This window comes from Klebsiella sp. I138, from assembly GCF_051131765.1.
Taxonomy (GTDB): Bacteria; Pseudomonadota; Gammaproteobacteria; order Enterobacterales; family Enterobacteriaceae; genus Klebsiella.
Window position 1 is genome coordinate 801,496 of record NZ_CP180447.1, and the last position, 57,005, is coordinate 858,500.

General features: G+C 54.9%; 54 protein-coding genes and 1 pseudogene (2 of these 55 only partly in view). 24 read left to right on the plus strand and 31 right to left on the minus strand.

Features of this window, described 5'->3' with window-relative positions:
• A protein-coding gene (locus ACMYSK_RS03660) for an extracellular solute-binding protein (protein WP_434640303.1) crosses the window boundary here: on the minus strand, window positions 1-788 show its 5' portion. Its footprint begins 460 nt before the window's first position; 788 of the gene's 1,248 nt are visible here — the first part of the coding sequence; its start codon is at window positions 786-788; its stop codon lies beyond the left edge, outside the window.
• Between the two features lie 211 nt (window positions 789-999).
• Between ACMYSK_RS03660 and ACMYSK_RS03665 the strand changes: the two genes are divergently transcribed.
• On the plus strand, window positions 1,000-2,172 hold the full coding sequence (locus tag ACMYSK_RS03665) for an ROK family transcriptional regulator (RefSeq protein ID WP_434640305.1): 1,173 nt from the start codon (window positions 1,000-1,002) through the stop codon (window positions 2,170-2,172).
• 11 nt (window positions 2,173-2,183) lie between these two features.
• On the opposite strand, the gene ACMYSK_RS03670 is transcribed toward ACMYSK_RS03665, so the two are convergent.
• From ACMYSK_RS03670 to ACMYSK_RS03690, 5 genes are read right to left on the minus strand one after another with little or no spacing between them, the layout of a single operon-like run.
• Window positions 2,184-3,134 carry a sugar-binding transcriptional regulator gene (locus ACMYSK_RS03670; protein WP_434640307.1) on the minus strand — a complete coding sequence of 317 codons (951 nt, stop codon included), beginning with the start codon at window positions 3,132-3,134 and terminating at the stop codon, window positions 2,184-2,186.
• 4 nt (window positions 3,135-3,138) lie between these two features.
• Window positions 3,139-3,582, minus strand: a complete 444-nt coding sequence (locus ACMYSK_RS03675; RefSeq protein WP_434640309.1) for a 6,7-dimethyl-8-ribityllumazine synthase — start codon at window positions 3,580-3,582, stop codon at window positions 3,139-3,141.
• Between the two features lie 42 nt (window positions 3,583-3,624).
• On the minus strand, window positions 3,625-4,557 hold the full coding sequence (locus tag ACMYSK_RS03680) for a sugar phosphate isomerase/epimerase family protein (RefSeq protein ID WP_434640310.1): 933 nt from the start codon (window positions 4,555-4,557) through the stop codon (window positions 3,625-3,627).
• Window positions 4,558-4,567: 10 nt separating this feature from the next.
• Window positions 4,568-6,103, minus strand: a complete 1,536-nt coding sequence (locus tag ACMYSK_RS03685) for a glycerol-3-phosphate dehydrogenase (protein WP_434640312.1) — start codon at window positions 6,101-6,103, stop codon at window positions 4,568-4,570.
• A 20-nt stretch (window positions 6,104-6,123) separates the two neighbouring features.
• The gene (locus ACMYSK_RS03690) at window positions 6,124-7,686 is read right to left on the minus strand and encodes an FGGY-family carbohydrate kinase (protein WP_434640314.1); all 1,563 of its coding nucleotides are present in this window, start codon (window positions 7,684-7,686) and stop codon (window positions 6,124-6,126) included.
• A gap of 432 nt (window positions 7,687-8,118) precedes the next feature.
• Here ACMYSK_RS03690 and ACMYSK_RS03695 point away from each other — a divergent pair, with 432 nt between their 5' ends.
• The 7 genes from ACMYSK_RS03695 (at window position 8,119) to ACMYSK_RS03725 (ending at window position 15,312) form a co-directional block, all read left to right on the plus strand.
• Window positions 8,119-8,772 (plus strand): DUF2291 family protein, encoded by a 654-nt coding sequence (locus tag ACMYSK_RS03695; protein WP_434640316.1) that lies wholly within the window; start codon window positions 8,119-8,121, stop codon window positions 8,770-8,772.
• Window positions 8,769-10,307: a sugar ABC transporter ATP-binding protein gene (locus ACMYSK_RS03700; RefSeq protein WP_434640318.1), complete on the plus strand. Its 1,539-nt coding sequence runs from the start codon at window positions 8,769-8,771 to the stop codon at window positions 10,305-10,307. The genes ACMYSK_RS03695 and ACMYSK_RS03700 overlap by 4 nt, the downstream gene beginning before the upstream one ends.
• A 23-nt stretch (window positions 10,308-10,330) precedes the next feature.
• Window positions 10,331-11,389 (plus strand): ABC transporter permease, encoded by a 1,059-nt coding sequence (locus ACMYSK_RS03705; protein WP_434640320.1) that lies wholly within the window; start codon window positions 10,331-10,333, stop codon window positions 11,387-11,389.
• A gap of 89 nt (window positions 11,390-11,478) precedes the next feature.
• The gene (locus tag ACMYSK_RS03710) at window positions 11,479-12,420 is read left to right on the plus strand and encodes a D-ribose ABC transporter substrate-binding protein (protein ID WP_434640322.1); all 942 of its coding nucleotides are present in this window, start codon (window positions 11,479-11,481) and stop codon (window positions 12,418-12,420) included.
• Window positions 12,421-12,545: 125 nt separating this feature from the next.
• The gene (locus ACMYSK_RS03715) at window positions 12,546-13,403 is read left to right on the plus strand and encodes a DeoR/GlpR family DNA-binding transcription regulator (protein WP_434640324.1); all 858 of its coding nucleotides are present in this window, start codon (window positions 12,546-12,548) and stop codon (window positions 13,401-13,403) included.
• Window positions 13,404-13,541: 138 nt separating this feature from the next.
• Window positions 13,542-14,528, plus strand: a complete 987-nt coding sequence (locus tag ACMYSK_RS03720) for a fatty acid desaturase (protein ID WP_434640326.1) — start codon at window positions 13,542-13,544, stop codon at window positions 14,526-14,528.
• On the plus strand, window positions 14,518-15,312 hold the full coding sequence (locus ACMYSK_RS03725) for a phosphate/phosphite/phosphonate ABC transporter substrate-binding protein (RefSeq protein WP_434643827.1): 795 nt from the start codon (window positions 14,518-14,520) through the stop codon (window positions 15,310-15,312). The genes ACMYSK_RS03720 and ACMYSK_RS03725 overlap by 11 nt, the downstream gene beginning before the upstream one ends.
• Before the next feature lie 36 nt (window positions 15,313-15,348).
• On the opposite strand, the gene ACMYSK_RS03730 is transcribed toward ACMYSK_RS03725, so the two are convergent.
• From ACMYSK_RS03730 to ACMYSK_RS03750, 5 genes are read right to left on the minus strand one after another with little or no spacing between them, the layout of a single operon-like run.
• On the minus strand, window positions 15,349-16,701 hold the full coding sequence (locus ACMYSK_RS03730; RefSeq protein WP_434640327.1) for an LLM class flavin-dependent oxidoreductase: 1,353 nt from the start codon (window positions 16,699-16,701) through the stop codon (window positions 15,349-15,351).
• A gap of 43 nt (window positions 16,702-16,744) precedes the next feature.
• Window positions 16,745-17,644, minus strand: coding sequence for an ABC transporter substrate-binding protein (locus ACMYSK_RS03735; protein ID WP_434640329.1), 900 nt, complete (start codon window positions 17,642-17,644; stop codon window positions 16,745-16,747).
• A 44-nt stretch (window positions 17,645-17,688) separates the two neighbouring features.
• Window positions 17,689-18,357: an ABC transporter permease gene (locus ACMYSK_RS03740; RefSeq protein ID WP_434640331.1), complete on the minus strand. Its 669-nt coding sequence runs from the start codon at window positions 18,355-18,357 to the stop codon at window positions 17,689-17,691.
• Entirely contained in the window at window positions 18,357-18,986 is a 630-nt protein-coding gene (locus tag ACMYSK_RS03745; protein ID WP_434640333.1) for an ABC transporter permease, read from the minus strand. The genes ACMYSK_RS03740 and ACMYSK_RS03745 overlap by 1 nt, the downstream gene beginning before the upstream one ends.
• Entirely contained in the window at window positions 18,979-20,067 is a 1,089-nt protein-coding gene (locus ACMYSK_RS03750; protein WP_434640335.1) for an ABC transporter ATP-binding protein, read from the minus strand. The genes ACMYSK_RS03745 and ACMYSK_RS03750 overlap by 8 nt, the downstream gene beginning before the upstream one ends.
• Before the next feature lie 854 nt (window positions 20,068-20,921).
• Between ACMYSK_RS03750 and tdcA the strand changes: the two genes are divergently transcribed.
• From tdcA to tdcG, 7 genes are all read left to right on the plus strand, one after another.
• Window positions 20,922-21,860, plus strand: coding sequence for a transcriptional regulator TdcA (gene tdcA, locus ACMYSK_RS03755; protein ID WP_434640337.1), 939 nt, complete (start codon window positions 20,922-20,924; stop codon window positions 21,858-21,860).
• A gap of 182 nt (window positions 21,861-22,042) precedes the next feature.
• Window positions 22,043-23,032, plus strand: coding sequence for a bifunctional threonine ammonia-lyase/L-serine ammonia-lyase TdcB (tdcB, locus tag ACMYSK_RS03760; protein WP_434640339.1), 990 nt, complete (start codon window positions 22,043-22,045; stop codon window positions 23,030-23,032).
• Between the two features lie 20 nt (window positions 23,033-23,052).
• Window positions 23,053-24,384: a threonine/serine transporter TdcC gene (tdcC, locus tag ACMYSK_RS03765; RefSeq protein WP_434640340.1), complete on the plus strand. Its 1,332-nt coding sequence runs from the start codon at window positions 23,053-23,055 to the stop codon at window positions 24,382-24,384.
• A gap of 28 nt (window positions 24,385-24,412) precedes the next feature.
• The gene (gene tdcD, locus ACMYSK_RS03770; protein ID WP_434640342.1) at window positions 24,413-25,621 is read left to right on the plus strand and encodes a propionate kinase; all 1,209 of its coding nucleotides are present in this window, start codon (window positions 24,413-24,415) and stop codon (window positions 25,619-25,621) included.
• A gap of 32 nt (window positions 25,622-25,653) precedes the next feature.
• Entirely contained in the window at window positions 25,654-27,948 is a 2,295-nt protein-coding gene (gene pflB / locus ACMYSK_RS03775; RefSeq protein ID WP_434640344.1) for a formate C-acetyltransferase, read from the plus strand.
• A 13-nt stretch (window positions 27,949-27,961) separates the two neighbouring features.
• Window positions 27,962-28,351, plus strand: a complete 390-nt coding sequence (locus ACMYSK_RS03780) for an enamine/imine deaminase (protein WP_434640345.1) — start codon at window positions 27,962-27,964, stop codon at window positions 28,349-28,351.
• Window positions 28,352-28,440: 89 nt separating this feature from the next.
• Complete coding sequence (gene tdcG / locus ACMYSK_RS03785) at window positions 28,441-29,805, plus strand: L-serine ammonia-lyase (RefSeq protein WP_434640347.1); 1,365 nt, start codon at window positions 28,441-28,443, stop codon at window positions 29,803-29,805.
• A 99-nt stretch (window positions 29,806-29,904) separates the two neighbouring features.
• Here tdcG and hpaX read toward each other — a convergent pair whose 3' ends face one another.
• The 5 genes from hpaX to ACMYSK_RS03810 all read right to left on the minus strand — a co-directional run bounded on the left by hpaX (window position 29,905) and on the right by ACMYSK_RS03810 (window position 35,728).
• Window positions 29,905-31,275, minus strand: coding sequence for a 4-hydroxyphenylacetate permease (gene hpaX / locus ACMYSK_RS03790; protein ID WP_434643830.1), 1,371 nt, complete (start codon window positions 31,273-31,275; stop codon window positions 29,905-29,907).
• A 504-nt stretch (window positions 31,276-31,779) separates the two neighbouring features.
• Complete coding sequence (locus tag ACMYSK_RS03795; RefSeq protein WP_434640348.1) at window positions 31,780-32,478, minus strand: RluA family pseudouridine synthase; 699 nt, start codon at window positions 32,476-32,478, stop codon at window positions 31,780-31,782.
• 129 nt (window positions 32,479-32,607) lie between these two features.
• Entirely contained in the window at window positions 32,608-33,618 is a 1,011-nt protein-coding gene (gene gap / locus ACMYSK_RS03800; RefSeq protein ID WP_434640350.1) for a type I glyceraldehyde-3-phosphate dehydrogenase, read from the minus strand.
• Between the two features lie 78 nt (window positions 33,619-33,696).
• Window positions 33,697-34,677 carry a GlxA family transcriptional regulator gene (locus ACMYSK_RS03805; RefSeq protein WP_434640352.1) on the minus strand — a complete coding sequence of 327 codons (981 nt, stop codon included), beginning with the start codon at window positions 34,675-34,677 and terminating at the stop codon, window positions 33,697-33,699.
• 142 nt (window positions 34,678-34,819) lie between these two features.
• Entirely contained in the window at window positions 34,820-35,728 is a 909-nt protein-coding gene (locus ACMYSK_RS03810; protein ID WP_434640354.1) for a LysR family transcriptional regulator, read from the minus strand.
• A gap of 138 nt (window positions 35,729-35,866) precedes the next feature.
• Between ACMYSK_RS03810 and ACMYSK_RS03815 the strand changes: the two genes are divergently transcribed.
• From ACMYSK_RS03815 to ACMYSK_RS03855, 9 genes and pseudogenes are all read left to right on the plus strand, one after another.
• Entirely contained in the window at window positions 35,867-36,442 is a 576-nt protein-coding gene (locus ACMYSK_RS03815; protein ID WP_434640355.1) for an NAD(P)H-dependent oxidoreductase, read from the plus strand.
• A 15-nt stretch (window positions 36,443-36,457) separates the two neighbouring features.
• On the plus strand, window positions 36,458-36,754 hold the full coding sequence (locus ACMYSK_RS03820; RefSeq protein ID WP_434640357.1) for a YciI family protein: 297 nt from the start codon (window positions 36,458-36,460) through the stop codon (window positions 36,752-36,754).
• Window positions 36,755-36,790: 36 nt separating this feature from the next.
• On the plus strand, window positions 36,791-37,162 hold the full coding sequence (locus ACMYSK_RS03825; protein ID WP_434640358.1) for a DUF2255 family protein: 372 nt from the start codon (window positions 36,791-36,793) through the stop codon (window positions 37,160-37,162).
• 23 nt (window positions 37,163-37,185) lie between these two features.
• Entirely contained in the window at window positions 37,186-38,208 is a 1,023-nt protein-coding gene (locus tag ACMYSK_RS03830; protein WP_434640360.1) for an aldo/keto reductase, read from the plus strand.
• A gap of 153 nt (window positions 38,209-38,361) precedes the next feature.
• Window positions 38,362-38,691, plus strand: a pseudogene (locus tag ACMYSK_RS03835) (carboxymuconolactone decarboxylase family protein); the annotation flags it as partial.
• Window positions 38,692-39,070: 379 nt separating this feature from the next.
• Window positions 39,071-40,312 (plus strand): sensor histidine kinase, encoded by a 1,242-nt coding sequence (locus tag ACMYSK_RS03840; RefSeq protein ID WP_434640361.1) that lies wholly within the window; start codon window positions 39,071-39,073, stop codon window positions 40,310-40,312.
• A 2-nt stretch (window positions 40,313-40,314) separates the two neighbouring features.
• Entirely contained in the window at window positions 40,315-41,367 is a 1,053-nt protein-coding gene (locus tag ACMYSK_RS03845; protein WP_434640363.1) for a response regulator, read from the plus strand.
• A gap of 133 nt (window positions 41,368-41,500) precedes the next feature.
• On the plus strand, window positions 41,501-42,691 hold the full coding sequence (metK, locus tag ACMYSK_RS03850) for a methionine adenosyltransferase (protein WP_434640365.1): 1,191 nt from the start codon (window positions 41,501-41,503) through the stop codon (window positions 42,689-42,691).
• 14 nt (window positions 42,692-42,705) lie between these two features.
• Window positions 42,706-43,281: a BMC domain-containing protein gene (locus ACMYSK_RS03855; RefSeq protein WP_434640367.1), complete on the plus strand. Its 576-nt coding sequence runs from the start codon at window positions 42,706-42,708 to the stop codon at window positions 43,279-43,281.
• A 238-nt stretch (window positions 43,282-43,519) separates the two neighbouring features.
• Here ACMYSK_RS03855 and ACMYSK_RS03860 read toward each other — a convergent pair whose 3' ends face one another.
• The 15 genes from ACMYSK_RS03860 to ACMYSK_RS03930 all read right to left on the minus strand — a co-directional run.
• Entirely contained in the window at window positions 43,520-44,347 is an 828-nt protein-coding gene (locus ACMYSK_RS03860) for an MIP/aquaporin family protein (RefSeq protein ID WP_434640369.1), read from the minus strand.
• Between the two features lie 96 nt (window positions 44,348-44,443).
• A complete protein-coding gene (locus tag ACMYSK_RS03865) occupies window positions 44,444-45,361 on the minus strand; it encodes a glycyl-radical enzyme activating protein (protein ID WP_434640371.1) in 918 nt (305 codons plus the stop codon).
• Between the two features lie 109 nt (window positions 45,362-45,470).
• Entirely contained in the window at window positions 45,471-48,014 is a 2,544-nt protein-coding gene (grpM, locus tag ACMYSK_RS03870) for a glycyl radical diol dehydratase GrpM (protein ID WP_434640373.1), read from the minus strand.
• Window positions 48,015-48,092: 78 nt separating this feature from the next.
• Window positions 48,093-48,668 (minus strand): DJ-1/PfpI family protein, encoded by a 576-nt coding sequence (locus tag ACMYSK_RS03875; RefSeq protein WP_434640375.1) that lies wholly within the window; start codon window positions 48,666-48,668, stop codon window positions 48,093-48,095.
• Window positions 48,669-48,678: 10 nt separating this feature from the next.
• Window positions 48,679-48,978 carry a hypothetical protein gene (locus ACMYSK_RS03880; RefSeq protein WP_434640377.1) on the minus strand — a complete coding sequence of 100 codons (300 nt, stop codon included), beginning with the start codon at window positions 48,976-48,978 and terminating at the stop codon, window positions 48,679-48,681.
• Between the two features lie 25 nt (window positions 48,979-49,003).
• On the minus strand, window positions 49,004-50,512 hold the full coding sequence (locus tag ACMYSK_RS03885; protein ID WP_434640379.1) for an aldehyde dehydrogenase family protein: 1,509 nt from the start codon (window positions 50,510-50,512) through the stop codon (window positions 49,004-49,006).
• Between the two features lie 42 nt (window positions 50,513-50,554).
• Window positions 50,555-51,340: a propanediol utilization microcompartment protein PduB gene (gene pduB / locus ACMYSK_RS03890; RefSeq protein ID WP_434640381.1), complete on the minus strand. Its 786-nt coding sequence runs from the start codon at window positions 51,338-51,340 to the stop codon at window positions 50,555-50,557.
• Between the two features lie 21 nt (window positions 51,341-51,361).
• Entirely contained in the window at window positions 51,362-51,643 is a 282-nt protein-coding gene (gene grpH / locus ACMYSK_RS03895; RefSeq protein ID WP_004863596.1) for a propanediol utilization system shell hexameric protein GrpH, read from the minus strand.
• A 203-nt stretch (window positions 51,644-51,846) separates the two neighbouring features.
• Window positions 51,847-53,058 (minus strand): propionate kinase, encoded by a 1,212-nt coding sequence (tdcD, locus tag ACMYSK_RS03900; RefSeq protein WP_434640384.1) that lies wholly within the window; start codon window positions 53,056-53,058, stop codon window positions 51,847-51,849.
• 27 nt (window positions 53,059-53,085) lie between these two features.
• A complete protein-coding gene (locus ACMYSK_RS03905) occupies window positions 53,086-53,595 on the minus strand; it encodes a GlcG/HbpS family heme-binding protein (protein WP_434640385.1) in 510 nt (169 codons plus the stop codon).
• An 18-nt stretch (window positions 53,596-53,613) separates the two neighbouring features.
• Window positions 53,614-53,886 (minus strand): EutN/CcmL family microcompartment protein, encoded by a 273-nt coding sequence (locus ACMYSK_RS03910; protein WP_434640387.1) that lies wholly within the window; start codon window positions 53,884-53,886, stop codon window positions 53,614-53,616.
• Complete coding sequence (locus ACMYSK_RS03915) at window positions 53,868-54,623, minus strand: flavoprotein (protein WP_434640389.1); 756 nt, start codon at window positions 54,621-54,623, stop codon at window positions 53,868-53,870. The genes ACMYSK_RS03910 and ACMYSK_RS03915 overlap by 19 nt, the downstream gene beginning before the upstream one ends.
• A gap of 11 nt (window positions 54,624-54,634) precedes the next feature.
• Window positions 54,635-55,453: an ethanolamine utilization protein EutJ gene (eutJ, locus tag ACMYSK_RS03920; RefSeq protein WP_434640390.1), complete on the minus strand. Its 819-nt coding sequence runs from the start codon at window positions 55,451-55,453 to the stop codon at window positions 54,635-54,637.
• On the minus strand, window positions 55,446-56,057 hold the full coding sequence (gene pduL / locus ACMYSK_RS03925) for a phosphate propanoyltransferase (protein WP_434643833.1): 612 nt from the start codon (window positions 56,055-56,057) through the stop codon (window positions 55,446-55,448). Before pduL ends, eutJ begins: the two co-directional genes overlap by 8 nt.
• Window positions 56,058-56,259: 202 nt before the next feature.
• Window positions 56,260-57,005 carry the 3' portion of a 1-propanol dehydrogenase PduQ gene (locus ACMYSK_RS03930; protein ID WP_434640392.1) on the minus strand. Its footprint extends 370 nt past the window's final position, so the window shows 746 of its 1,116 coding nt (coding positions 371-1,116); its start codon lies off the right edge, out of view — the gene reads right to left on this strand; its stop codon occupies window positions 56,260-56,262.

Below are 57,005 nucleotides of genomic sequence, written 5' to 3' on the forward strand. Positions count from 1 at the left end.
GCAAACGCCGCATCGCCGTTGGAGAAGGCTTTGCGAACATCCTCCTCCAGATACTCGCGGGAGGCGGGGTTGCTTAAGCCGTCATCCAACGAGCTTTTCATCAGCGTGACCGCTTTCAGCGACGCCGGGGTAGAAAAATCGAGCTTGCCGTTTTGATAAAATTGCCCGCCAAACCCGGAAACGAGGGTCGTGTAGTCGCACACCAGCGCTTCGGCCTGCGACCAGCTCCAGACCAGCGGGTATTTGACGATACCTTTATCCTTGATGATTTTGGCGTCATCCAGCACCTGTTGCCAGGTGGTCGGCACCTGTTTGATACCGGCTTTGTCCAGCATCGCTTTGTTGTAGTAAAGGTATTTGGTATCGAGGATCCACGGCATGCCCAGCGTTTTGCCCTTGTACACCACGGTATTCATGGCACCGGGGAAGACTTTCTCCCGCTCGGCGGCGGGAATGCGCGCTGAGACATCCTGCAGGAGATCGAAGTGGCTAAATTCGGCAGGCCAGATAGCATCGAAGAGCACCACGTCATAGCCGTTGCCACCGGCTCCGCGCGCGGCAACGATTTTGTCATGCAGCGCTTCGTAGGGGACGAACTCAAGGTTGATTTTGATATCCGGGTTTTGTTTTTCAAAGTCGGCGGTCATGGCACGAATGTCGTTTTCACTGTACGCCGCCTGGGTCATAAACAGGGCGTTAACCTGGGTGGTGGTGGCTGCCGCACTCCCGCTGATGACCAGCATAGCCAGCAGGCCGGCTTTAACCCGAAATGCACTCTGGTAGTTCATGTTGCTCTCCGCTGTACTGAAAAGAGGAATATGATTGATTAAATCAATTTGATTGATTTAATCGGGGCGACAATACGGCCTGAACTTCATTCGTGGCCCTTAGCATAAGCGTAGCAAAGCTTATGCCACCCGAAAGGTGGCCAGAGAATGTCGTTGCGGGAATTGTGACGCTGGCTAAAATTGCAGCATGATGCGACCAGGAAGGGACGGAATGAAAACCTCGGGAACGAACCTTGAACATGCGCGTGTACACAACCGGCGAGTGGTGATTGAGGCCGTGCGGTTGCACGGGACATTAACCCGGGCGGAGCTGGCGCGCATCACCGCACTGACGCCGCAAACGGTCTCCAATATTGTCGCCGAACTCCAGCAGATGGCGCTCCTCACCAGCCATGAACCACGACGCGCGGCAGGACGTGGCCAGCCTGCGGTGCCGGTGAGCCTGAACCCCGCCAGCGCGTGGTCAATTGGGGTTCATCTTGACCATCAGACGTTGATTATCGTGCTGGTTGATCTCACCGGCGAGATCCATTTCCGCCGACTCATCCTGGTGCAAAAGCCCCAGCCTGGTGCCACCTTTGCCCGTATTGCCGACGTTGTGCAGGAGATCAAAGCGCTGCCCGGGCTCGACTGGAGCCGGGTACTGGGCATGGGCGTTGTGATGCCAGGGCCGTTTGGCGTAGAGGGGATTTCATCGACCGGGCCGACTACTCTCAACGGCTGGGAAGGGGTGGATGTGGCGTCGGAACTGGCGCGGATAAGCGGCCTGCCGGTTACGCTGGAAAATGATGCCACGGTGGCGGCTATCGGCGAGCGCTTCCACGGCGTGGCGCGCCAGCTGAATTCGTTTGTTTATCTGTATATCGGGACCGGGCTTGGCGCCGGGATCTTCACCGACGGCCATATTTATACCGGTCATGCCCACAACGCCGGGGAGGTCGGGCATATCGTGGTGCAACCGGGAGGGCGCGCCTGCTACTGCGGCAACCGGGGCTGTCTTGAACGCTATGTTTCCCTGCAGGCGGCCTATGAATTTTGCGGACTTGATCCCTACCGGGCGCTGCCCGAAGATCTGCTGGCGGTGGACGACTCGCTATTCGATCGTTGGGTCGAGACGGCGCTACCTTCGCTGCGCCAGGCCATTAATTTACTGGAGTGCGTATTCGACGCGGAAACGGTCGTTGTCGGCGGTATGATGCCCGCGCCGCTGCTGGAGAAAGTACTGGCCCGCCTACCGCCGCTGTATCAGTCGGTGCGCGGGCGCTATCTCCCGGCGATGCGGGTGAAGATGGGCATGACGGGAACCGATACCGCCGCCCTCGGCGCTGCCGCACTGCCGATTTTTGATGAGTTTAACCCGCAGTTTCAGGCGTTGATGAAGTAGGCCGCGGTATTTCAGCTCAGCAAGGTCCGGGCCGTCAGTTCATCGGTAATGAGTCCCCGCAGCAGACCGCTGGCCAGAACTGCACGTAGGGCGACGACCTTTGTCGCTCCACCGGCCAGGGCAACAATGTTGTCCCGACGCCGAAGATCCAGCTTAACCGCCATGGTTCTGGCGGTTAAGCTGTTATCAATTCGTTGTCCACGTGCGTCGAAGAAATGCCCGAGTATTTCGCCTACCGCACCGGCGGCGGCGAGCGTGTTAATCTCTTCCCGCTCTAACATTCCGGCCTCAACCAACTGGGCCGCAGGTTCGACGGTACCAATACCGACAAGCTTGAGGCTGCTTGCGGCAGCCATCTCAAACACCTGACCGACGCCGCGCTGGGAGAGCAGGACTTCCCGATCTTCAACAGTATTAGCAAAAAACGGTACCGGCATGATGTAAGCCCTGGCCCCGGTTTTCTCAGCAATACGGTGCATCACGTCGTGGGGGTTAAGAGCGTAATTACGCGTCAGGCAGCCGAGTAAGGAGACGAAGCGTACACGTCGCGCATCAAGGCGCGGCAGTTGATGAATCGCGGCGGAGAGCGTTCTCCCATGGCCCAGTCCGATAGTCATCTCTGGGTTATTCCCGAGCACCGTACGCAGATAATCAGCGCCCGCCACGCCGAGCGCCCGGACAGGTAAGCCCTCTTCGGCGACGTCCGGGGCTACGCGGCAGACATCAAGCCCATACCGCTCACGCAGGCGAGACTCCAACTCTACGCAGCCGATGATATCGCCATCAATCGTAACCTTAACGGCACCTTCCGCAACCGCTCTGGCGATAAGACGATGGGTTTTTACCGACGGCAGCCCCAGTCGTTTAGCCACTTCGGCCTGGGTCAGGCCACCGACGTAATGCAGCCATGCTGCCCGCAGTCCCAGGGACTCATCGCTGTCGGAAACAGAGGGTAATTTCATTGGCTCAGGCTTTCGGCAGCGGTAACTGATGGATTTGAAGTACGGCCTTCGCGGCTTCCTGACCCTTTTTGACGAAATGCGCGGTGTAAAAGTCGATGAACTCGTCGGCAGGCTGGAAGTTGTGTGGCGTCAGGGAGACGGAGAACATCGGGACTTCCGTTGCCAGCTGTGCCTGCATCAGACCGCTGACAACGGCCTGAGCCACGAAGTCATGGCGATAAATACCGCCATCGACCACCAGCGCGGCGCAGACGATGGCATCGTATTTTCCGGTCTTCGCCAGACGCTGGGCGAGAAGCGGCATTTCAAATGCGCCGGGAACGTCCCAGCTGTCGAGTGAATAATCGACCTGTTGGCGCTCCAGTTCTTGCTGAAAACCGCTCTGGGCCTGACTGACGATGTCACTGTGCCAGTTGGCTTTGATAAAGGCGACTTTTAACGATGGCATGGCATACTCCTGTAAAATGACCGCATCAGGGGGTCAAATAATTTAGACCTTCAGGTCCCGTACGCCGCTATCGATATAAGGAGCCCAAAAGGCGACGCTTTCAGCGATATCGGCTACAACCTGGCTATCGGTCGGTTCACGCTCTTTGAAACTGAGCTCAAGGCAGATCTCATTATCCTCAGCGCCACCGCGCGCCAAAGCGCGAAGCAAGGGCTCGGGCTGAATCCGGCCGTTAACATTATACTGTAATGTAAAGGGACGATGCCCGCCTTTATCCAACATGCTCTGCTTAATATGAATAATGGGCGAGTGGAGCGGTACCGCTTCCGCCCAGGCATAAGGATCGTAATCGCGCGGGTCCTCAGAGGTGACATCGCCGTGGTCGATATCGGCCATCATCTTCATCGGGAGCGCCATATCGGCAGTGCTCAATCGGTCCTGCAGGGCCAGGCAGGCGGGGATCGTTTCTCCAAATTCACGCCCTACGCTCATCGGTTCCCAAAACAGGTACTTCAACCCTGCCGTTTTTGCATGGGCTGCGACCTCGGCCCAGCACTCGATAGCCATCGCGGTTAAATATTCCCGCCGCTGCGGATCGTTGAAATCTTCACAGGTAAATATGGCGAACTGAGAACCGATAGCCTGGCCGCCTAGTTCGGCGATGATATCGGCAAATGTTTTAAACCAGTCAACATAGTAGCGTCGGACATCCGGGTCCGGATGTCCAAAATGGTTCAGTCGTCCGTAGGGACCGGTCATGCCAGAAGTGACGCGGACACCGGTTTCCTGCAGGGTCTTGCGCATTCTCCGCGTCATCTGCCCGATCACAGGCGCGGGCCAGCCGGGATTAATAAATTCATGGGTAAGCTGCAGATCGCGGATGCGAATTTGCCGGGCGACGGTGTGAATCAAGGCCTGCGGATCGGCAAAGCGGTTAACCAACGGGTTAGTATTCAGGGATAACGTCAGTGCCATTATCGCCTCCTTAACCGGCCCGCGCCTGGAGCGGGACGTCGACGGGAGGAGTACCGTTCGCCGTGAACCAGTCGCAAAATATCTGCTGCTGTTCCTCCGTGAGATGCAGACGGTGTTTAGTGCGTCGCCACAAAATATCTTCCGCCTGCAGCGCCCATTCGTTTTCGACCAGGTAGCGAACTTCAGCGGCATATAATAAACCGCCAAAATGTGGCCCCAGCGCCTCAAGACTGCGGGCTTCGCCGAGGATCCGCGGCAACCTTGCACCATACAGTCGTGCATAGTGTCGGCACAGCGCCGGCGGTAGCCACGCATACTGTTCTTTCAGCGTCTGAAGGAAGGCATCAAAATCAGCATGGGCAATCTCTCCGCCGGGCAGGGTCGCATCACGGGTCCAGTCAGCGCCCATCTGAGGGAAATAGGGGGCAAGCTTTTGCATGGCATGTTCGGCCAGCTTGCGGAAGGTGGTAATTTTGCCGCCGAAGATATGCAGTATCGGCAGGCGCTGTTGCTCATCAAGGTCGAATACATAGTCGCGGGTAACGGCCGAGGGGTTTCCTTTACCATCATCAAACAGCGGACGAACGCCTGAGAAACGTGTTATCACATCTTCAGATCGCAGTTTGATTTTGAAATAGCGATTTACAGCATCAATCAGATACTGCTGCTCGCGGTCATCGGCGCAAACGGAATCGGCATCGCCTTCCCATGGAATATCGGTAGTGCCGATTAGCGCCTTGTCGCCCTCGTATGGGTTAATAAAGATGACGCGCTTATCGTGATTCTGTATCAGATATGCCTGCTGGCCCTGCCAGAATTTATCCACGACGATATGCGAACCCTTCACCAGACGCACGCGACGCTGGCTGCGGCTATGGGTGACCTCGGAAATAATATCCAGTACCCAGGGGCCAGCGGCATTCACCAGACCTCTGGCGCGCACGACGTTTTGCTCACCGGTTAGCGAGTTTTGCAGCGTGACCTCCCAGGCCTCAGCGGTCCGTTTTGCGCCAATACAGCGTGTGCGGGTAAGAATGGTCGCACCGCGTTCGGCTGCGTCAAGAGCGTTGAGAGTGACCAGGCGGGCGTCGTCAACCCAACAGTCGGAATACTCAAAGCCTTTTTGATACTGGTTGAGCAGCGGAGCGCCTTCAGGATCGCGATGCAAATCCAACGTGCGGGTGCCGGGGAGCTTCTTGCGGCCGCCAAGATTATCGTACAAAAACAGGCCTAGTCGAACCAACCAGGCCGGGCGATCGATCGGGCTGTGCGGGAGGACAAAGCGCATAGGCCAGATAATATGCGGTGCAGCGTTGAGCAGGACTTCACGTTCAATTAGCGCTTCGCGCACAAGGCGGAACTCGTAGTATTCGAGATAGCGCAGGCCACCATGCACCAGTTTGCCGGAACGGGAGGATGTCCCCTGAGCCAAATCATCTTTTTCACACAGCATCACTGACAGCCCGCGACCGGCAGCATCGCGGGCAATGCCCGCGCCATTGATCCCGCCTCCAATGACCAGTAAATCCAGAATTTTTTCACTCATCTTCGACTCCATTAATCCTGTTAACGCCCTGCACCGGGCTGTTTTAAAGCTCGCCATACCGGCGGCAGCTCGCGGCGAACCTCCTGGTAGCTGTTAAAGAGGTGCTGATAGCGGTCGGTTAATACTGACGACGGGGCTTCTATCGGATCCAGCAACGGCGTTACCCAGTCCTTCACGCAGTGGGCCATGGAGGGATAAGCCCCGATCGCCACGGCCGCCATCATGGCTGCCCCCGCGGCACCCGCTTCTTCACGTCGACTGCTGCGTACCGGCACGCCGATGCAGGCGGCCAGAATTTGCCGTAATTGCGGGGAACGGATAGCGCCGCCGGTCAGACGGAGTTCGCCCGGAAGCGAATTGCCCATGGCCTGATAGCAGTCCCGGGCGGCAAGGCCAATCCCTTCAATAACCGCGCGCACCATGTCGCCGAAACCGTGGCTGTAGCTCAGGCCAACAAAGCTGGCACGGGCCTCGGCGTTGACAAAGGGACCGCGCTCGCCGGCCTCGGAAATATAAGGGTGGTAGAGCAGGCTGCCGGGTTTTGCCTCGCTCAGCCAGCGGTCGATGTGCTGAACAAGCCGGGCATGGTCCACTTCACAGCCAAAGCGGGTGAGCAGGTCTCCGGCGAGATGGAGCAGCCAGTCGAGGTTCAGAGTGGAGGCCATATTGGTCTGCACCTGGGTGACATAACCCGGCCAGGGGAGGGGGATGACGTAACCGGTTTGCTCCGGGTTGAGCCACACCTCTTCGGTGGGCACCGCCCGCAGATGAACCCCGGTTGAGCCGACGATAGAGCAGGCGGTATTCGCTTCGCCGGTATGCACGCCGGCGCCGAGGGCGGTCATGGCCATATCGACATAGCCCAGACTGACGGGCGTACCGGCCTTCAGACCGGTCACCGCAGCCGCTTCGATACTCAGAGGATGCGTGATTTGCGTCCCGTCGATAATCTCCGGCAGCAGCGCGCGACGATGTTCCAGCCCCAGCGCGGCGATGGTTTGCGGGTCATAGCGTTGCGTGCGGAAGTTGCCGAAAGTGAAGCTCGCTTCTGACGGATCGGTTGCCCGCACTCCGGTCAGGTTGAGGTACAACCAGTCCTTGCAGTGAAAGGCGACTTCGCTGTTATCCAACAGCTCGCGATGGAAGCGGTCCATGTGCGCCATCTGCGAACCTTGCTGACAGGTGCTTAAACCGGTTCCCGTCGCTTTAAAGCGGGCCTGAGCCAGCGGCGAACGCGTCAATCGTTCCACCGTGGGGGCTGCCCTGGCATCCAGCCAAATCCACGCATCGCCTACCGGCCGGTTGTGGGCCCCCACCAGCCAGGTCCCGTCCCCTTGCGCGGTCACCGCGACGGCGACTACCCGGGAAGCCAGATTATCAACGGATTCGGCTAACTGACGAATGGCCGTCACGGCGTCTTGCCATGTTTTGCTCATGGACTGCTGTGCGGCACCTCCTTCACCTCGGGTATAGCCATTCCTGACGGATGCGCAGCCAAGCTGTTCGCCACCGGGGGTAAAAGCGACTGCTTTGACCACCGATGTACCGGAGTCCAGCCCCAGAATAATGTCGCGATTACCCATCGATACCCCCGTAGTACGGGTATTTGCCTTGCCGAGGAAAAAAGAGGATGTTCATCGGTGGTCACCATTATGTTAATTAAATGTGATTGTTTTGATAAATACATTCATACACCATCTCTCATGGAGTTAACATATAAACAGTATTATTTTTCTTTAAATGTAATAAATTTCATTTGATAAAGCGGTGACGATCACGCTTTTAACCTCTTATGGCCTGGGTGTCTGATGACGTTTAGCGGTTGCATTCCGCTATTTATGGGGCTTTTGCCGACATCGAAATTTTTAGATCCAGATCGCGCTCTACAGAAAAACCCAAATCCAGCATTGACAATAGCGCAACAAACGAACAATTCTCATCACATATAGATATCTTATTTATAACATTACGGTGTATCTCTCTTGCCAACGCTAACTGTCTGTGAGGTCAACATTATGTCCGGTGTTTCCGCACTTCCTGCTCAATACTCGCGCCAACGTATACGGCGCTACACGCTGATCGCCGTTGCCGTTCTGGTCACTCTGACTGCGATCGTCCTTGATACAAAAGTGGTGAACCTCGGTACGGCGGATGAGGCGCAGGGCAAGGGTTTCTCTGTCGAAACCTATGGTGAGAAAACGTTCCCGCAAATTAAAAAGGCCGTTGAAAGCCGGGCTGTCGACGCGAGCGAGTTGGCCAGTGCGCTGCAATCCAGTCAGCAAGCGGCGGTAAAAAAATACGGTGTAGGGAGCACGCTTCCGGTGATATCCGTGCGTTTTCAAGGCGTTGTCGGTGAGGGCAAAGCAGGGATCTACAGTGTGACGGTACCGGGCTTGCCGCAAGGCTGGAAAGTCCGTTTGCAAACCGGGCCGGTATTAACCGGTACGGAACTGCGTGATGCCACCGGTCACATTCAGTTTGGCGATTTTACCAACCAGATTGAGTACCAGAATGCGGGAGTGGCCATCAACAGGACGTTGAAAACGACGCTGCTCGATGGTCTGGATCGCCAGACTCTGCCCGGGAAACCGGTGGTCGTGGTGGGCGTTTTTCGTTTACTGACGCCTAATAACTGGCTGGTGACGCCGGTCAGCCTGGAGGTGAAATGAAAGCGCTCAATCTGCATCCGGCCCTGCTGAAGGGCGAGATTATTCTCTCCGCGCGCAATATCAGTAAAGTTTATGGCTCAACGCATGCCTTAAAAGGGGTGAATTTTGATATCCGCCGCGGTGAGGTGACCACGCTATTTGGTGAAAACGGCGCTGGAAAATCCACGCTAATGAAAATTCTGTCCGGTGTTATTACCCCCAGCAGCGGCGAAATTATCCTGGAAGGGAAGGCCAAAGTATTCAGCTCCGCCAGCGACGCGCGAAATAGCGGGGTGTCGATTATCCATCAGGAGCTGAATCTTGCTCCCAATATGAACGTTCGTGACAACATCTTTATAGGTCGGGAAATCATGAAAGCGGGCGGTGTGGATTATGCCGAAGAGACGCGTCGGACTGCTCACCTGATGAAATCGTTAGAAGAGGGCATCGACCCGCTGGCACAGGTAGAACATCTCCGCCTCGGTCAGCAGCAGATAGTAGAAATTGCACGCGCACTCTCGGTAGAGTCGCAAATTCTCATCATGGATGAACCCACTTCAGCACTAAGCGCGGCGGAGGTGAGCGTTTTATTCCAGGTCATTCGCGATCTGACCCGGCAAGGGGTGGCCATCGTCTATATCTCCCACCATCTGGAAGAGGCACTGGAAATTACCGACCGGGCGGTGGTTTTGCGCGATGGCGTAATGACCGCCTACGCCCACCGCGCGGAGATCGATCTCGAATGGGTGGTGAGAAATATGGTGGGCGAAAGTTTTGACCTGGGATCGCCACCTGCCGGGTATGAGTTCGGCGAAATCGCGCTGGCGGTGAATAACCTGACGGTCGAGGGAAAAGCGGGTATCCGCCTGGTGGATAACCTGTCGCTGACGGTACAGGCCGGGGAGATTGTTTGCATTTACGGTCTGATGGGCGCCGGACGTACCGAGCTGATGGAGTGCGTTGCCGGACGGCAGCGGCAAGCTGCGGGGAGTATTTTACTCGGCGGTCATGATGTTTCGGGTCTGACGATTTCGCAACGTATTACCAGCGGGCTGGCGCTGGTTCCGGAAGATCGTCAGCGGGATGGCCTCGTACAAACGCTCTCCGTGGGGGAGAACCTGACGCTGGCCAGTATCGGTGAGTTTGTTCGCGGCATGGTGCTGTCGACACGCCGGGAAAAGCAGCTGGTGAGTGACAGTATCCGCAATGTCACGGTCAAAACGGCTAGCGCAGATGCCCCGATCGGATCGTTATCCGGTGGCAATCAACAGAAGGTGGTCATTGGCAAAATGCTGTCGACACGACCGAAGGTGATTTTACTGGATGAGCCGAGCCGCGGGATTGATATCGGGGCAAAAGCGGAGGTGTTTCGCCTGCTGGCGGAAAATGCGCGAAAAGGGCTGGCGGTCGTCTACTCCACCTCTGAGGTCGGGGAGTGTTTAAGCATTGCGCATCGCATCATTGTCATGAGCAAAGGCCGCATTTCGGCCATTTTTGATGCCAATGTCAGCAAAGAACGCATCATGGCAGCCTCCGGCGAGTCATTGGTGGTATGAAAATAAATACGGGAGTAAAAACCATGACCGACAGAACCCAATCTTTGAGTGACGTCCCGTCGCTTACGCGCGCAATCCGCAGCCATAAAAGAGGCAGCGTGGCCCGCATTTTACTGGAGGGACGCGCCTTTTTTGCCCTGCTGTTGATTATTGCTGTGTTCTCTTTCCTGTCACCGAACTACTTAAGCGGTGCCAACTTTTTGACCATGGCCTCTCATGTCGCCATTTTTGGCCTGCCGGCGATCGGGATGCTGCTGGTGATCCTCAACGGCGGTATCGATCTCTCCGTCGGTTCGACGCTGGGCCTGGCTGGGGTTTGCGCGGGTTTTATGATGCAGGGGATTAGCCTCGAAGCCCTGGGCGTCGTGCTTTATCTGCCGGTGTGGGCAGTCGCGCTTCTGACTCTGGCGGTGGGCGCTCTGGTGGGACTGGTAAATGGCGTACTGATTGCCTGGTGCCGGGTGCCGGCGTTTGTCGCCACGCTTGGCTCGCTATATGTGGCGCGCGGTGTGGCATTGCTGATGACCAACGGTCTGACCTACAACAAGCTGTCAGGCAGTGCCTCGCTGGGCAATACCGGATTTGACTGGCTGGGGTTCAACCGCATTTTTAATATCCCCGTTGGCGTGCTGGTACTGGGTGCTGCTGCGTTAGCCTGCGGTTTTCTACTGAGTCGTTCGGCTTTCGGTCGCTGGCTGTATGCCTCTGGCGGCAACGAGCGTGCGGCAGAGCTATCCGGCGTGCCGGTTAAACGAGTGAAAATCAGCGTGTATGTCTTATCCGGTATCTGCGCGGCGATGGCGGGTCTGGTGCTCTCATCGCAGCTGACTTCCGCCGGGCCTACCGCCGGTACGACCTATGAACTGACGGCAATTGCCGCAGTCGTGATCGGCGGCGCGGCGTTGACCGGCGGCCGAGGAAACGTCAGAGGCACTTTATTAGGGGCCTTTGTTATCGGTTTTCTCTCCGATGGTCTGGTCATCATCGGCGTTTCAGCCTATTGGCAGACGGTGTTCACCGGTGCCGTTATTGTGCTGGCCGTTCTGCTGAATACCCTGCAATACGGTCGCCGCGCGCGCTAGCCTCTCTCTTGTCCGGGACGGAGGCCAGGCCGTATTCGTCAGGACATTTTTGCGTACCTGTACCCCTACTATAACGGAGCAATAACACTATGTTTGATAACAGCAAACGTTTTATCCTGGTCGCGGCGCTGACGGCTTTTTCTGCCCCGACGTGGGCCGAAGGACTGATGACTATTATTGTCAACGACCCGTCGAATCCCTACTGGCTAACGGAAGGTAACGTCGCGCAGAAAACGGCGGAGAAGCTCGGATATACGGCGAAGGTCAGCGCGCATAAAGGCGATACCAATACCGAAAGCCAACTGATTGATACGGCGATAACCAATAAATCAAAAGTGATTATTCTGGATCCGGCGAATGCCGATGGATCGATTGGTTCGGTGAAAAAGGCAATTGCCGCGCACATTCCGGTCTTTGTGATTAATGCGGAGTTGAATCAGAGCGGGCTGGCAAAAGCGCAGCTGGTTTCCAACAATGCGCAGGGCGCGGCGTTAGGCGCTCAGCAGTGGGTTCAGCAAGTTGGCGATAGCGGAGACTACGTGGAGCTTAAAGGGCCGCCGTCAGACAATAACGCCGCAACCCGTGCCAATGGTTTTGAAACCGTGCTGAGCCAGTATCCCGATCTGAAAAAAGTGGGGAGCGAGGTGGCAAACTGGGATCGCACGCAGGGGTTTAATAAAATGCAGTCGCTGTTGCAGGCCAACCCCAATATTAAGGGCGTTATCAGTGGGAACGATGAGATGGCGCTAGGTGCCATCGCGGCGCTCAAAGAGGCCGGAAAACTGAAGCAGGTTACGGTTGGCGGCTTTGATGGTTCGCCGGATGCGGTCGATGCGGTAAAAGAGGGAACGCTTGCGTACACCGTCATGCAGCCGGTCGCGACATTTGCCGCAAAAGCCGTTGAACAGGCGGATCGTTTTCTGAAAACCGGCAAAACAGGAGCCCCATCTGAGAAGCAGCTTTTTGACTGCGTATTAATCACCAAAGAGAATGCCGCTAAGATGACCGCGCCATTCATCTTAGCGCAATAATGGCCTGACCCGCGAAATTGGGGGGAGTCGCCTCAGTTCAGGATGGCCTGATTTGCTAATTCGGCATTTTAGCGGTGTAATTAACACTGTTCAGGCCTCTTTTTTGATCTCTTTATGGACGAAATATGACGCAATTTACTCAGGATAGATCGCTTAACGTTTTTATGGCGGAAGGCCTGCCTGGCGACAGTCGACAGGCTCGTCAGCGGGTTCGCCGTCAGCTGATTGTCGAAGCCGTCATGGTTGAAGGGGCCATTCGGATTGAGGATATTACGGAACGTTTTGGTATTAGCCTGATGACTGCCCACCGCGATATCGATGAACTGGTTGAGCGCGGCCTGCTGCATAAATCCCGAGGCGTGGTATCGGCGACGTCGACCAGTCTCGTTGAATCCAGCGACATCTACCGTTCGACCCGACAGCTTGAAGAAAAACAGGCTATTGCGGAAGTTGCGATGGGGTATCTGGAGCCGGGACAAGCGGCGTTTCTTGATGACTCCACGACCGTATTTCAGATGGCGCGATTGCTGCCGGCCAAAGCCCCGCTGACGGTTATCACCAATTCTCTGACCTTAATGAGCGAACTGAAGGGCCTACCGGATATCACGTTACTGGGTCTGGGGGGGCAGTTGCACAACTGGTGCAATGCTTTTATGGGACATATGACGCGTAACGAGATTGCCGGGCTGCGGGCGGATAGGTTTTTTCTCAGCATGTCGGCGATTACGGATGACACCGTGTTTCATCAGTCTGCCGAGACGGTTGAAACCAAGCGTGCAATGTTTGACGCGGCGCAGCAGCGTATCTTGTTGATGGATCATACTAAGTTTGAACGCCGCGCGCTGCATCGCTTTGCCCATCTCAGCGAGTTTGATGTGGTGATTGTCAATCAAGGTATTCCCATCCCGACGCTCAACCATCTGCGAGAGCTGGATCTCAATGTGGTGGTGGCACCAATGGCGGCGAACGGCATTATTAAGTAGGTCTCTGCGGTACGGTTTATCAAGCAAAGTGCACAATCGCTACTTTCTGGCAAAGCTAAGTGATTTAAATACTTTGTTATTTTCCGCGTTTTCTCACATCTTCGGGGAAAAAATAACGCGGAAAGAGTACCGGTAGTTATGACGCAACATTCGGCAAAGTATCTGCATCAACAGCAGCGAGATCTGATTCACCAGCTTTCCCGTCGCTGGCTATGGCGCAGCGAATTACCCACCTGGCTACTGATTATCGTGGTCTACAGCGGCTGGTTCACCACACTGGCCTACTGGCAGGCGCTAGGGCTGTTCCCGGCGACCGCGCTACTCATCTGGTTTACCGCCTGGTATATGTCACTACAGCATGAGCTCATCCACGGCCACCCGACGCCATGGCCGTGGTTTAACCAGCTGCTGGGCACCCTCCCGCTCGCGGTATGGTATCCCTACGGTCTGTATCGTGATTCTCACCTGGCGCATCACAATAACGATCGGCTGACCCTGCCGGTTGACGACCCTGAATCCTACTATTTTACCGATGAAAGCTGGCGGCGTTTCTCGCCCTGGCAGCGTAAAGTCATTCATCTGCGCAATACGTTTATCGGCAGGCTGCTGTTGGCTCCACTGCTGGATATTGGGCAAACCCTCGCCGCAGCGGGGAATGCTTTTCGTCAACGACAGAGCAAGGCGATGGCGATGTGGCTGATTCACGGCGGACTGCTGGCCGGCCTCCTGGCGTGGATCGCACACTGTGATTTTTCGCCGCTCTATTTCGTGGTTGTGGTCAGCTACCCGGCGCTGGCGCTGACTAAAATTCGCTCCTTCCTTGAGCACCGGGCCGCCGATGACCCGCTGGCGCGGTCGGTTATCAATGAGGCCGGGCTGCTGTGGCGGGTACTCTTCCTTAATCTTAATTATCACTCCGTGCACCACGACCTGCCCGGCGTGCCATGGTACGGACTGAGAAAAATCTACCTGCTTGAGCAGGAACGATACCAGCGGCGTAACCACGGGTTTGTCGTACGCGGATACGGAGAATGGCTGCGGGCGTTTTTCTGCAACGCGGTGGAGGTCAACGCCCATCCCGGCGTCAGGAAGGCCCGTCAGGCAGGAGAGAATGATGAGTCATAGCGTGGTTTTTCCGATGTATGCCATTAACCCGCAGGAGAACCAGGCGTTAGAAGCCGCGGTGCGGGAGCTTGTGCTCGCCCGCGGGATCGACGTGAACCCGTTAACGCCGACGCCAACAGATTTGCTCGCGCACTGGCGTCAGCCGGACCTGCTGTTAAGCCAGACCTGCGGCTATCCGCTGGTCACACTGCTGGCGGAAGTACAGACGGTGGGCTGTTTTCACTATTCAGCTCCCGGCTGCGAAGGGATTAATTACCGTAGCCTGCTGGTGGTGCGTGAGGCGGATAAAACGCGGAGACTGGTTGATTTCCGTGGACGGCGGGTCGTCTGCAATTCTCCCGACTCACAGTCGGGCTACAACATTTTACGGAAAATGATTGCCCCGCTTGCCCGAGAAGGGCGATTTTTCAGCGAAGTCAGGTTTAGCGGTAGCCACCGGGAATCGCTGATCGGTTTACAGCAGGGCGAGGGAGACATTGCCGCAATCGACTGCATCAGTTGGGCGATGCTGGCGTGTCACGAGCCTGCCGTGCTGGAAGGCTTGTGCGTCATTGCGCAGAGCCCGGCGGCGCCAGGACTGCCGCTGATTGCCGGGCCGCACGTTTCAGCACGCACCCTGGCAGGCTTAAGAGCGGCGCTCCAGCAGTTGGTCAGCGATCCGCAATATCGTGAGCGCTGCGGAGCGCAGTTTATCTGCGGTTTTAGCCCGGTGACCCGGGAACCCTATTCCCGGCTGCTGGCGTGGCGCGAAGAGGCGCGGCGAAAGGGAGTGACGCAGCTCTAAGAGGTCGGAGAAGGGCTGGCCTTCTCCGGATCAGGGTCAGCGAGTGTTCGCCGCCGACGGGCGTGGAGCAAAGCGATTTTCCGCCGCCGGTAAACCCAACTTTTCCCGGAGCGTACCCGGCGGATAGCTTTCTCTCATGACGCCATTGCGTTGAAGAATCGGCACGACCTGCTCGACAAAACGGTCGAAGTCGCCCGGTAATAGCGGGAACATCAGATTAAATCCATCGGCCGCGCCGGCGCGCCAGGTTTCGGTGAGCGCGCTGGCCACCTCTTCCGCACTACCGATCAGCAGCCAGCTATCGGAGCTTTGCAGCAGTAAACGGCCCAGTTCCAACATGGTCAGCGCCGGATCATAGTCGCGGATCAGCCGCAGCGCGGTGCGAATACCGTCAAAGGTCTCTTCGTCCGGCAGCGGCGGCAGCGGCTGGTCGACGGCGTAGGTTGAGAGATCCATACGCAGGTACGATGAGAGCAGGTCGATGGCCATCTGGTCGCTCATTAAATGGTTATTGAGCTGCTGGCGCGCCTCTTTTTCGGCATTCGAGTTAACGACCACCGGCAGCACGCCGGCGATAATCTTGAAATGCGCCGGATCACGCCCTTTTGCATGCAGACGCTGGTTCATCTCCTGGCGATAGCGCAGCCCCTCTTCAATGGATTTAATAAACACGAAATGCATATCTGACCAGGTTGCAGCCAGCTCTTTCCCCGCCTCAGATGAACCCGCCTGTACCAACACCGGATGGCCCTGCGGCGGACGCGGCACGTTCAGCGGTCCGCGCACGTTAAAGAACTCACCGTGGTGTTCGAGATGGTGCACTTTCTGTTTGTCGGCAAACAGGCCGCTCGCTTTGTCATACAGGACGGCATCGTCTTCCCAGGAGTCCCACAGCCGGGTGACAACATCAATAAACTCCCCCGCGCGCTGATAACGGTTGCCGTGCTGCGGCAGCTGGTCGAGGCCAAAGTTTGCCGCTTCTTCCTCCAGCCATGAGGTGACGACGTTCCAGCTTGCCCGGCCATTACTCAGGAAATCGAGCGAAGCAAAATAGCGCGCAAGGTTGTACGGTTCGTTATACGAGGTGGATGCCGTGCCCATCAGACCAATATGTTCGGTGACGGCCGCCAGCGCGGAGAGCAGGGTGATGGGTTCCAGCCGGGCGTTGGCGTAATGGGTCAGACCGCTGGGCACCGTATCCCAGATTGCGATATGGTCGGCAACGAAAATGGCATCCAGGGTAGCCGCTTCGGCTTTCCTGGCCAGTTCGGCATAATAATTGAGGGTGAAAATTTCTTTTCCAGGCGCCTGCGGGTGGCGCCAGGAGAACCGGTAATCTCCCTGGGGATTAAAGAAAAACAGGTTCAGAATCATATGGTTTTTAGACATTGTCGCACTCGATTGGGTGATAGCCACTCCCTGGCAGAGGGGATTAAGGGCTTGTCAGATTGGCATTAACCCATTGCTCGGCAACGGCCGCCGGGTCTTTATGCTGAAGATCGACCTGCTGGTTCAGTGCGATTAGCGCCGCATTGTCGAGCCTGGCAGAGACTGCATTGAGCACGCTGCTGACATTCGCGGAGAGGCTGGCTTTGCGCACCAGTGGGACCACGTTCTGGCTGGGCTGCTCATGCTTATCGTCGGCTAATACCACCCAATCCTCTTTGGCCAGGTTGCCCTGCGTGGAAACGACGGTCGCGACGTCGATTTTGCCGGAGTTCAGCGCCAGGCGGGTCAGTGGCCCCCCCATATCCAGCGACTTCACCGCTTTAAACTCAAGGCCATAGACGCGCTTGAGACCCGGCAGCCCGAGCGCGCGAACCGCTAGCTCCGGCGGCCCGCCGATGGTCAACTGGTGGGCAATCGGCTGGAGATCGGACAGTTTCGTCAACTGGTATTTTTTGGCGGTGTCCGCGCGTACCGCCCAGGCGGTAATTGAGGTCGCCGGAGAGGGATCGAGCAGCGCGAAATCCGCGGGGAGCACTTTCGCCAGCTCGGCGCTAACGTCACTCTGGCGAGTAGCCAGCGTTTTCCCGTCATAATAGTTCAGCAGGGCGCCAAGGTATTCCGGCACAATATCGATCTCACCGCTCTTTAGCGCCGGCAAAATGATTTCGCGGTTGCCGAGGTTCAGCCGGGTTTTGACTTCGATATTCTTTTTCTTTAGCGCGCTGGCGTAAATATTGGCGAGAATGGAGCTCTCGGTAAAATTGGCACCACCGATAGTCACGCTTTCTGCCAGCGTAGCAAAACTCAGACTAAATAATCCCGCGGCGAGCAGGGATAAGCGGAACCGCCGGGTGTTAACAGGGAACCCCAGTATATGTTTCATAGAGCCTCTTTATGTGCAGATGATGGATGGTTTCAGGACGGTGTTTAATACTCTGGTGCGATGGCGGTATGGCTAAACTTTCGGTTGCAACAGGAGAAAAGCAGCTCACTGCCGATAGCCAGTAGCGAGACCACCAGCGATCCGGCAATAACCTGCGGGATATCGCGCTGCCCAAGACCGTCGATCAGGAAGCGTCCCAGGCCCCCGAGGCCGGCATAAGCAGCGACCACGGCGGTGGCGATCAGCTGCACCAGCGCGGTCCGCAACCCGGCGATAATCAGCGGCGCGGCCAGTGGAATACGCAGCTGCCACAGGCTTTGCCATGGGGTCATCCCCAGCGCAGTGGCGGCGTCGCAAAGCGGGCGGTCGGCATGATAAATCCCGACCCACGTATTCGTCAGAACAGGGGGGATCGACATTGCTACCAGCGCGGCAAATACCGGAACATCATTAAAGCCAAATAAAATAATGCACAGCAAAATGAGGCCTAATGACGGAATGGCGCGGCCAATATTAAACAGGTTAATAATGATAAAGGCGCCTTTGCGCCAGTAGCCGAGCGCAATACCCAGCGGCAGCGCGATTGCCGATGAGATAAATATGCTGATAAGAACATAATAAATATGTTCGCGCAGGCGTATCAAAATACCCGCATCACCAACCCAGTGTGCCGGTTGTGAAAGCCAGCGGACGGTAGCCAGTAAAATATCCATTAGCGTGCCCAGGGCGTTAGCCAATAGCCGACGTGCGCTATCAGGGAATCCAGTAAAAATGACAGCACGAGGCTTAACGCCAGGCTGACAATAATAGGGGTAAGAAAATCCTGATTAAATCCCGCCAGCAGCAATTGCCCCAGACCACCCTGGCCAATGAGCGCGGTAACGGTGACCAGCCCGACCAGCGTCACCGAGGCGATCCGCAGGCCGGCGAACAGGGAAGGCACCAGCAGATGCAGCTCAATATCAATAAACCGAAATCCGCGCGTATAGCCGAGGGCGCGCGCCGACTCCAGTACGGCGGCGGGTAATTTTTCGATACCGGCGATGACGTTACGCAGCAGGATCAGCAGCGAATAGATCGTTAACCCGATGACCGAGGTCGTCAGCGATAGGCCAGTAAAGGGCAATAAGAGAATAAATAGCGCCAGCGAGGGGATCGTAAAGACGATCCCGCAAAGGTAAATTAACGGCTGGGCGGTGGCGGGCCAGCGCAGCGTCAGAACAATCAATGCCCCGGTCAGCAGGGTGCCACAAAACAGCGAGACGCAAACCAACTGCATATGCTGCCACAGCAGCTCGCCAATCAGGATTTTGTTGTCGATAATCCACTGCCAGTCAATCATAGCGGCGAATTTCCACGTGGCCGTCCAGCACATGCTGGAGCAGAGCGTGAGAAACGCTGCCCTGATATTGCCCGTTGGCGTCGACATGCACCAGCACGCCGCCCGGCGCATCCAGTAATGCGCTGTAGGCAAAGCGGAGCGTGTTCAACGCCGCCAGCGGCTGGACTATCGGCAGCGTGATGCGTTTATCCGGGTCAAACCAGTGTACGGGTCGTTGATGTTTATCCAGCATCAGCCGCAGCGGGCTGATGACCGTTGGATGTGGAGTAGCTATCGGGGCCAAACCTTCATCTATCAGCGGGACATCATGTCGCGGCAGCTGACCCACCTGAATCATTCCCAGACGTTTAAGATTCGGTTCCGGACCAATAAAACGCCGGACGAAATCGCTCGCCGGGTGCGCCAGAATGCGGTCCGGTGTATCACACTGTGCCAGCACTCCCCCTTCCTGAAAAATGGCGATTTTATCACCCAGCCGAATAGCCTCATTAATATCATGCGTCACCAGGACAATAGTCTTATGCAGACGCTGTTGCAGCAGTAACAGCTCGTCCTGCAGGCGCTCGCGCACGACCGGATCAATCGCGGCGAACGGTTCGTCCATCAGCAGAATTGGCGGGTCGGCGGCTAACGCCCGGGCGATTGCCACACGTCCCTGCTGCCCGCCTGAGAGCTGGTGCGGATAGCGTGCAAGCAGGTGGCGGTCCAGAGACATTAAGTCAACCAGCTCATCGATGCGTGCGTTAATCTGTGTTTTGCGCCAACCCAACAGGCGAGGGACCGTGGCGATATTTTGTGCCACCGTGCGATGTGGAAAGAGCGCGGCGCTTTGCATCACAAAGCCAATCTTACGCCGCACCTGAATAATATCGGCCTGTGCGATGTTAACGCCCTGGACATACACGCTGCCGGAGTCCGGTTTATCGAGCTGATTAATCATGCGTAAGATGGTGGTTTTGCCGCATCCGCTGGGGCCGACAAATGTGCAGAATTCACCGCTATTAATGACGAGATTAAGGCCACGGATTGCCGCATGCTCACTGCCGGAGTAGGTCTTATTGATGTTGTCTAATCTGATCATGATAAAATGTAACGCTCTGAATTTATTGATAACTTATGAGTTTCATGGCGGCATGAATAAAATACAAATTACAGAGCGGCTTCAGGGAGGGCAAATACGTTATTCGCATTTGCATAGTTGGAATATGTTCAATTCTTAGCGGACAGAAACATGGTTTTTATCTGGTCTTGCCGCGCAAGGCGTTTTTTTGTTCTGCTGGCGGGCAGAAAACGACGATTCTGCTGCCGTTTTCTGGTCTGTAAGAGGGACGCGCCGAATATTGATTTCATAAATTGTGATGTCAGGCACAAACAGCTGTCTGTGAAAGTTTTTGTCGTATGAAAAATTACATTTGATTTTAATCAAGAAATTACATGCTGCAAAACGTGAAAAAAGCAGAGTTAAAAATGTTTATAAAATGATAATGCCTTGTGTGTTTTATTTAGCGTAAAAATGAATGAAATATACTTTTACAAACAACCAGGGCAAAAAAGTGTGACCCCTTACGATTTTTAAACAAACAAAAGTATTATTTGTCATTATATTTTATTGTTTACACCAACAGTTGAATAACAATACCGCTGAATAAATGCACGGCTAATGGTGAAATAACAGACGTGACCACTATGGAAATAGCTCAAAAATTAACCTTTGTTATCCCCATAAAATATTGTTATCCCCGCATGATTTTTTGACAAAAATCATGCCTTATTGTGCTTATTTATTTGTATCCTATTGATATTGCTGGTTTAACGTTGCGTTTTAAACACGGGTTAAATACCTGTCAGAGGTGTTTGTGAGGGGTCTCACATAACCCTTCGATCGCCATTTGGTACACTTCACCGCGTCGAAAAAATAATTAAAAGCAGGTTGATATGAATACGATTCCTCTGCCAAAAACACAGCACCTGGTCGTTTTCCAGGAAGTTATCAGAAGTGGCTCAATCGGCTCGGCAGCAAAAGAATTAGGATTAACACAACCTGCGGTGAGTAAGATCATTAATGATATTGAAGCGTATTTTGGCACGGAGTTAGTGGTACGCAAAAATACCGGCGTCACGTTGACCAATACTGGTCAGGTGCTGCTGTCCTGGTCTGAATCAATAACCCGTGAAATGAAAAATATGGTCAATGAAATGCACAGTATGACCTGCAACACGGTGGTTGACGTCTCGTTCGGTTTTCCATCGCTGATTGGCTTCACCTTTATGTCTGACATGATCCACAAGTTCAAGAAGGTGTTCCCTAAAGCTCAGGTATCGATGTACGAAGCGCAGCTCTCTTCGTTCCTGCCGGCGATTCGCGACGGACGTCTCGACTTCGCGATTGGTACGCTGAGTGATGAAATGAAGCTCCACGATCTGCATGTGGAGCCGCTGTTCGAATCTGAGTTTGTACTGGTCGCCAGTAAGTCCCGAACATGCACCGGCACCACCACGCTGGAGTCGTTGCAAAACGAACAGTGGGTGTTGCCACAAACCAATATGGGTTACTACAGTGAACTTCTCACCACGCTACAGCGCAGCGGCATCAACAGTGAAAACATCGTTAAAACCGACTCCGTCGTCACGATTTATAATCTTGTTCTCAATGCTGATTTCCTGACGGTTATTCCCTGCGATATGACGATGCCTTTTGGCTCCAACCAGTTTATTACTATCCCGATTACCGAAGCACTGCCGGTCGCACGTTATGCGGCGATTTGGTCAAAAAATTATCGTATTAAAAATGCTGCCTCGGTATTGGTAGAATTAGCAAAAGAATATTCAGCATCTGGCGGTTGTCGCAAAAGACAATTAATTGAAATTGACTAGTTAAACAGATTTATTCTTGGTTATAAATTCATGCCCGCGCGCTGATTACCAGCCGCTGGCACCGGCTAACTATACCCTGAATAATTCAAATCGTAATCGCTGACAGATAATTAATGCTGTCGGAAAAATACGCTTTGAAACATGATGGGATTATTATTTGATATCCAGGTTAAGAGGCTATAATGCACATTACATACGATCTCCCGGTTGCCATTGAAGATATCCTCGAAGCAAAAAAAAGACTGGCAGGAAAAATTTATAAAACGGGCATGCCGCGCTCTAATTATTTCAGTGAGCGTTGCAAGGGCGAAATATTCCTCAAATTTGAGAATATGCAGCGTACCGGCTCGTTTAAAATTCGCGGCGCGTTTAACAAACTCAGTTCATTAAGCGAGGCAGAAAAGCGTAAAGGTGTGGTGGCGTGTTCTGCCGGTAACCATGCGCAAGGGGTGTCGCTGTCCTGCGCCATGCTCGGTATTGATGGTAAAGTCGTGATGCCTAAGGGGGCGCCGAAATCAAAAGTTGCCGCAACCTGTGATTATTCGGCGGAAGTGATTCTCCACGGCGACAACTTTAATGACACCATTGCCAAAGTCAGTGAAATTGTCGAGATGGAAGGTCGTATTTTTATTCCTCCGTATGACGATCCTAAAGTGATTGCCGGGCAGGGCACCATTGGTCTGGAAATAATGGAAGACCTTTATGATGTCGATAATGTGATTGTACCAATCGGCGGCGGTGGTCTTATTGCCGGCGTGGCGGTGGCGATTAAATCAATTAACCCGACAATCAGAATTATTGGCGTGCAGTCTGAAAACGTTCACGGGATGGCTGCTTCGTATTATGCAGGCGCTATTACCAATCATCGAACGACCGGCACCCTGGCTGATGGATGTGATGTTTCGCGCCCGGGGAATCTCACTTATGAAATTGTTCGCGAACTTGTCGACGATATTGTACTGGTGAGTGAAGATGAAATTCGTAATAGCATGATTGCATTAATCCAGAGAAATAAAGTTATTACCGAAGGCGCCGGGGCATTGGCCTGTGCCGCACTATTAAGCGGGAAGCTCGATAGCTATATCCAGAACCGGAAAACCGTCAGCATTATTTCTGGAGGCAATATCGATCTTTCCCGTGTTTCGCAAATTACTGGTTTAGTTGACGCTTAATCTTATGGTGAGGACAGGATATGAGTACTACTGATAGCATTGTATCCAGCGAGACAAGAGAGTCATCCTGGCGTAAATCGGACACCACGTGGACCCTGGGATTATTTGGTACTGCCATCGGCGCCGGGGTGCTCTTTTTCCCCATTCGTGCCGGATTTGGCGGCTTAATCCCAATTCTGTTGATGCTGGTTTTAGCCTACCCCATCGCCTTCTACTGCCACCGGGCGCTGGCCCGGCTATGCTTGTCCGGGTCGAACCCCTCCGGCAACATCACCGAGACGGTGGAAGAGCACTTCGGGAAAACGGGGGGGGTGGTGATCACACTCCTGTACTTCTTCGCCATTTGCCCGCTGCTGTGGATTTACGGCGTCACTATTACCAACACCTTTATGACCTTCTGGGAAAATCAGCTGCAAATGCCGGCGCTTAACCGTGGCTTTGTGGCGTTGTTCCTGCTGCTGCTGATGGCATTCGTCATCTGGTTCGGTAAGGACCTGATGGTTAAAGTCATGAGCTTCCTGGTCTTCCCGTTCATCGCCAGCCTGGTGCTGATTTCACTGTCGCTGATTCCTTACTGGAACTCTGCGGTTATCGATCAGGTGAATCTCAGTAGCATCGCCTTAACCGGTCATGACGGCATCCTGGTAACAGTGTGGCTGGGGATCTCCATCATGGTCTTCTCCTTTAACTTCTCGCCGATTGTCTCCTCTTTCGTGGTCTCGAAACGAGAAGAGTATGAAAAAGATTACGGCCGCGATTTCACCGAGCGCAAATGTTCGCAGATTATCTCCCGTGCCAGCATGTTGATGGTGGCGGTGGTGATGTTCTTCGCCTTCAGTTGCCTGTTCACGCTGTCGCCGGAAAATATGGCGGATGCTAAAGCACAGAACATCCCGGTGCTCTCTTACCTGGCGAACCATTTTGCATCGATGTCCGGCAGTAAATCATCCTTCGCGACGGTACTCGAATACGGCGCATCGATTATCGCGCTGGTGGCCATTTTCAAATCCTTCTTCGGCCACTACCTCGGTACGCTGGAAGGGCTGAACGGCCTGGTGCTTAAATTCGGCTACAAAGGCGATAAAACGAAAGTCTCCACTCGCAAGCTGAACACCATCAGCATGGTCTTCATCATGGGGTCTACCTGGGTTGTGGCTTACGCCAACCCCAATATCCTCGACCTGATTGAAGCGATGGGCGCGCCAATTATTGCCTCACTGCTGTGCCTGTTACCGATGTACGCCATCCGTAAAGCGCCTTCTTTGGCTAAATACCGTGGCCGTCTGGATAACGTGTTCGTCACCGTGGTGGGTTTACTGACCATCCTGAACATCGTCTACAAACTGTTTTAATTAAGCTCAGGATGAGCGGAGTAATGAAATGAATGAATTCCCGGTAGTTCTGGTCATTAACTGTGGTTCGTCTTCAATTAAATTTTCAGTCCTTGATGCAAGCAGCTGTGATGTTTTAATGGCGGGAATTGCCGACGGGATTAATTCTGAAAATGCCTTTTTATCTGTCAATGATGGCGAGCCAGTAAAACTGGCTCACCGCAGCTACGAAGGCGCATTAAAGGCAATTGCATTTGAACTGGAAAAACGTTCGTTAATAGATAGCGTGGCTTTAATTGGTCACCGCATTGCCCACGGTGGAAATATATTTACGCAGTCCGCCGTGATAACCGATGACGTTATTGAGAATATCCGTCGGGTATCGCCATTAGCACCGTTGCATAATTACGCTAACCTCAGCGGCATTACCTGCGCACAGCAGCTTTTCCCGGGCATCCGGCAGGTGGCGGTGTTTGATACCAGCTTCCACCAGACGCTGGCGCCGGAGGCCTATCTCTACGGGCTGCCGTGGAAGTACTTTGAAGAGCTCGGCGTGCGGCGCTACGGTTTTCACGGTACTTCGCATCGCTATGTGTCACAGCGGGCGCATACGCTGCTGGCGCTGCCGGAAGAGGATTCCGGGCTGGTTATCGCCCATCTGGGCAACGGTGCCTCTATCTGCGCCGTGCGCAACGGGCTGAGCGTGGACACGTCAATGGGGATGACGCCGCTGGAAGGGTTAATGATGGGGACCCGCTGCGGGGATGTCGACTTCGGCGCCATGGCGTGGGTGGCCTGCGAAACGAACCAGACCCTCAGCGACCTTGAGCGGGTGGTGAACAAAGAGTCCGGACTGTTAGGTATTTCCGGTCTTTCTTCCGACCTGCGGGTACTGGAGAAAGCCTGGCACGCCGGGCATGAACGCGCCCGCCTGGCAATTAAAACCTTTGTCCATCGTATTGCCCGCCATATAGCCGGTCATGCCGCGTCGCTCCATCGCCTTGACGGGATTATTTTTACCGGCGGCATCGGTGAGAATTCGTTATTAATTCGTCGGCTGGTCATTGACCATTTAGCCGTACTGGGGGTGACCCTGGATCCTGAAATGAACGGCCTGCCCAATTCACGCGGTGAAAGAATTATTTCCGCTCATTCCACCCGGGTTATTTGCGCGGTTATTCCGACGAATGAAGAAAAAATGATTGCCCTCGATGCGATTCACTTAGGAAAAATTAACGCGCAAGTGGAATTTGCATAACTTATTTTTGTCCTGTAGAGAGACTATTTTTCATGAAGGTAGATATCGATACCAGCGATATGCTGTATGCCGAAGCCTGGCTTGGTTTTAAAGGTACGGACTGGAAAGAAGAAATTAATGTCCGCGATTTTATTCAGCACAACTATACGCCATATGAAGGGGACGAATCATTTCTGGCCGAAGCCACGCCGGCCACCACCGCATTGTGGGAACAAGTGATGGCGGGTATTCATATTGAAAATGCGACCCATGCCCCGGTCGATTTTGATAGCAATATCGCGACCTCGATTACCGCGCATGATGCCGGCTATATCGAACAAGAACTGGAAAAGATCGTCGGACTGCAAACGGATAAACCGCTGAAGCGCGCCCTGCATCCGTTTGGCGGCATCAACATGATCAAAAGTTCTTTTGATGCCTACGGTCGCGAAATGGATCCGCACTTTGAATATCTGTTTACCGATTTGCGCAAAACGCACAATCAGGGCGTATTCGATGCCTACTCTCCGGATATGCTGCGCTGTCGCAAATCCGGTGTGCTGACCGGTCTGCCGGACGGCTACGGTCGCGGGCGTATTATTGGCGACTATCGCCGCGTGGCGCTGTACGGTATCCGCTACCTGGTGCGTGAACGCGAGCGACAGTTTGCCGACCTGCAATCAAACCTTGAGTACGGGCAGAATCTGGAAGCAACAATTCGTCTGCGCGAAGAGCTGGCGGAGCACCGTCGTGCGCTCCTGCAAATGCAGGAGATGGCCGCGAAGTACGGCTGCGATATCTCTCGCCCGGCGCGTAATGCTCAGGAAGCAGTGCAGTGGGTCTATTTTGCCTATCTGGCGGCGGTTAAATCGCAAAACGGCGGGGCGATGTCGCTGGGTCGTACCGCCACTTTCCTCGATATCTATATTGAGCGCGACTTCAACACCGGACGCTTAACGGAGCAGCAGGCCCAGGAGCTGATCGATCACTTCATTATGAAGATCCGCATGGTGCGCTTCCTGCGTACGCCGGAATTCGACACGCTCTTCTCCGGCGACCCTATCTGGGCGACCGAAGTGATCGGCGGAATGGGGCTCGACGGGCGTACGCTGGTGACGAAAAACGCCTACCGCTATCTGCATACGCTGCACACGATGGGGCCAGCCCCGGAGCCCAATCTGACGGTGCTGTGGTCTGAAGCGCTGCCGATTGCCTTTAAAAAATATGCGGCCCAGGTCTCTATCATCACTTCATCTTTACAGTATGAAAACGATGATCTGATGCGGGTCGATTTTAACAGCGACGATTACGCCATTGCCTGCTGTGTCAGCCCGATGATCATTGGCAAGCAGATGCAGTTCTTCGGCGCACGCGCTAACCTGGCCAAAATCCTGCTCTACGCAATCAACGGCGGTGTGGATGAGAAGCTGAAGATCCAGGTTGGACCGAAAACGGCGCCGTTGATGGATGATGTGCTCGATTTCGACACGGTGATGGAGAGCCTCGATCACTTTATGGACTGGCTGGCTGTGCAGTACATCAGCGCCCTGAACATCATCCACTATATGCACGACAAGTACAGCTACGAAGCGTCGCTGATGGCGCTGCACGACCGCGACGTGTATCGCACCATGGCCTGCGGAATCGCCGGGCTGTCGGTGGCGACGGATTCGTTGTCGGCCATCAAGTACGCGAAGGTGAAGCCGGTTCGCGATCATAACGGGCTGGCGGTGGATTTTGTTATCGAAGGCGACTATCCGCAGTATGGCAATAACGATCAGCGGGTCGACAGTATTGCCTGCGACCTGGTCGAGCGTTTTATGAAGAAAATTAAGGTGCTGCCGACCTACCGCAACGCGGTACCGACCCAGTCGATTCTGACTATCACCTCCAACGTGGTGTATGGCCAGAAAACCGGCAATACCCCGGACGGCCGCCGGGCCGGCACACCGTTCGCCCCAGGGGCTAACCCGATGCATGGTCGCGACCGCAAAGGAGCGGTGGCATCATTAACCTCCGTCGCTAAGCTGCCGTTCACCTATGCCAAAGACGGTATTTCCTACACCTTCTCTATTGTCCCCGCCGCGCTTGGCAAAGAGGAGACGACACGCAAAACCAACCTGGTGGGGCTGCTGGATGGCTACTTCCATCATGAAGCGCACGTTGAAGGCGGACAGCATCTGAACGTCAACGTGATGAACCGGGACATGCTGCTGGATGCCATCGAGCACCCGGAAAACTATCCGAACCTGACGATTCGCGTCTCTGGCTATGCCGTGCGCTTTAATGCGCTGACCCGTGAGCAGCAGCAGGACGTCATTTCACGCACCTTTACCCAGGCGCTGTAGCGCCGGAGGAACGATGAGAAAGATTATAGAGACCCCACGTGCGCCGGGAGCCATCGGCCCCTATGTCCAGGGCGTTGACCTTGGCCATCAGGTTCTGACTTCGGGGCAGATTCCGGTCTGCCCTGAGACCGGAACGGTTGCCGACAACGTGGCCGACCAGGCGCGTCAAAGCCTGGAAAACGTTAAGGCGATTGTGGTAGCGGCTGGGCTTGAGGTGGGGAGCATCGTCAAGACCACCGTTTTCATTACCGATCTAAATGACTTTGCCACCATCAATCAGGTCTATCAGCAGTTCTTCGATGAACATCAGGCCACCTACCCGGCGCGCAGCTGCGTGCAGGTCGCGCGCCTGCCGAAGGATGTGAAGCTGGAAATTGAAGCCATCGCAATACGCGACGTTTAAGGCAACGGCGACGGCTGAGGGTAGCCTTGCCCGTCGCGAAATGAGTGTGATACCTGCTCTCCACGAAACGGCAATCCGAGGATGTGGATATGATTAGCGCATTCGATATTTTTAAACCTGGCATTGGTCCTTCGAGCTCGCATACCGTAGGGCCGATGAATGCCGGAAAACGTTTTATCGACCAGCTGGTGGGTATGGGAGACATCGCCCATATCACCCGTATCGGGGTCGATCTTTTTGGTTCGCTGTCGTTGACCGGCAAAGGCCATGCGACCGATGTCGCCATTATTATGGGGCTGGCGGGAAACAGACCACAGAATGTCGATATTGACGCCATTCCGGCGTTTATCGAGCAGGTGACGCGCAGCGGGCGCCTGCCGGTCGCCAACGGCGTGCAGACCATGGACTTTCAGATTGCGGACGACATTGTGTTCCATGCCGAAACTCTCCCGTACCACGAAAATGGGATGAGGATCACCGCGTGGAATGGAACAAGCCCGTGGGCAAGCCAGACCTATTACTCCGTTGGCGGCGGTTTTATTGTCGAAGAAGGCGTCTGCGAACAGGGGCAGGTTGCGCAGGCCCCGGTGCCGTATGATTTCCACTCCGCCAGCGAACTGCTTCATCTCTGTGAGCGCAACGGGCTTTCGGTCTCCGGACTGATGATGCAAAACGAGCTGGCGCTGCGCAGTAAGGCAGAAATAGACGCCGGTTTTATGCGCATCCACGAGGTGATGTGCGACGGCATCGAACGTGGGATGAATACCGAAGGGGTGCTGCCCGGTCCGCTGAATGTGCCCCGGCGCGCGGCGGCATTAAGGCGGATGCTGGTCTCCAGCGACAGCCTCTCCAGTGACCCGATGAACGTGATTGACTGGATCAATATGTTCGCCCTCGCGGTCAGCGAAGAGAATGCGGCGGGCGGGCGGGTGGTGACCGCCCCCACCAACGGCGCCTGCGGTATTATTCCTGCCGTGCTGGCCTATTACGATAAATTCCGCCGTCCGGTTAACGCCAATTCGCTGGCGCGCTATCTGCTGGCGGCGGGGGCCATTGGCGCGCTGTATAAAATGAATGCGTCAATATCCGGGGCCGAAGTTGGCTGTCAGGGGGAAATCGGCGTCGCCTGTTCGATGGCGGCGGCGGGGTTGACCGAGCTGCTTGGCGGCAGTCCGGTACAGGTTTGCATTGCGGCGGAAATCGCCATGGAGCATAACCTGGGACTCACTTGTGACCCGGTTGCCGGCCAGGTGCAAATCCCCTGTATTGAGCGTAATGCCATTAATGCGGTTAAGGCCGTCAATGCCGCTCGCATGGCGCTGCGCCGGACCTCCGAGCCGCATGTTTCGCTGGATAAGGTTATCGAAACGATGTATGAAACCGGCAAGGATATGAATGATAAATACCGAGAAACATCCCGGGGCGGGCTGGCGATAAAAGTGCTCTGCGTGTAGGGCGCTTTTGACCGACCCGCTAATACGCAGACCCGTACAGAGAAGGATCGGGGGTGGCAGGTTGCCGCCCCCGATGCATTTTGGTCGGGCCACCGTGGTTTACAGGGTGCTCTGTTTAACCGTCGTTTTCATCGGAATCGAGGCGATGACCACCGCCCCCAGCACGAGGAACCCGGCAACCATAAAGATCCCGGCGTTGAAATTCCCCGTGACGTCTTTCAACCAGCCCATCAACAGCGGCCCCAGCGCCGCGCCGGTCATGCCGGTCGCGTTGATCACCGCAATTCCCAGCGCCCGCGCGCGCAGGGAAATTGACTGGTCAGGGGTGGTCCAGAAAATCACCATGGCGGCAAAGGCGCCGGCGGAAGCCATCACGATACCGGTGTATTGCAGCAGCGGGGTGCTGCTTGACGCGGTGAGCATCCAGCCTGCCGCCGCGAACAGATACGGCAGCAGCGTATGCAGTTTGCGCTCCTTCAGGCGGTCAGAACGTTTGCTCCACCAGATCATTGCGACGATAGTACAGACCTGAGGAATCGCACTCAGAATACCGATGGTGATGTTACTGCTCTGTTCGTTGAAACTGCGCAGAATCAGCGGCGTCCAGACGCTGAGGGCGCTCAGCGTATTGGTCAGGCAAAAATAGGCCAGCGTATAGAGCATGATGACCGGCGTAAACAGCTCACGCAGCATGCTGCGCTGTGACAGCGGCAGGCGGGGTTCGCTGAGCTGCGACTGTTGTGCCGCCTTGCGATCGGCCTCCAGCATCTCTTTTAAACAGGCTTTATCATCGGCGGTCAGCCATTTGGCCTTATCCGGGCTGTCGTCGAGCCAGAACCATACCACCAGCCCCAGCAGCACCGACGGGAACCCTTCGAGTAAAAACAGCCACTGCCAGCCTTTCAGATTCAGCACGCCATCGAGATTGAGAATATACCCGGAGGCCAGCGAGCCGAGCGCCATGGTGACGGGCATCGCAATCATAAACAGGGCATTAGCGCGGGCGCGGTACTGCGCCGGGAACCAGAAAGTTAAGTACAGCAACAGGCCCGGCAGAAAGCCAGCTTCGGCAATCCCCACCAGCATTCTCAGTACGTAAAGGCTGTTCGGGCCAGTGGCAAACATCGTGGCGGTGGAGGCAATCCCCCACACCACCATCAAAATAGCGATCCAGCGGCGCGCGCCGACGATGCTGAGCATGATGTTGCTGGGAATACCGCAAATTACGTACATCACGTAAAACAAGGTGGTGGCCAGGCCGAACATGGTGCTGGTGAGCCCCAGATCCTTGCCCATGGTCAGGCCGGCAAAGCCGATGTTGATACGGTCGAGGTAAGAAAAGACGAACAAAATAAAGAGAAAAACGATTAATCGACGAAATAGTTTATTGATGACGGATTGCTGACGTGCATCCAAAGGTCTCGCCGCAGAGGAAGGCGGGACCAGTACCTCGGAGCGGGTCTGTTCCATTGAAGGACTATTGTTCATCAAAAGCTCCACATTGTGATTATTAGTATCGGTCAACAGGTCGGCTAAACGTATAGGAAACAGACAGGCCAAACGTCAATTTATTGTTTAAAAAATGATACATAATTGTTAGTTGATCGACATTTTAGAATCATAATGAGAGCCAGATCGCCTGGGGATAATACACATAATGCCGGGTGATCTGGTGGCGGAGAAGGGCGTTACGATACTCATAAAACGCGTGAGAAAACCCCTGTTTTCCATCGGTGAGTGGCGGCCTTTAACGTGATGAAAGCGAGTTTTTAGTGAGTTAAACGCGCTGGTGGCGGATGTTAATGTGAGTAATTACTTGAATTTTCATGTAATTGTCGCCTGAGCGAACGCCCATCTCTGGCGGCTGCCGTCGGTTAACGACCGCTGTCAGCAATATGATTCATTTTTAATTGCCTGCTAATTAATTATGAAGCTTATTGTTGGCGGGGTGACATCCGTTATATGCCGGTAGATTCAGAATGGACTGTCATTTCGCGCAGCGATGGGTTCGCCGCTGACGGGATGAACAAAATGCAATTCACTGGCGTGCAGCATCAGCCGTGGCGTCTGTTCACTGCCTGGCCACGTCAGACCATCGTAGAGATCGCAGCCCAAAATAGGGTGCCCCAGCAGCTGGCAGTGGATACGTAGCTGGTGGGTGCGCCCGGTTTCCGGGAACAGCTGTACCCGGCTCAGGGGCAACAAGATGCCCGCTGCGCTCTCGTGGGACAGACGTTCGGTTACCCGATAGCGGGAGCGGGCGGGTTTGCCGTCGATGGCGCATATCGTCATCCGCGGGAAGCGCGCCGGATCTTTTGCAATAGGGGCATCAATCACACCTTCATCATCACTGAGGTGCCCGCACAACAGCGCACTGTAAACCTTACTCACCGAACGCGCGCTGAACTGATGGCACAGCGCGGCATTAATTGCCTTATTTCTCGCCACCACCATCAATCCCGACGTGCCAAAATCAAGACGGTGAACGAGCGTACAGCCGGGGAATTGCTGTACCAGCCGATGATGTACCGAATCGAGATTCTGCGGGTTTTTTCCCGACAGACTAAGCAGGCCACCGGGCTTGTTGATCAGCAGCAGGTGCTCATCCTGATACAGGATTTCAATGGGGTCGCGACAGGGAGGCGCAATAAAAGTATCGACGATGGTAGACATGAGCGGGCGCTTAAAAAGGACGGGGGCGGATAATAGCGAATTTTCCGCCCGCTGGCGACTCTGGCGGCATATTCTCAGATGCCATGGGCAGCGGCGCCCCACGCTTGCCGGGAAGCCGCTGCCGTGTTGCTACTGCTCGCGACGGGCGATATACAGCGCCAGGTCAACCAGACGGTTGGAGAAACCCCATTCGTTGTCATACCACGCGAGGATCTTCACCATGTTGCCGCCAATGACCAGCGTTGACAGGCCATCAATGATGGAAGAGCGTGGGTCGCCTTGATAATCGCTGGAGACCAGCGGTTCATCGCTATAGCCGAGGATCCCCTGCAGCGGGCCAGCCGCGGCGGCCTGTCGGAACGCCTCGTTGACCTCTTCCACCGTAACGTTGCGCTCAAGAGTGACGGTGAGGTCAACGATGGACACCACCGGTACCGGGACGCGCAGCGAATAGCCGGTTAAACGACCGTCAAGTTCCGGGATAACTTTGCCTAGCGCTTTGGCTGCGCCGCTGGAGTAGGGAACAATGGACAGCGCAGCCGCTCGGGCGCCGCGCAGGTCTTTCTCCGGCTGGTCGTGAAGAGCCTGGCTGTTGGTGTATGCGTGGGTCGTGTTCATCAGACCGTGCCTGATACCAAAGTGCTGGTGCAGGACCTGAGCGGCCGGGGCGAGGCCGTTGGTGGTACAGCTGCCGTTGCTGACGACCGCATGCTGCTGCGGATCGTAGCGCTGGTGGTTGACGCCCATCACGATAGTTAAATCATCATTCTTGCCGGGTGCCGAGATGATCACCCGTTTTGCCCCACCACGGTGAATGTGCACCGCCGCTTTTTCACGATCGGTGAAGAAACCGGTGGCTTCGATGACGATATCCACCTCTGCGTCGCGCCAGGGAATATTTGCCGGGTCGCGTTCGCTGTAGACGATGACAGGTTGACCATCGACGCTAAGCTCCCCGTCGGCGGCTTCCACGGCCACCGGCAGAGTGCCCAACAGCGAGTCATATTTCAACAGATGGGCCAGCGTTTTGCTGTCCGTCAGATCGTTGATGGCGACAATCTGAATGTCCGGATTTCCCAGCGCTGCGCGCAGGACGTTGCGTCCGATCCTGCCGAAACCATTAATACCGACCTTAACCATGATCAACTCCTTATTTGTTGTCTCTGGCTGTACTGTAGGCTTCCGGCATTTTGGCGTAAATGACAAATAACGATCACTTTACGCCATTTTACGGCAGTGAAAACGCTGACGATATTCCCCCGGCGTCAGGTGCAGCTGCTTTTCAAAGATGCGCCGCAGGTTGATGGCGCTGCCAAAACCCGTTTGTTCGGCAACGCTTTCCAGCGTGTCGTGGGTCTGTTCAAGCCGCTCTCTGGCGGCGGCAAGACGCGCTTCGGCGACGTAGCGCGCCGGGGAGACCCCGGTTTCTCGGGTAAACACGCGGGTGAAATTCCGTGGGCTCATGGCGACTTTTTCTGCCAGGGTCTCCACGCAGAGGTCGGCGGTGATATGGCCGAGAATCCACTTCAGCAGATCGCCTATCGGCCCCGGGCTGTTGATTGGCTGGAGGTTGTAGCGGCTAAACTGCAGCTGGCCACCGGGGCGACGAAGATACATCACCATATCCTGGGCAATATCGCGGGCGAGGCTAAAGCCGTAATCTTCTTCCACCAGTGCCAGCGTCAGGTCGAAACCGGAACTGACGCCGCCGGATGTCCAGACCGAACCGTCCTGGATGTACAGCGGCCCGCCTTCGACGCGGATTTCGGGAAAGGCCGACTGCATCGACTCCAGCAGCTTCCAGTGGGTAGTTGCCCGTCTGCCATTTAGCAGACCGCTTTGCGCCAGCAGGAGCGCGCCCCCGCAAACGGAAGCTACCCGCCGCGCATGGGGCGCGGCGAGACGCAGCCAGTCGACGACGGCAATGCCTTCCTGCTCGTTTTGTCCTTTACCGGTGATGATAATGGTATCGAGGGGCTCTCGCGGATCCACTTCGTGGAGCCGATGGTCGGCGAGCAGGTTCAGCCCGGACTGACCGTGGATCACCTGATGGGGCTGGGTGGTGGCGACGGCGACGCGATAACGCGGTGATTCAGCATCATCGGCGCGCAGGCGGTTTGCCTGCATCAGAATGTCGGCAATACCGGCGGACTCAAATAACATACCGCCATCGGGCACTATAATCAGTATTTTCTTCATGTCCTGAAAAGTAAACCTTTAGCAAAATAAGTCAACAAGCGGGTGGTGGAGTCACAGCCAAATGCGGCAGGATAAAAGGCCACCTGCGCAGGGAGCACGGGGAAACAGGGGCGTGCCTTCAGCGGTGGAAAACCCGGCGCGCTTAGTTTTCCAGGTGGGAGGCGGAGTCGAGGAGAAAATCGATCAGCGCCTTCACTCTGCGGATTTTACCCGCGCTTTTTGGGTAATAGAGATAGACCGGGGGATACGTTTTCCAGTACGCCTCCATGACCGGGATGAACTGTGCTTTATCCGGCTGTAACCGATAAATGGGTTCAAACAGCCTGCCGATACCCAGCCCGTGACGTATTCCGTCGGCCATGACGTCAATATCATTACTGATGAGCTGGCCCGGCATATCAACGGTTAATTGCTCCCCGTTATCATTCAGGATCAGCGGGAGAATACGGTTGTTAGTGATAAATCGATAACCGATCAGCCTATGCTGGTGGAGGTCGGCGGGAGTGTCGGGCGTGCCAAAGGCGTTAAGATATCTCTCGCTCGCATAGAGTCCTTCGCGAAACGGCTTCATCAACTGGCGTGCAACCACGCCACCCTCAAGAATATCTCCGAAGCGGATACCCAAATCAAAACGCGCATCAACGATGTTCACGGTCCCGTCGTAAACGGAAATCTCGAGCTGAATTCCGGGGTAACGTTGGCAAAACTCCGCCATTGTTGGCTTGAGTATCAGCAGGTAGGCGAAACGGGAGAGGGTGATTCTGATTAGCCCGGACGGTTCCTGGTTTTGATCCCGAATGCTCTCAAGTGCTTTTTCCAGCGAGTCGACCGCCGGGGTGGTCTGCGCTAACAGCTGTTGACCGGCGTCCGTCAGTTCGATACGTCGCGTGGTACGGACAAACAGCGGGTGACCGATATGCTGCTCCAGCAGTTTGAGCGCTTTACTGACCGATGGCGGGGTGATCTCCAGCTTCCTTGCGGCAGCCGAGATGCTGCCTTCGCGAGCGATGCTCTGAAAGATGCGTATCTGGTTGTATATCACGTTGTTCATCACGTCATCCTGAAGCAATGGGAGAGTCGATTATTAGCTATTAGCTAAAAGTCCTTAAGCTATTAGTACCCTAAAAAACAGAATATAACCTGCTTATACTGAACCTCTGTCATACAACACACTGTAAAAGAACCGAAAATGGAAAACGTACTGATTATTTCAGGGCACCCGAATCTTGAGGCTTCTGTCGGCAATTCGCTGATTCTGCAGGAGGTTGCCCGGGCGCTCCCGGCGGTGAATATTCGCCGTCTGGATGCGCTCTATCCTGATAATAATATTGATGTTGCCGCAGAACAGGAAGCGCTGCTGAAAGCTGACGTCATTGTCTGGCAGTTTCCTTTTTCCTGGTACTCCATTCCGGGGAAAATGAAGCTCTGGCTGGATGAAGTTTTTGTCCACGGATTCGCACATGGCTCTACGGCAAAGCTCGGTGGCAAAAAGCTGGTGCTCTCCTTTACTACCGGCGCACCGCAGGCGGTTTATTCGTCTGATGGTTTCTTTGGCCACAGCGTTGAGGATTATCTTCTGCCGTTTACGACGACGGCGGCGCTGTGTCAGTTGGATCTGCAAAAGCCGGTGTACACCTGCGGAATTAGCTACGCAAATCGTGATGAAGACAAAATTGCACAACAGAAGGTGCTGGCGAAAGAGCACGCCGCACGACTGATTGCGCTTTTGCAAACGTTATCACCTGACAGCAAACAGGCTAAATAAGCACGAGGTTGCCCGATGTTTATGATTGATATTACGGTCAATGGCGAGATGAGCGCTGAACAACACGCGTCGCTTTTCCCGCAGCACGTTGAATGGTTCAAAAAGTACTTTTCTATGGGCCAGTTTGTTCTTATCGGCCCTTATACCGACGGTGAACGCTCGGGCGTCATTATTGCTCGTACGCAAAGCCGGGATGAACTGATGACTATTCTTAGCGAGGATGTTTATTATCCAGACCTTGCTCACTATGAGATTCGACCGTTTTCTCCCCGGCTGATTGCTGACAATTTGCCGCAGTTGCAGGAGGGCTAAATATTATCGAACAGGTGACGCAGAGGAGGAATAAGTATGAGCTGGAATCACGATGTACTGTCGAATATTGATGTCGCGGACGATCTGAAAATAGCGCCTTATCATCCGGACAGGCAGACGACCGGTACGCCGACGTGGATTTGGGCGGTGGCGGTTGAAAACCGGCTGTTTGTCCGGGCCTATAGCGGCGTGGCATCCCGCTGGTATCAGGCGGCACTCAGCCAGCGAGCCGGCAGGGTCTTTGCGGCCGGCCAGGTGTTTGAGGTGACGTTTTCCCCGGAAACCGACGCTGGCATGATGCAAAAAATTGACGCCGCCTATCGGCGGAAATATGCGCAAAGTCGTTATTTGTCGGCAATGGTGGGCGCACGGGCCGCGGCGGCAACGGTCGAAATCCTGCTTTGCTGATACCCTTATCAGGAGAAAAAACGATGCACTATGTTCCGTTGGGTAAAAGTGACTTGATGGTCTCCCGAATTTGTATGGGCTGCATGGGGTTTGGCGATCCCGCGACGGGCCAACACAGCTGGACGTTAAACGAAGCGGAAAGTCGCGAGATTATTCGCGATGGTCTGGAGCGCGGAATCAATTTCTTCGATACCGCAATCGCCTATCAGAATGGCTCCAGCGAGCGCTTTGTCGGCAGGGCGCTGCGCGATATGGCAAAGCGTGATCAGGTGGTCGTGGCAACCAAGTTTCTGCCGCGTACGGCCCAGGAGATTGCCGAGGGCGTCAGCGGAAAGCAGGCGATTGCCTGCTCGCTTGAACAGAGTTTGCAAAATCTGGGCATGGATTATATCGACCTTTATATCTACCACATCTGGGATTACAACACGCCGGTCATCGAGGTCCTTGAGGCGCTGCATCGCGCGGTGCAGGAGGGAAAAGTCCGGGCGATTGGTATTTCAAACTGTTTTGCCTGGCAGCTGGCAAAAGCGAATGCGCTCGCCGAACGCGAAGGCTTGACGCCGTTTGTTTCCGTTCAGAGTCATTACAATTTGATCATGCGCGAAGATGAACGGGAGCTGTTTGGGCTGTGCGCTGAAGATAATATCGCAATGACGCCTTACAGCGCGCTGGCCAGCGGTCGGTTATCGCGTATCGCGGAGAATACCACCCGACGCGCCAGTGAAGATCGCTACGCAAAAATGAAATACGACAAAACGGCGGAACAGGACCAGATAATCATCAACCGGGTGGCCGAACTGGCTGACCGCTATCGGGTGTCAATGACTGAAATTTCGCTCGCCTGGCTGTTAACAAAAGTGACCGCGCCGGTCACCGGGGTGACTAAAAAACAGCATATTGACGACGCGCTGAAGGCGGTCGATCTATCGCTCAGTGAAGATGACATTCGCTATCTGGAAGCCTGCTACCAACCGCACTTTCTCTCGGGGATCATGGCGCAAAATACCCCCCAGCATAAAGACCGCCAGCAGGTCTGGAGTCGCTAATGGCAAATCGTGTCATTTCACGCGTCTGATTGATCGTCTCAAGATGCCGATGAAAAACCGCTTATCCCAAAGGATGATTTCGCCCGAGAAGACCGTGGTACGTTAGCCATGTTCCCTTCCGGTTGATATCGCATCCGTTGCTGAAAATAAGGTAAAAGTATGTCGAAAATGAATCCATCGAGTTTGTCAGTTGCCGATATTCAGTCCGTTTCTCCTGCTCTGGCCCGCTTTGCGAGTGACGTCATTGCCGATGATCTCTGGGGGCGCAGCGAACTCTCGGCGCGTGACCGAAGCATCGTAACGGTTGCTATCCTGATTGCCAGAAACCAACCCGCGGAGCTTGGGCTGTATGTGGGGATCGCGCTGGATAACGGTGTTTTGCCCGCAGAAATCTCAGAGATCATTACCCATCTGGCGTTTTATACCGGCTGGCCCAATGCGTTCTCTGCGGTACCGGTGGTGGGGGAAGTGTTACGCACCCGTGCGGAGAAAGAGGCGTAATCCACCTCGACGTTTAGCCCGGCACCGGGAAAGACGATAAAAGAAAAATCCACGCCAGCGCGTGGATTTTTTTGTACATAACTGCATTTTTCAGAAATATGCGCGATGTTCAGATCTATTATTTTAAATTAATCAGGCCTGCCTGAGAAAATATCCTGTGTATATATTTAATGTCTTCAGCAGGAATATCATGCGAAGATTCTCATTTCTCTCGATGCAAAATGTTAATTAATGCGAATAAATAGAACATTAGGTTAACATTTTTTCTTGTTATTCATTTTTTGTTTGTGAGCGGTTTCATTATTTTTTAGCGGTAAATACGGTATGGTCTGGCTGCATTTAAGCTGACCTGGTGGATATCATGAAAAATAAATACAAACTACACGAATTTCTTGATGTTGACCGGTTGCAAACGCTGCAGGACAATTTCAGTCAATCGATGATGATTGCCCTTGTGGTGGTCGATCAAGAAGGCATTCCGGTGACCCGCGCGAGCGGTTTCTCTGATTTTTGCGCTCGATCAAGAATGAATGCCACGCTGGCCCGCCACTGCTACGATAGCGATAGCGCCGGCGGAAGGGCGGCAATGCTCGCCGGAGAACCGGTGGTTTACCGCTGTTACTGCGGTTTTGTCGAATTTGCCGTGCCAATAATGATTAATAATCATTATCTCGGCGCATTTATATCAGGGCAGGTTAAGGTCGAAGCGGAGAAAGAGCAAACCATCCCCTACATCCTGAATAACAATCATCTGTGGCAGGAGAATCCCTGGCTAATTAATCTGCATGAAAACACACCGCGCATGCCCTACGAACGCTTCGAATCCACGGCCTATACGCTGCTGCATGTTGCGTCCTATCTGGTCGAACAGGCCCATGCCAACAATATCCAGCGCGAGCTGCGACAAAAAGAGCAGGAGCTGACCAGCGAGCTGCGCAAACGCGTGGAGATCGAACGGTCGTTACACGACGCTGAATTCAAGGCGCTTTCCTACCAGATTAACCCCCATTTTTTGTTTAACGTGCTGAATACGATCGGTCGTCTGGCGTTTCTCGAAGATGCCAGCCGGACGGAAACGATGGTCCATGATTTCTCAGATATGATGCGCTATTTGCTGCGTAAAAATAACAACGGTCTGATTACCCTTGGCCGGGAGATGAATTATGTTAATTGTTACATGGCCATTCAGAAAGTAAGAATGAATGAGCGCTTTGACTATGTCTGCGACATTCCAGAGAAATATAATGAAACAGTTTGCCCGTTTTTAATTCTTCAGCCGCTGGTGGAAAACTTTTTTAATTATGTCGTCGAACCGCGTGAAACTAAAAGCCACATAAATTTACGTGCAACCGACGATGGTAAAGATGTGATTATCGATATCACCGATAACGGGGATGGTATTTCACCAGAGGATATTGAAGATATTCTCTCTGGCAATCAAAATCGACAGAAAGGCGGGATCGGTATTAATAATATTAACAACCGCCTTCAACTGTTATTTGGTGAAAACTATGGTCTGCAAATCACCAGCCCCCATAAGCCGATGCTCGGCACCACGGTAAAACTACGGTTCCCGATGGTGCCTGCTGAGCCTGGAGTGTGAGAATGTATAACATTGTGATTGTCGAGGATGAATACATTGAGTCAGAGTCGCTCAAGCGTATTGTCTCTCGCTGCGTAGAGAATTCCGTGATTCATGAGGCGTCCACGGGGAAGAAGGCCATCCAGCTTATCGATGAGCTGAATCAAATCGATATGATGCTGGTGGATATCAACATTCCGTTACCCAACGGCAACCAGGTTATTGAGTATCTCAAGCAGAAAAACACGCAAACTAAAGTGATCGTCACGACGGCAAATGATGACTTCGACATCGTGCGTCATATGCTGAGCCTGAAGGTGGATGACTATCTGTTAAAGCCGGTCAAACAGAGCATTCTCAGCGATACGATACGCAAAACGCTGCTGGTGGATGAGCAGGGGGCTGTCGCGACCCGGGAGCAACGACAGACGATAAACGGCCTGATAAGCAGCTGTGATTATCCCGGCTGGCACACGTTTCTTTTCGGCGTTCTTGACGCGGCCTACGCGGAGCAGACCCCTGATAACGGTGGTGCGGACACGCTGACTGACGTGCTCGAACTGCTTGTGCAGCATCTGGCCGGCATGGGGGATAAATATGCCCCGTGTCGCCAGAGCCTTACCGAAATGATTCAGAGCATTCATCAGCACGGGCTGTCCGCCAGCCGCTACTGGCAGACAATGGTCGGCTTATTAAACCTCAGCCATGACATATTTGAGCTGTTATTTAAAAGCGCCAGCGGCAGCATGGATTTTGTCGCCAGAGCACGCTTCCACATTGAAAAAAACATGCTGAACAACGTGACGCTGGACGATATCGCCGCAGAATCATTTGTCAGCCCATGTTACTTGAGCCGGGCGTTTAAAAAGAGTACCGGCAGTGGGTTCTCAAGCTATATCACCAGCCGCAAAATCAATATTGCCAAATCCCTGCTGCAATTCAGCGAGTTAAAAGTGAATACCATTGCTCTGGAGCTCTCCTGGCAGGATGCGAACTATTTTTGTCGGATCTTCAAGAAAGAGACCGGTATTGCCCCATCGGATTATCGCCGTACCGCCTCTCCCGAGGCAGGCTGATATTCACCCGGGCTTTTTTGCGCAGGCCGTAGCGTAAGCGCAAGAAAGTCCGCCATCCCGGCAAGATAGTTTACTCGTCGACGTTCGGCTCACCGCTAAGATGGGACACGATTCTTTAAACAGTGGCCCTGCCGTGGATGAATATCTTTTTACCTCTGAATCGGTTGCCGAAGGGCACCCGGACAAGATGGCGGACCAGATTTCTGACGCCATTCTTGATGCCTGTTTACTCAAAGACCCCTGGGCTAAAGTAGCCTGTGAGTGCCTGGTGAAAACCGGGGCGGTGATTCTGGCCGGGGAAATCTCGTCGGATGCCCGTATCGACATCGAACAGATTGTCCGGGCTACCGTGAAGTCGGTGGGCTACGACCACTCGTCGAAAGGCTTTGATGCCTCAACCTGTGCGGTTATCAGCATGCTCGGCAGGCAATCAGATGATATTGCTAACGGAATTCGTGCCCGCGATCCGGCATCGCTCGGGGCCGGCGATCAGGGAATAACTTTCGGCTATGCGTGTGATGAAACCCCGCAGCTGATGCCCGCGCCCATTCTGTATGCACACCGGCTGATGGCACGCCAGGCACAGTTACGTAAAACGGGCCAACTGGCGGGATTATTACCGGATGCGAAAAGTCAGGTCACGTTGCGTTATGGTGACGGACGAATACAGCATGCGGATACGATCGTCGTTTCCACTCAGCATCGCGCCGATATTCCGCTGGCGACGCTGCGTGAAGCGGTGATGGAAGAAATAGTGAAACCCGTTATCCCCGCGCGCTGGCTGACACCGGCCACGCGGCTTCTGATTAATCCCGCCGGGCAGTTTATCAACGGCGGGCCTGCTGCAGACTGCGGCCTGACCGGGCGCAAAATCATTGTGGATACCTACGGCGGCGCAGCGCGCCACGGCGGCGGGGCATTTTCCGGGAAAGATCCTTCGAAGGTTGATCGCTCGGCGGCCTATGCCGCGCGCTACGTGGCGAAAAATATCGTAGCTGCGGGGCTGGCAACACGCTGTGAAGTCCAGTTGGCCTGGGCTATTGGCCTTTCCCGACCGGTTTCGGTCACGATCAATACGTTTGGGACTTCCCGCCTGACGGCGAACCTGCTGGCACAGCTGGTCGAGCGTCATTTTGACCTCAGCGTATATGGCATTATCCGCCAGCTTGATTTGCTGGCACCTCGCTATCGCCAGACGGCCTGCTATGGCCATTTCGGTCGGGAAATCTTCCCCTGGGAGCGTACTGATAAGGCGCAGCGGCTGCGTGATGATGCCGCCGGTCAGCAGTCCGCGCCCGTGTGTACCCCCTTGCATGAAAAATAACAGGAGAGAGAGTTATGTCCGGGCAGAGCTTAGGCTTAATTGAAACCGTCGGCTTAACGGTGGCGGTAGAGGCCGCCGATGCCGCAATAAAATCGGCGAATGTCGAACTGGTCGGATACGAGCTGACTAAGGGCGGCGGGCTGGTGACCGTAAAGTTAACGGGTGAGGTTGGCGCCATGAACGCGGCCGTGTCGGCCGGAGTTGCCGCCGCGGGCCGGATTGGACAGGTCTACGCCTGGAAAGTGATTGCGCGCACCGCCAGCGGAATTGAGCATTTGATTGCTTCACCGCAAACGTGCGGCGCAGCGCCAGAACCTGCGTTATCCGCCGCAGACATCATTCCGGCCGCGACATCGCACCCTGACTCGGCGATACCGGTGGTCAATCTTGAGTCTGTCACCGAACCTGCGTCCTGCTTTGATATTGAGGATGCTCTGAGCGTTGCATCGTCGCAACCGCCGGTGGAGAAAGCTGAACCGGCTGAGGTTCAGCCTGCCCATGAGGAGACGGAGCAAAATGCCGAGCCGGTTCAGGCGCTGGCAGATGAGAAAAAAACGGCGAGAACGCGCGCGAAAAGCACCCGCCGCTAACCTTCAAGCTTTTCAGCTAAGCCACCTGCGGGTGGCTTTTTTTTGCTGTGTGCCTGGAGAGCGGTGGCGTGACGCCGGGTACCGTGTTTGAGCTATCGAATGTCCTCCGGACAGATCGGTCACTCTTCGCGGTATTGCTCGAGTTTGCCAGGGGAGACGAACCATTAAACGGGCAGGAGAGGGTGAAAATACTCCGCCGCGCGACTACTGCGCCGGCGGAGTGTAGATGTCAGGTCAGTTAAGGCGCCGGTTGATTCACCGTGGCGTCGACGGCTTTTGCGGTGGGAAGATGACGCCCGATACCGTAGCGGTAGATCGCCGCACCTAAGATTCCGCCGATGACCGGCGCAATTAGCGGCACGATGAAGTAGGGAATATCTCTGCCTCCGGTCATAGCAACTGACCCCCAGCCGTTGAGAAACGTAAACAGTTTTGGCCCGAAATCACGGGCCGGGTTCATAGCAAACCCGGTTAGCGGCCCGGTTGCCGCGCCGATGACTGCCACCAGCAGACCGATCAGCAGCGGTGCAAGTGGCCCTTTAGGCACGCCGTTGCCATCGTCGGTCAATGCCATAATCAGGCCAATCAGCATCGAAGTAATGACGATCTCCACCAGTGCGGCGAGCCAAACGCTGATGCTTGCCGCCGGATAGGTCGAAAAGATGCTGGCCAGATACAGGCTGTCCTGGCTGCCGCGTACCATCTGGTGGGCTTGTTCATAATCGGCGAACAGATTGTGATACAGCAGATAGGTGAGCGCGGCGCCGCAAAATGCGCCGGCCATCTGCGCCAGAATATAAGGCGTCACTTTTTTCGCATCAAAGCGGGCGAACAGCCATAATGCGATGGTCACTGCCGGGTTAAGATGAGCGCCGGAGATGCCTGCCGTCAGGTAGACCGCCAGCGCAATGCCCAGACCCCACACAATGCAGATTTCCCAAAGACCAAAGCTGGCGCCGGCCAGTTTAGCCGCACACAGTACGCTGGTACCGAAAAACATAAATAATCCGGTACCCAGAAATTCAGCGATACACGGCCCGGTTACTGATTCACGAGAGTCACTCATAGTTTTTTTCCTGTATTAAGCGATGCGTTATGCCATCTCTTAACGATTGGGGTACAAGGGATAAGAGCGCGAAATCATTTTCCTGTTGTGTCAGGGCTATCCGCCGATATGGCAATGAAACCCCATTGATTCGACGATTTTTTTCAGGCTGGCCATTTTGTCTTCTGATTGTGAGCCGGCATCGCCCATGGGGTAAATGCGGCCCAGCAGGGTATATTTATTTTCCCCAAAGGTGTGATAAGGCAGCAGATGAATGGTGTCTACGCCAGACATCAGGCGGGCAAATTCCGCGATGCTGCGAATCTCCTCCGGGCTGTCGTTCACGCCGGGAATCACGGGGATGCGCACAATCACGTGAGTAATAAAGGAGATACGAATCAGGTTTTCCAGAATAACCCGGTTATCGACACCCGTATTATGTTGATGAACAGCGGGATTAACGGCTTTAATATCCGTCAACGCCAGATCGACCCACGGGAAAACATCCTCAATGACCGCTTTGGATGCCATTCCTGTCGTTTCCATCGCGGTGTGCCACCCTTTGGTTTTACAGGCTTTTAAAAGCTCCCGGGCAAACGCCGGCTGCGCCAGCGGTTCACCGCCTGACAGGGTTATTCCGCCACCGGATCGCCGAAATAAGTTTTCCTCCTTTTGCAACTCACGCATTACCTCACTGACGGTCATGCGCTTGCCTTTCATTTCCAGCGCCTGAGTCGGACATACCGCGGTGCATTCGCCACACTGAATACAGCGTTCGCGGTCAATAAAGAAAGGGTTATTGGGTGAGAGCGCGCGCTGCTTACAGGCGTCGACGCATTTCCCACAGCGGATACAGTCGCTTTTTTTATAGATTAACTCGGGCTGAGGGCGCTGAGATTCCGGGTTGCTGCACCACTTGCAGGCCAGCGGACAGCCTTTAAAAAAAGGTATCGTGCGGATGCCGGGACCATCATGCAGGGAGTAGCGTTGAATATTGAATAAAACGCCTTCGGTATCGTATTCGACTTTGTTCATAACATCACTCGTCAAAAAAGCGACCACCAGGCAACAGCAAGTCAGCCGCTAAAATCGGGTCTGATAAAGGGCCATACGTCGCCGTATGGCCCTGGCAGGTCAGGCAAAATCAGAGTTGCTGCTCGGTACGGCTGATGATGTCATCCTGGACTTCTTTCGCCAGTACCACGAACTGCGCGCTATAGCCCGCGACGCGAACCACCAGATCCTGGTGCTGTTGCGGGTTTTTCTGTGCTTCCAGCAGCGTGTTGCGGTCGATAACGTTAAACTGGACGTGCATCCCTTTCTTATCGAAGTAGTTACGTACCAGCCCACCAAAGTTCCGCAGGCCTTTTTCCCCAGCCAGTGAAGAGGGCAGGAATTTCTGGTTGTAGAGCGTACCGTTCGAGGCGATAAAGTGATCCAGTTTCGCCACCGAGTTGGCTGCGGCGGTTGGACCAAGAGTATCTTTACCCTGACGCGGCGATACGCCGTCGGCCAGCGGCTCTTTCGCCAGGCGGCCATCCGGGAGTGCACTCACGTCTTTACCAAACAGAACGTTCGCCGATACCGGATAGATACCGGCCTGGAAACGCCCGCCGCGTGGGTTGGTGTACTTCTCCACTTCCTGACAGTAGATCAGCGCGCAGTTACGGGCGACGAGGTCCACTTCATCAATGTCGTTACCGAAGCACGGCGTATTTTCCAGGATATGACGAATTTCTTCATACCGTGAATTGCCGGCTGACGGGGCCGGGCTAACGCTGGCAAGCTGGCGGTAAACTTCATTTTTGATTTCGGCCGGATTAAGCGAACCGTGTCTGTCGATAATCCGTTTAACCACTTCGTAAATATCCTGCTCGCCTAAAGAGGATTTAGCCGATGCAGTATGCGGCTGGCCGCCAACCGGGTAGCCGAAGTTGGCATCCAGCGCGCCCTTAAGTTCCTGAAGCGTCAGGCGGCGATCCTCGAACACCTGTTTTTGGATGGCATAGACGGAATCACCGGTGTCGGCAATGCCGAAGGCCTGCGGCCCGGTAAAGTTGTAGATCGCCCCGCCTTCTTGCAGGGATTTCCCCCGACCAATACAATCATCCACCAGCGCGGACAGGAACGGCAGAGGACAGCGTTCGCCATGGGCAATATCAACGCTATTGCAGGCTTCAACCAGCTGGTGAACAAAGTGCGCCATTTGTTTTTTGAAGGCGGCGTAGAAGTCGTCCATGCTGGTGTACTGCGTTAACTCGCCGGTGGCCGGGCCGAGCTGTTTGCTGCCGGAACGGCCGTTGTTCAGCGTAATTTCCAGCACCTTCGCGACGTTGAAGAATGCGGCGTCGTGCCAGCCTTCGGTGCGATGCGGCGCCTGCGGCTCCACGCACCCAATGATGCAGTAGTCGCGTGCGTCATGTAGCGATACGCCGCGGTTCTGCAACGCCGGGATGATCACTTCATCGTTGTACATGGCCGGAACGCCAAGGCCCAGACGGACCAGTTCGCAGGCGCGATACAAAAACTCGTCCGGCGTGCCCTGCCAGACGCGAATGGAGAAAGAGGGCTGCGGCAAACGCACGTGGGCCGTGGCTTCCATGCACATATAGGTTAATGGGTTGGTGGCATCACGACCGTCCTCGGTCTGACCGCCGACGCACAGGTTCTGGAACACGGCGTAACCGGCGAAGGCCTGGGCGGAAATTTCATCGCGCGTTTTGTTGATATCGTTAAGCTTGATCCAGCAACAGTCCACCAGCTCCTGAGCAAATTCGCTGCTGATGGCAGTGTCTGCCGCGAGGTACGGATACATATACTGGTCGAAACGGCCGGGAGAGATCGAGTGGCCGCTGGATTCAATCTGCAGCATGCTCTGAATAAACCAGAAGGTCTGGCAGGCTTCCCAGAAGGTTGTGGCGCCGTATTCAGGGACGCGGGTACAGTTGTTCGCAATCTGTTCCAGCTCGCGCTGGCGGGCCGGGTCACGTTCTTCGCGGGCAAGACGGGCCGCTTCCTGCGCATAACGATGTGCGAAATTAATGGCTGCCTGGTAGCTCAGAATAACGGCGTTGTAGAACTGCTCTTTTTTGATGTAATCAGACGTGCTGCGATCGAGGTTATCCCGCGCGCGGGTGACTTCATCAATGATCCCGCGAAAGCCGATTTTCAGTACCTTGCCATAATCGACGCTGACGTGTCCTACTCCGCCAAAGAAGTAGTTGCCCACGGTGAAAACGCCGTTGCCCATGCTCTCTTTCGTCGCATCGGACATATAGGAGGCGGCAAGCGAACTGGTGGTTTTACCCGGCCAGTATTTAAACGCCTGGTGGAGTTCGTCAGCGGTTTTTTTCTCAATGATAAACGGGTCGGCAACACGCTGTGCCATGGTGTCGAACTCTTTTTCGACCCAGTCATAAGAGAACTCAGGGCATATTTCAGTCGAGCGCGGGTTAATAGTCACGGCGCCGACAATTAATTCATCAGGACGAATGGTGACCGGCAGCTCATTAAATATTTTCTCAACGACTTTTGCCCGGCGCATAATAGCAGGAAGCTGCTCATTCTCTTTATATGCTTCGGTTGCCAGCACTGCACGTTCGGATTCTACATAAGGTTTAGCATGCAGAATCATATTTTTGAGTCTTACTACACGGTCGGTCGGATGAGTAAAGCCTTTCTCTAACATACAATAACTCCCGAAATGATATAAGCGTGGTTCATTAACCACACCTGAGTTTTTTACCTGACGGTAGTGCCGGGTACGCTAGCTAATCGTGCCGCTGCCAATTAAACTAATAAATTGCCGTAATATTTCCGGGTGCGCCATCCAGGTGGTCGCGGTGACGAGATTACCGTCATGCACCGCCTCGTGGTCTGCTGCGCTAACCCAAGTTCCGCCGGCCATTTCAATTTCTGGCTTTAAGGTGAAATATCCCGTCAGCTTCTTACCTTTTAATATTCCGGCAGCAACCAGAATTTGTGGCCCGTGACAGATGGCCGCAATCGGGAGCGAAATATTATTGGCGCAGTGGATGATATTTAATACCATCCGGTTCAGACGTAAATATTCCGGTGCGCGTCCGCCGGCAAGATATATTCCGCAATATTCCTGGACTCGAACTTCGTCGAAGGATGCGGTTAAGCGAAACAGGTGGCCCGGTTTTTCGCTATAGGTTTGATCGCCCTCAAAATCATGAATCGCGGTCTTTATATATTCCCCACTGCGTTTTCCGGGACACACAACATCAACTCTGAAACCTAACATGCTTAATGCCTGCCATGGCACCATGACTTCATAGTCTTCAGAGAAATCGCCTGCGAGTAGCAAAATTCTTTTCATAAGCGAACTCTCAGAATGAACTGTCATCATCCTCAATAATACGCATGGCTTCATTCACCGCGGCTATTTCGCCGAATATCGCCAGCGTCGTGATATGTTGCGGACAGCTGCCAAAGATCTCCGATACCGCAACATGTGCGCTTTTGCTCGCCAGGTCGGCGTAAAAGTACAGATCCGGTACCGGCAACATAATCAACCCGATAGCGTCAATACGGATGCTTTCCAGCCGATTGCGTGACTCCGAAGGCATCCGCCTTTTTAGCATGGCGAGCGTTTCCGGGGTCGGCGCGTTGATGATGCGTTTTTTCATGATCGAGTCAGCCATCCTGCTTCAGTCAACGAATATTGAGCGCTTCAACCATCACACAGCGGCGGTGCCTGGCGAACGAGCGGGCCGAGGTCAGACCTTCACCGGTTGGGCCGGCAATCGTAAATGTGGCATGACCTTCACCGCCGACGCCCAGCCCGGCGTACGAAGGGCCGTTTTTCACAAAAATAGTCGTCTGGATCAGGCGTGCCATTTTGGTCAGTTTGTCCACGTTGGTAGAGTGCATCATGGCCGTGTGGCGATGGCCATGCTCGACCTTCACCGCAAGATCGATCGCCTCATCAACGTTTTCGACCCGGACCACCGGCAAAATCGGCATCATTAATTCGTGCACCACGAAGGGATGATCGCGTTCGGTTTCGATCAGAACAACTTTGATCTCTTCCGGGACGCTGATACCGATCTGCTGCAGGATATAGCGCGCATCTTTCCCCACAAACGCGGTACTCGGACCGTTGCCTTTTTCATTCAGCACCAGCGCTTGTAATTGCTGAATATGTTGCTTATCGCACAGCAGCCAGGCGCCACTTTTTTTCATGCAGTGGATGAGATAATCAGCCACCTCATTGACCACGATGACCTCTTTTTCCGCGACGCAGGGGAGGTTGTTATCGAAACTGCAGCCGTTGATGATATCCCGGGCTGCCTTCTCGATATTGGCGGTTTCATCTACGACCACGGGGGGATTGCCCGCACCGGCACCAATCGCTTTCTTGCCGGAAGACATCACGGTTTTCACAATCCCTGGCCCGCCGGTGGCAACCAGCATATTGATACGCGGATCGCCAATTAAGGCATTGGTGTTGTCAATCGACGGGTTGGCGACCGTCACCACCAGATTGGCGGGGGCACCGAGTCGGGCCAGCTGCTGATTGATCAACCTGACGCAATGCAATGACACCTGACGTGACCGCGGGTGTGGGCTAAAGACCACGGCGTTGCCCGCCGCCAGCATACCGATGGTATTGTTGATAATGGTCTCCGTCGGATTAGTGGTCGGGGTGATCGACCCAATCACGCCATAGGCGGAGTACTCGGTCAGCGTCAGTCCGCCGTCGCCGCTTATCGCGGCGGTGGTTAAATCCTCAACCCCCGGCGTTTTTTGCGCGGCAACGCGGTTTTTCACCAGTTTGTCGGCATAATTTCCCATTCCGGTCTCTTCCACCGCCATAGTGGAGAGGGTATGCAATATTTCCTCTTGCAGGAAAAACTGACGAAGGCCATCAACGAAGCAGATGCGATCCTGCATTGCGCAGTGGCGATACTGGATTTGCGCCTGCTGCGCAGCAGCAATGGCATCATCCATGGTGGCAAAAACACCGTCCCCGGAAGCCCCGTCGACAGCGACGGTGGCTCTGGCCTGGCTTGCCAGTACGTTGGCCACAATTGCATCGATATCGCTCCTGTCGAGCGGTGATGCGGCCGCCGGGGCGCGCTGTTCGGGCGCGGGCTCAGCCGTTTTGGTATATTTACTCAGCACGCGGGAGACGGCCTGAGTAATATCAAGATCGTTCATGCTGTATATTCCTTACTTCGCGTCGCTCGTGTCTGTCTGCCATCAAATGTACGGCGTCGTGGTCGATTTGATGGGCGCCGGATCGAGCGTAGCCAGCAACTGTTTCCCGACGTCTCTGGCGGCAATGACCGCTTGTCGTACCGCACCAGAATCACCGGCAAACGTGAAGATCACTTCGTTACTGAAGCTGGTGCCGTGCGCCGGGCTGGCGTAGCCTACCGGCTCGATAACCGCGGCTTTTGCCGCCGCATCGGCGACTACAATGCCAATCGCCGCCGGTGACGCGCAGGTCAGCCCGAAGGATTTGCCTATTGGGGCACCGAAAGCTTTGTTAAGGGCGCTGCTGGCGCGGGCGGTATACTGGAACTCCAGATGACCGGCCGGGGAGCCATATACATCGCCCATGGTGCGCTGAATTTCACCCAGAGCAACTTCCACCGCGCGGCGTACATCGGAGACATCGGAAGCGCCGAAAACGATCAGGCAACCATGTCCACCGCCGCCTTCGGTATCGCGAGCCAGCTCAATAGAGAGAATCTCACTGTTAGTGGCTTTAATCGCTTCATCCGCCGCAAATATATGCGGACCGGCTCCGGTACGGGCGCCAAGAATACCGATTGAGCGATATTTCTTGTCGATATTCATGACTTCATGTAATTGATGATCAACATTGGCAATAACTAATCCAATAGTGTGCCCGAGGGCTGTGCCGACAAATTCAGTTAAACCACAACCAATAAAGCTGGCCGCCGTTGTGTTATTTGTACGATCATCAGTTTGCTTGTGCATTACTTCAGATATAATCTGCTCAACAAGATTATCTCTCATGGTCGGTATCCTCTGGCTTTATTAACTGACAGCTTTCGGCAGGATTTTTTCCACTTCGATATGCGGACGCGGGATGACGTGTACGGAGACCAGTTCTCCGACTTTACCTGCCGCCGCTGAGCCTGCGTCCGTTGCCGCTTTGACCGCACCGACGTCGCCGCGAACCATTACGGTAACGAGCCCGGAGCCAATTTTTTCGTAACCCACCAGTGTGACGTTAGCGGATTTCACCATGGTATCTGCGGCTTCAATTGCGGAAACCAGACCTTTTGTTTCAACCATACCTAATGCTTCTTGTTGCATAACGACCTCAATATTTCCAGGTGAGAGTAAAAGCAAGTCATGAAATAACCCGTGAGGGTTGAGTTCATGAACTTAATAAATTCATGCACTACGATGTTATTGCGCCATGGACAAAATGTTTTGCCCGTCAGAGAGATTTTCTTGTTTTCCCGTTTTAAGCTGGACAATAAAATCCTCCCCGAATGACAGCGCTGAGAAATTCTTCACGCGGCGCCTTCGAAAAGGGGGGCAAGCGCGGCCGCATCTTGCGCAATCATCTGTTCTTCATTGGTGGGAATTACCGCCACAACCGGAGAGCCGGGACGCGAGATAACGCCCTCCCGGCCAGCCACCATTTGCGCATTGCTGGCCGCATCGAGCTGCACGCCAAATATCGCCAGCCTTTCGGCGGTGAGCTCGCGTACCAGCGCCGAGTTTTCCCCTATGCCGCCGGTAAAGATCAGGGCGTCAAAGCGATGCAGTGACGCGAGATGGGCACCAAGATGACGGGCAAGTCGATGTACCATGACATCAATTGCCAGGGTTGCCCGGGGATCGCCCTTGCTGCGAGCCTCTTGCAATGTGCGGCAATCGCTGGAAAGCCCGGACAGGCCGAGCAGACCGGCTTCGCTATTGACCATATTGTAAAGCGATTCGATAGTCTGCCCGGTGCAGCGGGCGATATAGGCCGCCGCGCCAAAATCGAGATCGCCGCAGCGTGTCCCCATCACCAGGCCTTCAAGCGGCGTCATGCCCATTGAGGTGTCCACGCTGTGCCCGTTTTTCACCGCGCACACCGACGAGCCGTTGCCGAGATGTGCAATCAGTATGCCGTGGTTGGTCGGATTGAGACCCAGGCGCGCGACGGCTTCGGCGGCGATGAAACGATGAGAGGTGCCATGAAAGCCATAGCGTCTGACCTGAAGCTGGTGTAAATACTCCAGAGGAATGGCGTAGGTATAGGCCTCCGGCGGTAGCGTCTGATGAAATGCGGTATCAAACACCGCAACCTGCGGTAGCTCGGGTAACAGGGCAATGGTCGCTTCTATACCTACCAGGTTGGCTGGATTGTGCAGCGGTGTCAGTACCGACAGCTCCCGAATACGCTCGATGATCGTCGGCGTGAGCCGCACGGAGTGTTTGAAATCATTGCCGCCGTGCGCCACGCGATGGCCGATGGCGGACACATCCGGCAGCAGCGCCAGCTCGTCGAGCCGGGCGAACAGCGCCTTTAGCGCGCAGGTATGGCTGGAGCCATTAAGTTGCTCGCGGGTTTTATTCCCGTCAGCATCTTTAAACGTGATGCAGGCTTCGTGCAGCCCCAGTTTTTCCGCGAGTCCGGAGAGTAGCGGAGTCTCCCGATCGCGCGGGATGATGGAAAACTTGAGGGAAGATGAACCACAGTTAATAACCAGAATCAGTGACGCTGACGACATAATGACCCCTGCCTGTATCTGTTTTCTTTAGAAAGATTCATTGAATGGTGTGAGTGAAAATCGCTCACGGCTGAAGCGTGCCAGGGTCTGCGTGGCAATCGCGATGTCTTCCTCGACGCTGCCGCCGCTGACCCCGATGGCGCCGAGCAATACGCCGCCGGACCAGCAGGGGAGCCCACCGCCAAAGCAGCAGAGGCCTTGCGCATGCTGCAAGCCATAGAGGCTGGCGCCGGGCAGCACTTCGGCCGCGAGCTGATGAGTCGGCATTTTGAGCGCCACCGCACTCCAGGCTTTTTGCGTCGCCAGCGTATGGCTGATGAGCAGGACGTTATCCTGACTAAAGAAGTAGCGCTGGTGGCCGTGGGTATCCACCAGGCTGAAAACAATCGGCACGTTAGCGTTGTTTGCGGCATCGTTGGCATAGCGGGCCAGCGATGCCGCATCCAGCAGACTAAGCGAGGCCGGAGGCGGCGTTAACTGGCGCGAAATTGCCTCGTTGATACAGCGATCCAGCTCGGGGTTCGACGTCGAGTGCATGGTGTTCCTCCAGGGCGTTTACTGGCCATTAAGATCGAGTGAGTCGACAATACCGACCACGGCCGCATCGATGACGGAGTGCTCTTTGCTGGTGGTCATGCGCGCAGAGCTGCCGGTCGTTACGATCACGATTTCGCCATTTCCCGCGCCGACGAAGTCGACGGCCACCTGCGCCGTGCCGGTGGGCTGATAGTGTTCATCCAGGCGGGCAACAATCAGCAATTTTGCGCCATTGAGCGAGGCATGTTTGGTGGTCGAGACCAGTGCCCCGGTTACTTTTGCCAGATACATATGTCCTCCTGGTGGCTCTGCGCTATAACGATGCCGCGGTCGCGAATTTCATCGCGCGCGGCGGGGGTGATTAGCGTCCGGTGTCCAACGGACAGCACCGCGCCTCTGGGATGCTGGCGTACATCGCTGAGCGTTATCAGCGATTTACCGACGCCAGCTTGCGGCCTGCGTTCCCGGTGGGTGATGGGGCGGCCAATCACGGTGATGCCGTACTCTTCGAGTGTGGCGACGTAAGTAGCCAGCCGCGCCCGGAATGCGCAGGGGAGCGGGCTGGCGGCGTCATCCTGGCATTCGGGATTGAGCGTAACGATTAGCGGTTTATTCAGACTCAGGGCATGGAAGGCCCAGCGACACACCCGGTTATCGCGAATACCTAACGCGATTTTGCTCAGACTGTTGGTGGACAGCGAGGGCAGATACAGGCCTGTGAAGGCGTCCTCCGTCTGCCACGGCTCCCGGTCATCGCGCAGGACATCAACGCCGCGCTGTGTCAGCGCCTGCAGGCAGGATGAGGGCAACGATACCTGCATGGCGCTGTGGGAAAAGGCCATGACCAGCAGATAGCCGCTTTTGTCCAGAGCCGTCAGGCAATCCAGAGTTGTGGGCAGCGTGGTCAGATCCTCGCCGCTTAGTATCACACGCATGACCTTGCCGTGAGTTTGCAAGCGCCGTCGACGCTGCTCCAGCATGTCGGCAATGAGGCTGTCGAGCCGGTGAGAGAGTCGCTGTGCATCCATCGTATTCCTCCTCAGCAACAGCGCATGGCAATGCCAAGCGGCGTCACTAATAGTGGTTGCTGCGCCTGAATGACCCGTTTGCCGGTCGCATGGCGGAAAACATCGGCAAACTGCTGAAAGCTGCTGGCACCGCCGACCAGGTAGATGTCATCGACCGGATACCCTGCCAGCCAGCCCGTGACCAGATGTGCCATTTTTTCGGCGACCGGACGGACCACGGCGAAGACCCGCGCTTGCTCCTCGGGGGATTTCTTCAATGTTTCCGCTTCGGCGAAAGGTATGCCCAGCGCGCCTGAGAGTACCAGGGTCATATGGTTGCCTCCGGTCGGCTCATCGGCGCTGAAAATGACTTTGCCGTCGCGCAGAATGCTAATGCCGGTTGTACCACCGCCCACATCAACGACCGCGCCGTTGCGGATATTTAAGGCCAGGGCGGCGGCCACGGGTTCATCGACGACGTCGGCCACCTCAAATCCCGCGGCCTCTACCATATTGACGATCACTTTCGTGTTCCCGGGAGTAATTCCCGGCGGGATTGCCGTCGCCGCGCGGGTGAGGGTGAGCCCAAGGCGCTCTTCGAGTGTGGCTTTCAGGCCGCTCACCACCCGGCTGGCGCTCAGATAATCCACCACCACGCCATCTTTCACCGCGCGTGAGGGGTGGCTGATCCCGGCGACCGGACGGTCTTTTTCATCCAGCACCACAAGGGCGATATTGGCCGTACCAGGATCGACACCCACTTTCAGCCCGCCCGTCCAGGCGCGATATTCACCGCTGTTGACCAGCTCCGCCAGCGTACACAGCCGCCTGATTTCAGCGCTGTCAGCCATGGTGACGTTCCACGTTTGCGCGCGTCACGCAATCGCCGTTACGCAAGCCAAAACCGTTGGCCTCCTCAACATCGACATGCATTTCCAGCACCGCATCCGTGCTCACACGGACCACCACGTGGCTGAGAATGCCGCCGCGATGTCCGTCGATGCGCACGTCGATCTCCATGCCGTCGCGCAGGGCGTGCTGCTCGGCCTCGGCAGGTGAAATATGAATATGTCGCCAGGCGACAATGGCGCCGTCCGTTTTGCTGACCCGCCCGCGTGGGCCAATAATGTCGATCCCCGGCGAGTCCTGAAGGTTGCCGGACATTCTTAAAGGCGCCTTCACGCCGAGGATAAAGCTGTCGGAGACGGAGATTTCTATCTGGGTAGCGCTGCGCAACGGGCCAAGGACCCGCACCCTGGTGAGTTCTCCTTTCGGCCCGCACAGGGTAACCGTCTCGTCGGCGGCATATTGCCCCGGCTGTTTGACCGCTTTCATACGGGTGAGTGTGGAGCCATAGCCAAACAGGACGTCCATATCTTCCCGGCTCAGATGAACGTGGCGATTCGAGATGCCAATGGGGATATTCAGCGTCTGTACGGCACGGTGTTCGGTCATTGCCCCTGGTCCACGGGCCTTAAGTTCCTGGAGAATTTCGCGGGCGATCAATTCGGCTTGCTGCTGGGTGTCATTCATAGCGTCAACAACCTGAAAGTAATGAAAAGAGCGATACAAGCATATTCAGTCCCGCGTCGGCCTTTTTGCCGTTACGCAGGACTTTTTTGACGGTCCGCCGGGGGGAGGACAATCTTGTCCAGATCTACCCGGCGATTGCGTTCAGCAGACGGTCGACATCTGCGGCGCCGGGCCGACAGGGATTAGTGAGCGTGCAGCCATCCGCTAAGGTGGCGGCGATCAGCGCCTGGCGCAGGGAAGCAAAATCTGCCGGGTCTTTACCCAGCGCCCGCAGCGTTGCCGGGATGCCAAAATGGCGATTCATATCGTTAATGTTCCCGACCAGCGCGCGCAGAGTGTGTTCGGGCGTGTCGGCCTGGATCCCCATAATGGCGGCGCATTTCAGGTATCTCATCCGCGCATGCGGGGAATGTCGGGCGTTGTGCTCAATAATTAAGGGCAGCAGCATGGCGTTAATTTTGCCGTGCGGGATATGCAACATCCCGCCGATGGCGTGTGCCATACCGTGGACTAATCCCAGCCCCGCAGAGTTGAACGCCATGCCGGCCATGCAGGAGGCGTTGTGCATATGGCTCCGCGCCGCAATATTTTTCTCATCGTTAAAAACGTCGGGCAGGTTTTGCCAGACCAGCGCGATGGCTTTTTCGGCGAGCGCATCGCTAAAGTCATTTGCTCCCGTTGAAACCAGTGCCTCAATGGCGTGCGTCAGGACGTCCATCCCGGTATCTACCGCGACCTGACGAGGAACAGATAACACCAGATTCGGGTCGAGGATGGCGCAGTCCGGGATCAGTTCATCAGCAATCAGCGGATACTTTCGTCCGTTTTGCGGGTCGGAAATAATGGCATATGAGGTGACTTCTGAACCGG

Excerpts from the sequence above, each read along its gene's own strand:
- ACMYSK_RS03665 (WP_434640305.1), top strand. The coding sequence starts at position 1,000 with ATGAAAACCTCGGGAACGAACCTTGAACATGCGCGTGTACACAACCGG.
- ACMYSK_RS03720 (WP_434640326.1), top strand. The coding sequence starts at position 13,542 with ATGACGCAACATTCGGCAAAGTATCTGCATCAACAGCAGCGAGATCTG.
- pduL (WP_434643833.1), bottom strand. The coding sequence starts at position 56,057 with ATGACCGAACACCGTGCCGTACAGACGCTGAATATCCCCATTGGCATC.
- ACMYSK_RS03735 (WP_434640329.1), bottom strand. The coding sequence starts at position 17,644 with ATGAAACATATACTGGGGTTCCCTGTTAACACCCGGCGGTTCCGCTTA.
- ACMYSK_RS03830 (WP_434640360.1), top strand. The coding sequence starts at position 37,186 with ATGCACTATGTTCCGTTGGGTAAAAGTGACTTGATGGTCTCCCGAATT.
- ACMYSK_RS03845 (WP_434640363.1), top strand. The coding sequence starts at position 40,315 with ATGTATAACATTGTGATTGTCGAGGATGAATACATTGAGTCAGAGTCG.
- ACMYSK_RS03670 (WP_434640307.1), bottom strand. The coding sequence starts at position 3,134 with ATGAAATTACCCTCTGTTTCCGACAGCGATGAGTCCCTGGGACTGCGG.
- hpaX (WP_434643830.1), bottom strand. The coding sequence starts at position 31,275 with ATGGAACAGACCCGCTCCGAGGTACTGGTCCCGCCTTCCTCTGCGGCG.
- pduB (WP_434640381.1), bottom strand. The coding sequence starts at position 51,340 with ATGAGAGATAATCTTGTTGAGCAGATTATATCTGAAGTAATGCACAAG.
- tdcG (WP_434640347.1), top strand. The coding sequence starts at position 28,441 with ATGATTAGCGCATTCGATATTTTTAAACCTGGCATTGGTCCTTCGAGC.
- tdcD (WP_434640342.1), top strand. The coding sequence starts at position 24,413 with ATGAATGAATTCCCGGTAGTTCTGGTCATTAACTGTGGTTCGTCTTCA.
- ACMYSK_RS03750 (WP_434640335.1), bottom strand. The coding sequence starts at position 20,067 with ATGATCAGATTAGACAACATCAATAAGACCTACTCCGGCAGTGAGCAT.
- ACMYSK_RS03730 (WP_434640327.1), bottom strand. The coding sequence starts at position 16,701 with ATGTCTAAAAACCATATGATTCTGAACCTGTTTTTCTTTAATCCCCAG.
- ACMYSK_RS03885 (WP_434640379.1), bottom strand. The coding sequence starts at position 50,512 with ATGAACGATCTTGATATTACTCAGGCCGTCTCCCGCGTGCTGAGTAAA.
- gap (WP_434640350.1), bottom strand. The coding sequence starts at position 33,618 with ATGGTTAAGGTCGGTATTAATGGTTTCGGCAGGATCGGACGCAACGTC.
- tdcA (WP_434640337.1), top strand. The coding sequence starts at position 20,922 with ATGAATACGATTCCTCTGCCAAAAACACAGCACCTGGTCGTTTTCCAG.
- ACMYSK_RS03910 (WP_434640387.1), bottom strand. The coding sequence starts at position 53,886 with ATGTATCTGGCAAAAGTAACCGGGGCACTGGTCTCGACCACCAAACAT.
- tdcB (WP_434640339.1), top strand. The coding sequence starts at position 22,043 with ATGCACATTACATACGATCTCCCGGTTGCCATTGAAGATATCCTCGAA.
- ACMYSK_RS03875 (WP_434640375.1), bottom strand. The coding sequence starts at position 48,668 with ATGAAAAGAATTTTGCTACTCGCAGGCGATTTCTCTGAAGACTATGAA.
- ACMYSK_RS03685 (WP_434640312.1), bottom strand. The coding sequence starts at position 6,103 with ATGAGTGAAAAAATTCTGGATTTACTGGTCATTGGAGGCGGGATCAAT.
- tdcC (WP_434640340.1), top strand. The coding sequence starts at position 23,053 with ATGAGTACTACTGATAGCATTGTATCCAGCGAGACAAGAGAGTCATCC.
- ACMYSK_RS03840 (WP_434640361.1), top strand. The coding sequence starts at position 39,071 with ATGAAAAATAAATACAAACTACACGAATTTCTTGATGTTGACCGGTTG.
- ACMYSK_RS03820 (WP_434640357.1), top strand. The coding sequence starts at position 36,458 with ATGTTTATGATTGATATTACGGTCAATGGCGAGATGAGCGCTGAACAA.
- ACMYSK_RS03740 (WP_434640331.1), bottom strand. The coding sequence starts at position 18,357 with ATGGATATTTTACTGGCTACCGTCCGCTGGCTTTCACAACCGGCACAC.
- ACMYSK_RS03915 (WP_434640389.1), bottom strand. The coding sequence starts at position 54,623 with ATGGATGCACAGCGACTCTCTCACCGGCTCGACAGCCTCATTGCCGAC.
- ACMYSK_RS03810 (WP_434640354.1), bottom strand. The coding sequence starts at position 35,728 with ATGAACAACGTGATATACAACCAGATACGCATCTTTCAGAGCATCGCT.
- ACMYSK_RS03710 (WP_434640322.1), top strand. The coding sequence starts at position 11,479 with ATGTTTGATAACAGCAAACGTTTTATCCTGGTCGCGGCGCTGACGGCT.
- ACMYSK_RS03815 (WP_434640355.1), top strand. The coding sequence starts at position 35,867 with ATGGAAAACGTACTGATTATTTCAGGGCACCCGAATCTTGAGGCTTCT.
- ACMYSK_RS03695 (WP_434640316.1), top strand. The coding sequence starts at position 8,119 with ATGTCCGGTGTTTCCGCACTTCCTGCTCAATACTCGCGCCAACGTATA.
- grpM (WP_434640373.1), bottom strand. The coding sequence starts at position 48,014 with ATGTTAGAGAAAGGCTTTACTCATCCGACCGACCGTGTAGTAAGACTC.
- ACMYSK_RS03795 (WP_434640348.1), bottom strand. The coding sequence starts at position 32,478 with ATGTCTACCATCGTCGATACTTTTATTGCGCCTCCCTGTCGCGACCCC.
- tdcD (WP_434640384.1), bottom strand. The coding sequence starts at position 53,058 with ATGTCGTCAGCGTCACTGATTCTGGTTATTAACTGTGGTTCATCTTCC.
- eutJ (WP_434640390.1), bottom strand. The coding sequence starts at position 55,453 with ATGGCTGACAGCGCTGAAATCAGGCGGCTGTGTACGCTGGCGGAGCTG.
- ACMYSK_RS03880 (WP_434640377.1), bottom strand. The coding sequence starts at position 48,978 with ATGAAAAAACGCATCATCAACGCGCCGACCCCGGAAACGCTCGCCATG.
- ACMYSK_RS03860 (WP_434640369.1), bottom strand. The coding sequence starts at position 44,347 with ATGAGTGACTCTCGTGAATCAGTAACCGGGCCGTGTATCGCTGAATTT.
- ACMYSK_RS03680 (WP_434640310.1), bottom strand. The coding sequence starts at position 4,557 with ATGGCACTGACGTTATCCCTGAATACTAACCCGTTGGTTAACCGCTTT.
- ACMYSK_RS03675 (WP_434640309.1), bottom strand. The coding sequence starts at position 3,582 with ATGCCATCGTTAAAAGTCGCCTTTATCAAAGCCAACTGGCACAGTGAC.
- ACMYSK_RS03715 (WP_434640324.1), top strand. The coding sequence starts at position 12,546 with ATGACGCAATTTACTCAGGATAGATCGCTTAACGTTTTTATGGCGGAA.
- ACMYSK_RS03865 (WP_434640371.1), bottom strand. The coding sequence starts at position 45,361 with ATGAACAAAGTCGAATACGATACCGAAGGCGTTTTATTCAATATTCAA.
- ACMYSK_RS03855 (WP_434640367.1), top strand. The coding sequence starts at position 42,706 with ATGTCCGGGCAGAGCTTAGGCTTAATTGAAACCGTCGGCTTAACGGTG.
- ACMYSK_RS03690 (WP_434640314.1), bottom strand. The coding sequence starts at position 7,686 with ATGGGTAATCGCGACATTATTCTGGGGCTGGACTCCGGTACATCGGTG.
- ACMYSK_RS03725 (WP_434643827.1), top strand. The coding sequence starts at position 14,518 with ATGAGTCATAGCGTGGTTTTTCCGATGTATGCCATTAACCCGCAGGAG.
- ACMYSK_RS03745 (WP_434640333.1), bottom strand. The coding sequence starts at position 18,986 with ATGATTGACTGGCAGTGGATTATCGACAACAAAATCCTGATTGGCGAG.
- ACMYSK_RS03780 (WP_434640345.1), top strand. The coding sequence starts at position 27,962 with ATGAGAAAGATTATAGAGACCCCACGTGCGCCGGGAGCCATCGGCCCC.
- ACMYSK_RS03825 (WP_434640358.1), top strand. The coding sequence starts at position 36,791 with ATGAGCTGGAATCACGATGTACTGTCGAATATTGATGTCGCGGACGAT.
- ACMYSK_RS03705 (WP_434640320.1), top strand. The coding sequence starts at position 10,331 with ATGACCGACAGAACCCAATCTTTGAGTGACGTCCCGTCGCTTACGCGC.
- ACMYSK_RS03700 (WP_434640318.1), top strand. The coding sequence starts at position 8,769 with ATGAAAGCGCTCAATCTGCATCCGGCCCTGCTGAAGGGCGAGATTATT.
- grpH (WP_004863596.1), bottom strand. The coding sequence starts at position 51,643 with ATGCAACAAGAAGCATTAGGTATGGTTGAAACAAAAGGTCTGGTTTCC.
- pflB (WP_434640344.1), top strand. The coding sequence starts at position 25,654 with ATGAAGGTAGATATCGATACCAGCGATATGCTGTATGCCGAAGCCTGG.
- ACMYSK_RS03905 (WP_434640385.1), bottom strand. The coding sequence starts at position 53,595 with ATGCACTCGACGTCGAACCCCGAGCTGGATCGCTGTATCAACGAGGCA.
- ACMYSK_RS03805 (WP_434640352.1), bottom strand. The coding sequence starts at position 34,677 with ATGAAGAAAATACTGATTATAGTGCCCGATGGCGGTATGTTATTTGAG.